General features: G+C 66.7%; 45 protein-coding genes, 1 tRNA gene and 1 riboswitch. Of the genes, 20 read left to right on the top strand and 26 right to left on the bottom strand.

What is annotated here, in order from left to right; translation table 11 throughout:
* From AB6A69_RS12315 to AB6A69_RS12285, 7 genes are all read left to right on the top strand, one after another.
* Positions 1-268 (top strand): thiamine pyrophosphate-dependent enzyme (locus AB6A69_RS12315; protein WP_371060982.1); only part of this gene is annotated, 268 nt, incomplete at its 5' end.
* Positions 269-275: 7 nt separating this feature from the next.
* Positions 276-1307, top strand: a complete 1032-nt coding sequence (locus AB6A69_RS12310) for a YeiH family protein (protein ID WP_371060981.1) — start codon at positions 276-278, stop codon at positions 1305-1307.
* Complete coding sequence (locus AB6A69_RS12305) at positions 1304-1723, top strand: cytochrome c (RefSeq protein WP_371060980.1); 420 nt, start codon at positions 1304-1306, stop codon at positions 1721-1723. Before AB6A69_RS12310 ends, AB6A69_RS12305 begins: the two co-directional genes overlap by 4 nt.
* A 103-nt stretch (positions 1724-1826) precedes the next feature.
* On the top strand, positions 1827-3110 hold the full coding sequence (locus tag AB6A69_RS12300) for a sorbosone dehydrogenase family protein (protein WP_371060979.1): 1284 nt from the start codon (positions 1827-1829) through the stop codon (positions 3108-3110).
* Between the two features lie 326 nt (positions 3111-3436).
* Positions 3437-3545, top strand: a riboswitch (SAM-I-IV-variant riboswitch).
* 125 nt (positions 3546-3670) lie between these two features.
* On the top strand, positions 3671-4096 hold the full coding sequence (locus AB6A69_RS12295; protein ID WP_371060978.1) for a hypothetical protein: 426 nt from the start codon (positions 3671-3673) through the stop codon (positions 4094-4096).
* Positions 4083-4427, top strand: coding sequence for a hypothetical protein (locus AB6A69_RS12290; protein ID WP_371060977.1), 345 nt, complete (start codon positions 4083-4085; stop codon positions 4425-4427). The genes AB6A69_RS12295 and AB6A69_RS12290 overlap by 14 nt, the downstream gene beginning before the upstream one ends.
* The gene (locus AB6A69_RS12285; protein ID WP_371060976.1) at positions 4427-5353 is read left to right on the top strand and encodes a metallophosphoesterase; all 927 of its coding nucleotides are present in this window, start codon (positions 4427-4429) and stop codon (positions 5351-5353) included. Before AB6A69_RS12290 ends, AB6A69_RS12285 begins: the two co-directional genes overlap by 1 nt.
* Positions 5354-5532: 179 nt before the next feature.
* Here the strand turns inward: AB6A69_RS12285 and AB6A69_RS12280 are convergent, their stop codons facing one another.
* From AB6A69_RS12280 to AB6A69_RS12240, 9 genes are all read right to left on the bottom strand, one after another.
* Positions 5533-7035, bottom strand: a complete 1503-nt coding sequence (locus AB6A69_RS12280; protein ID WP_371060975.1) for an aldehyde dehydrogenase (NADP(+)) — start codon at positions 7033-7035, stop codon at positions 5533-5535.
* Between the two features lie 79 nt (positions 7036-7114).
* Positions 7115-8140: a proline racemase family protein gene (locus AB6A69_RS12275; protein WP_371060993.1), complete on the bottom strand. Its 1026-nt coding sequence runs from the start codon at positions 8138-8140 to the stop codon at positions 7115-7117.
* Between the two features lie 159 nt (positions 8141-8299).
* Entirely contained in the window at positions 8300-9553 is a 1254-nt protein-coding gene (locus AB6A69_RS12270) for an NAD(P)/FAD-dependent oxidoreductase (protein ID WP_371060974.1), read from the bottom strand.
* 54 nt (positions 9554-9607) lie between these two features.
* On the bottom strand, positions 9608-10540 hold the full coding sequence (locus AB6A69_RS12265) for a proline racemase family protein (protein ID WP_371060973.1): 933 nt from the start codon (positions 10538-10540) through the stop codon (positions 9608-9610).
* A 5-nt stretch (positions 10541-10545) separates the two neighbouring features.
* Entirely contained in the window at positions 10546-11463 is a 918-nt protein-coding gene (locus tag AB6A69_RS12260) for a dihydrodipicolinate synthase family protein (RefSeq protein WP_371060972.1), read from the bottom strand.
* A 117-nt stretch (positions 11464-11580) separates the two neighbouring features.
* A complete protein-coding gene (locus AB6A69_RS12255) occupies positions 11581-12303 on the bottom strand; it encodes an amino acid ABC transporter ATP-binding protein (RefSeq protein ID WP_371056760.1) in 723 nt (240 codons plus the stop codon).
* Positions 12300-12962, bottom strand: a complete 663-nt coding sequence (locus AB6A69_RS12250; protein ID WP_371060971.1) for an amino acid ABC transporter permease — start codon at positions 12960-12962, stop codon at positions 12300-12302. Before AB6A69_RS12250 ends, AB6A69_RS12255 begins: the two co-directional genes overlap by 4 nt.
* A gap of 10 nt (positions 12963-12972) precedes the next feature.
* Complete coding sequence (locus AB6A69_RS12245) at positions 12973-13635, bottom strand: amino acid ABC transporter permease (protein WP_371060970.1); 663 nt, start codon at positions 13633-13635, stop codon at positions 12973-12975.
* Between the two features lie 63 nt (positions 13636-13698).
* Positions 13699-14499 carry a transporter substrate-binding domain-containing protein gene (locus AB6A69_RS12240; protein ID WP_371039341.1) on the bottom strand — a complete coding sequence of 267 codons (801 nt, stop codon included), beginning with the start codon at positions 14497-14499 and terminating at the stop codon, positions 13699-13701.
* A 146-nt stretch (positions 14500-14645) separates the two neighbouring features.
* Between AB6A69_RS12240 and AB6A69_RS12235 the strand changes: the two genes are divergently transcribed.
* Together AB6A69_RS12235 and AB6A69_RS12230 are read left to right on the top strand one after the other, a co-directional pair.
* The gene (locus tag AB6A69_RS12235; RefSeq protein ID WP_371060969.1) at positions 14646-15323 is read left to right on the top strand and encodes a GntR family transcriptional regulator; all 678 of its coding nucleotides are present in this window, start codon (positions 14646-14648) and stop codon (positions 15321-15323) included.
* Positions 15324-15413: 90 nt separating this feature from the next.
* Positions 15414-17057 (top strand): aconitase X, encoded by a 1644-nt coding sequence (locus tag AB6A69_RS12230; RefSeq protein ID WP_371060992.1) that lies wholly within the window; start codon positions 15414-15416, stop codon positions 17055-17057.
* A 255-nt stretch (positions 17058-17312) separates the two neighbouring features.
* On the opposite strand, the gene AB6A69_RS12225 is transcribed toward AB6A69_RS12230, so the two are convergent.
* The 6 genes from AB6A69_RS12225 to AB6A69_RS12200 form a co-directional block, all read right to left on the bottom strand.
* Positions 17313-18347 (bottom strand): AbrB family transcriptional regulator, encoded by a 1035-nt coding sequence (locus AB6A69_RS12225; RefSeq protein WP_371060968.1) that lies wholly within the window; start codon positions 18345-18347, stop codon positions 17313-17315.
* The gene (locus AB6A69_RS12220) at positions 18334-19113 is read right to left on the bottom strand and encodes a citryl-CoA lyase (protein ID WP_371060967.1); all 780 of its coding nucleotides are present in this window, start codon (positions 19111-19113) and stop codon (positions 18334-18336) included. The genes AB6A69_RS12225 and AB6A69_RS12220 overlap by 14 nt, the downstream gene beginning before the upstream one ends.
* A complete protein-coding gene (locus tag AB6A69_RS12215; RefSeq protein ID WP_371060966.1) occupies positions 19110-20315 on the bottom strand; it encodes a CaiB/BaiF CoA transferase family protein in 1206 nt (401 codons plus the stop codon). The genes AB6A69_RS12220 and AB6A69_RS12215 overlap by 4 nt, the downstream gene beginning before the upstream one ends.
* Entirely contained in the window at positions 20305-21831 is a 1527-nt protein-coding gene (locus tag AB6A69_RS12210; RefSeq protein ID WP_371060965.1) for a tripartite tricarboxylate transporter permease, read from the bottom strand. Before AB6A69_RS12210 ends, AB6A69_RS12215 begins: the two co-directional genes overlap by 11 nt.
* A 3-nt stretch (positions 21832-21834) precedes the next feature.
* Positions 21835-22326, bottom strand: coding sequence for a tripartite tricarboxylate transporter TctB family protein (locus tag AB6A69_RS12205; RefSeq protein ID WP_371039348.1), 492 nt, complete (start codon positions 22324-22326; stop codon positions 21835-21837).
* Positions 22327-22449: 123 nt separating this feature from the next.
* On the bottom strand, positions 22450-23436 hold the full coding sequence (locus AB6A69_RS12200; protein WP_371056755.1) for a tripartite tricarboxylate transporter substrate binding protein: 987 nt from the start codon (positions 23434-23436) through the stop codon (positions 22450-22452).
* 124 nt (positions 23437-23560) lie between these two features.
* Between AB6A69_RS12200 and AB6A69_RS12195 the strand changes: the two genes are divergently transcribed.
* The 4 genes from AB6A69_RS12195 to AB6A69_RS12180 all read left to right on the top strand — a co-directional run bounded on the left by AB6A69_RS12195 (position 23561) and on the right by AB6A69_RS12180 (position 27312).
* Positions 23561-24226 carry a response regulator transcription factor gene (locus AB6A69_RS12195; RefSeq protein ID WP_371060964.1) on the top strand — a complete coding sequence of 222 codons (666 nt, stop codon included), beginning with the start codon at positions 23561-23563 and terminating at the stop codon, positions 24224-24226.
* Positions 24223-25608 (top strand): sensor histidine kinase N-terminal domain-containing protein, encoded by a 1386-nt coding sequence (locus AB6A69_RS12190; protein WP_371039352.1) that lies wholly within the window; start codon positions 24223-24225, stop codon positions 25606-25608. Before AB6A69_RS12195 ends, AB6A69_RS12190 begins: the two co-directional genes overlap by 4 nt.
* Positions 25605-26603 carry an ABC transporter substrate-binding protein gene (locus AB6A69_RS12185; RefSeq protein WP_371060963.1) on the top strand — a complete coding sequence of 333 codons (999 nt, stop codon included), beginning with the start codon at positions 25605-25607 and terminating at the stop codon, positions 26601-26603. The genes AB6A69_RS12190 and AB6A69_RS12185 overlap by 4 nt, the downstream gene beginning before the upstream one ends.
* Positions 26604-26814: 211 nt before the next feature.
* Positions 26815-27312, top strand: coding sequence for a hypothetical protein (locus AB6A69_RS12180; protein WP_371060962.1), 498 nt, complete (start codon positions 26815-26817; stop codon positions 27310-27312).
* Between the two features lie 151 nt (positions 27313-27463).
* On the opposite strand, the gene AB6A69_RS12175 is transcribed toward AB6A69_RS12180, so the two are convergent.
* Positions 27464-27550 (bottom strand) — tRNA-Leu (locus AB6A69_RS12175).
* Between the two features lie 133 nt (positions 27551-27683).
* Between AB6A69_RS12175 and AB6A69_RS12170 the strand changes: the two genes are divergently transcribed.
* Positions 27684-28667, top strand: coding sequence for a complex I NDUFA9 subunit family protein (locus AB6A69_RS12170; RefSeq protein ID WP_371038910.1), 984 nt, complete (start codon positions 27684-27686; stop codon positions 28665-28667).
* Positions 28668-28677: 10 nt separating this feature from the next.
* Here the strand turns inward: AB6A69_RS12170 and AB6A69_RS12165 are convergent, their stop codons facing one another.
* From AB6A69_RS12165 to AB6A69_RS12150, 4 genes are all read right to left on the bottom strand, one after another.
* On the bottom strand, positions 28678-28935 hold the full coding sequence (locus tag AB6A69_RS12165) for a DUF6455 family protein (protein ID WP_371060961.1): 258 nt from the start codon (positions 28933-28935) through the stop codon (positions 28678-28680).
* Positions 28932-29222, bottom strand: coding sequence for a DUF6455 family protein (locus tag AB6A69_RS12160; protein ID WP_371060960.1), 291 nt, complete (start codon positions 29220-29222; stop codon positions 28932-28934). The genes AB6A69_RS12165 and AB6A69_RS12160 overlap by 4 nt, the downstream gene beginning before the upstream one ends.
* A gap of 10 nt (positions 29223-29232) precedes the next feature.
* The gene (locus AB6A69_RS12155; RefSeq protein ID WP_371038907.1) at positions 29233-29490 is read right to left on the bottom strand and encodes a DUF6455 family protein; all 258 of its coding nucleotides are present in this window, start codon (positions 29488-29490) and stop codon (positions 29233-29235) included.
* A 92-nt stretch (positions 29491-29582) separates the two neighbouring features.
* Positions 29583-30308, bottom strand: a complete 726-nt coding sequence (locus tag AB6A69_RS12150) for a M48 family metallopeptidase (protein ID WP_371060959.1) — start codon at positions 30306-30308, stop codon at positions 29583-29585.
* A 128-nt stretch (positions 30309-30436) separates the two neighbouring features.
* Here AB6A69_RS12150 and AB6A69_RS12145 point away from each other — a divergent pair, with 128 nt between their 5' ends.
* Positions 30437-30673, top strand: coding sequence for a hypothetical protein (locus AB6A69_RS12145; RefSeq protein WP_371038905.1), 237 nt, complete (start codon positions 30437-30439; stop codon positions 30671-30673).
* A gap of 15 nt (positions 30674-30688) precedes the next feature.
* Here the strand turns inward: AB6A69_RS12145 and AB6A69_RS12140 are convergent, their stop codons facing one another.
* Positions 30689-30943, bottom strand: a complete 255-nt coding sequence (locus AB6A69_RS12140) for a DUF167 domain-containing protein (protein WP_371038904.1) — start codon at positions 30941-30943, stop codon at positions 30689-30691.
* A 103-nt stretch (positions 30944-31046) separates the two neighbouring features.
* On the opposite strand from AB6A69_RS12140, the gene AB6A69_RS12135 reads away from it, so the two are divergent.
* Positions 31047-31625 (top strand): nitroreductase, encoded by a 579-nt coding sequence (locus AB6A69_RS12135; protein WP_371038903.1) that lies wholly within the window; start codon positions 31047-31049, stop codon positions 31623-31625.
* Complete coding sequence (locus tag AB6A69_RS12130; RefSeq protein WP_371038902.1) at positions 31610-32320, top strand: EI24 domain-containing protein; 711 nt, start codon at positions 31610-31612, stop codon at positions 32318-32320. The genes AB6A69_RS12135 and AB6A69_RS12130 overlap by 16 nt, the downstream gene beginning before the upstream one ends.
* On the opposite strand, the gene AB6A69_RS12125 is transcribed toward AB6A69_RS12130, so the two are convergent.
* Both AB6A69_RS12125 and mce read right to left on the bottom strand, forming a co-directional pair.
* The gene (locus AB6A69_RS12125; RefSeq protein WP_371060958.1) at positions 32277-32570 is read right to left on the bottom strand and encodes a DUF1467 family protein; all 294 of its coding nucleotides are present in this window, start codon (positions 32568-32570) and stop codon (positions 32277-32279) included. The genes AB6A69_RS12130 and AB6A69_RS12125 overlap by 44 nt on opposite strands.
* 47 nt (positions 32571-32617) lie before the next feature.
* Positions 32618-33022 (bottom strand): methylmalonyl-CoA epimerase, encoded by a 405-nt coding sequence (gene mce / locus AB6A69_RS12120; protein WP_371060957.1) that lies wholly within the window; start codon positions 33020-33022, stop codon positions 32618-32620.
* A 150-nt stretch (positions 33023-33172) separates the two neighbouring features.
* On the opposite strand from mce, the gene AB6A69_RS12115 reads away from it, so the two are divergent.
* Entirely contained in the window at positions 33173-33892 is a 720-nt protein-coding gene (locus AB6A69_RS12115; protein WP_371060956.1) for a response regulator, read from the top strand.
* Positions 33893-33911: 19 nt separating this feature from the next.
* Here the strand turns inward: AB6A69_RS12115 and aspS are convergent, their stop codons facing one another.
* Positions 33912-35687, bottom strand: a complete 1776-nt coding sequence (aspS, locus tag AB6A69_RS12110; protein WP_371060955.1) for an aspartate--tRNA ligase — start codon at positions 35685-35687, stop codon at positions 33912-33914.
* A 210-nt stretch (positions 35688-35897) separates the two neighbouring features.
* Between aspS and AB6A69_RS12105 the strand changes: the two genes are divergently transcribed.
* A complete protein-coding gene (locus AB6A69_RS12105) occupies positions 35898-37115 on the top strand; it encodes a class I SAM-dependent methyltransferase (protein WP_371060954.1) in 1218 nt (405 codons plus the stop codon).
* On the opposite strand, the gene bchJ is transcribed toward AB6A69_RS12105, so the two are convergent.
* Positions 37099-37731: a bacteriochlorophyll 4-vinyl reductase gene (gene bchJ / locus AB6A69_RS12100; protein WP_371060953.1), complete on the bottom strand. Its 633-nt coding sequence runs from the start codon at positions 37729-37731 to the stop codon at positions 37099-37101. The genes AB6A69_RS12105 and bchJ overlap by 17 nt on opposite strands.
* A complete protein-coding gene (gene bchE, locus AB6A69_RS12095) occupies positions 37724-39388 on the bottom strand; it encodes a magnesium-protoporphyrin IX monomethyl ester anaerobic oxidative cyclase (RefSeq protein ID WP_371060952.1) in 1665 nt (554 codons plus the stop codon). Before bchE ends, bchJ begins: the two co-directional genes overlap by 8 nt.
* Before the next feature lie 202 nt (positions 39389-39590).
* On the opposite strand from bchE, the gene carB reads away from it, so the two are divergent.
* Positions 39591-42893, top strand: coding sequence for a carbamoyl-phosphate synthase large subunit (gene carB, locus AB6A69_RS12090; protein WP_371060951.1), 3303 nt, complete (start codon positions 39591-39593; stop codon positions 42891-42893).
* The last annotated feature ends 68 nt before the right edge of the window (positions 42894-42961 follow it).

Here is a 42961-nt window from a genome sequence, read left to right as displayed (position 1 = left end):
TTTCGTCGGCACCGAACTCGACGAGGGCGTCAGCTTTGCCGGCATCGCGCAGGCCTGCGGGCTGAAGGGCGTGGTGGTGCGCACCATGGAAGAGCTCACCGCCGCGCTGAACCAGGCGATCAGGGACCAGATGGAGCACGGCAAGACCACGCTCATCGAGGCGATGATCAACCAGGAACTCGGCGAACCGTTCCGCCGCGACGCAATGAAAAAACCCGTCGCCGTCGCAGGAATAAACCCCGCCGACATGGTCAGGCAGACAGCCTGATCCCGGCATGAAGCTGCAAACGGTGTACGGCTTGTCCGGCCAGCGATTGGCCGGGCAGCTCAAGGCGTATCTGCCGGGCGTCATGGTCGCGGTCCTCGTAGCGCTGGCGGCGCAATTCGTGGCCGAGCATCATGGCGCCCCGGCGATGCTCATGGCGCTGCTGTTCGGGATCGCGCTGAATTTCCTCGGCGAACCGGGACCGACCGCGGCGGGCATCGGCTTCACCGCCCGCACCGTCCTGCGGTTCGGCGTTGCGGTCCTGGGCGCGCGCATCAGCGTCGAGATGCTGACGTCGCTGGGCTGGGGCATGATCGGGCTGCTTGTCGGCGGGACGGTCGCCACCATCCTCTTCGGCGTGGCGCTGGCGCGCCTGATCGGACAGGGGCCGCGATTTGCCATTCTCACCGCCGGCGCGGTCGCCATCTGCGGCGCATCGGCCGCCATGGCCATCGCCGCCGTCCTGCCCAAGGACGAACGGTCCGAGCGCAACCTGCTGTTCACGGTCCTGGGCGTCACGGTCCTGTCGACGATCGCGATGATCCTCTACCCGATCCTCACCAATGCGCTCGGCTTCGACGACGTCACGGCGGGGGCCTTCATCGGTGCGACGGTGCACGACGTGGCGCAGGTCGTCGGCGCGGGCTTTTCGATTTCCGACACCGCGGGCGAGACATCGACTCTCGTCAAATTGATCCGGGTCTCGTTCCTCGCACCGGTGGTGATCGTGATCACGCTTGTGTGGCAACGCGAACAGACGCGCGCGGACGGCACGCGGCCGCCGATCGTGCCCGGCTTCGTGGCGGGGTTCCTCTGCCTCGCCACGCTGAATTCGCTTGGCCTGATCCCCGAGACGCTGGGCGCGTTCCTGGCCGGGCTTTCGTCCTGGGCCCTGCTGGCCGCCATCGCCGCGGTCGGGATGAAGACCGACCTGCGCAACATCATCAAGGTGGGTGGCGGTGCGATCGCGCTGATCGTGGCCGAAACCCTGTTTCTCGCGGGGCTCGTCCTGGCCGGGATCAGCTTTCTGGAGTTCGCGTGACGATGGTCGCCCTGCTGGCCCCGAACGCCCGAAGCTCTTCGCTGAATTTCGCCGTGGCCGACTGGCGAACCGAATCGACGCCCACGCTCGGCCATCATCGACAGACGAGCCGCGTCGCGTGTCGCCTGCCACATGCCGCCGTCGGGCTACACCGCACGGATGCCTGCCACGGCAAAGAGGCGCAGGGCGTCGCGAGCTATCCGCAGCTGTCCGACAAGGCGCCGGACTACATCGCGAACCGGCTGAAGACTTACAGAGCCGGCGCGCGCGTCGGTCCGGACTCGGTTCCGATGATCCAGACCGCGAGGAATATTTCGGACACGGAGATCGCCAGCCTTGCGGTCCACGTGACACGCGCCTTCGACCGACGCGCGAAAGGCCCGGGCGGTCGGATGTCGGACATGCGCTTGCCTTGATCGGAAAACGATCGTGCTTACATTTACAGCTTAATCGCCAACGCCTCCCGACGATCAATTCCAGGAGGTCGCATTGGACGGAAGACATTCAAGGGAGGATCACATGGCTTATCAAAGGGCCTTCGTCGCATCGCTGCTGACCGGGACCGCGATCCTTGCATCGCCGGCTTTCGCCCAAGTGGGGATGAACACCACCAGCCTTCAGCACGAAGTCGTGCTCGACGGGCTGGACAGCCCCTGGGACATCGCGTTCCTCGACGATGGAACGATGCTGTTCAGCGAGAAGTGCAACGGCCTTTCGGTGCGGTTGCCCGATGGGACGGTCAACGCGCTCTACGGTATGGGCGACGTCGATGGCTACCCGTCGAACGGGTCGGACCTGTTCTGCGAAGGTCAGGCCGGGATGATGGGCGTCGCCTTCGACCCGGAGTTCGAGACCAACCGGCGCATCTATGTCTATGCCACGTCCGACATGTCCGATCCGCACACCAACCGGCTGATGCGCTTCACCGTGAACGAGGACTTCACCGCCGTTTCGAACCGCGTCGATATCGTGGATGACGTGCCCTACAAGATGGAGGACTCCGATCATCCCTTCGGCGGGCCCGGTGCCCATAACGGCGGGCGCGTTCGCTTCGGTCCCGAGGGGGCGCTGTGGCTCACCACGGGCGACAACCACAACCCCGAGATCCCGCAAAGCCCGACGCTCATGGGCTCCAAGGTGCTGCGCATCCAGACGGACGGAAGTGCGCACCCCGACAACACCCCGCCCGAAGGCTTCGACAAGCGGACCTACACCTACGGGCACCGCAACGTGCAGGGCATCGCCTTTCACCCCGAAACGGGCGACGCCATCATCACGGAGCACGGGCCATGGCACTCCGACGAGATCACTGTGCTGGAAAACGGCGGGAACGGTGGCTGGGACCCGCGTGACAACATGGCGGGCCGGGGCGACTGTCCCGATGGCTATTGCGGGTACATGCCCAACCAGGACGAAGGCATGAACCGCTTCGAACGCGCGTCGTTCATGCCGATGACGGATTTCGAGACCTATCCCGACGCGATGCCGCCGATCTGGGAGAACAACGGCTGGTCGCAGGGCATATCCTCTGCTGCCTTTCTCGAGGGTGAGCAATGGGGCGAATGGGACGGCGCCTTGGCCGTCGGCCTGCTGGGCATCGGCTTTGGCGGAACGCCCATCGGCCAGCGCATCGACGTGATCGAGCTCGAGACCCACGAAGGCGAGATCTCGGTGCGTGACGTGACCGAGATGACGCTGCCGATGCCGCCCGCGCGCTTCCGCTCGCTCGTGCTGGGCCCCGACGGCAGCCTCTACACCGCCGTCGACGGAGGGGCGGTCCACAAGCTGACGCCGGGCGACTGAGCCGGCAAGCGGGCCGTGCCACCTTCGCGGCGCGGCCTGCCACCGCAAATCAGCGTCTCGTCAGATCCGGTATCTTCGGCGATGGCCGGGGCGCCGAAGCCGGGCGGGGCGCGACACGCTCGACCGGAGAGATGCGCGGGAGCGCGCTGGCGTGACGCCCGCGCGTGGCGCTTTGTAGCGTCGACAGGATCCAATCGGTGCGAGACGGTTCCCGGCCGCCTCCGCACGAGATGCACCGCTGCTTTCCGACCGTCCTTGCCAGATCACCCACATATGCGCGCCTGCCCGACCGGGGATTGCACTCCTTCGGCAGAACAACTACTTTTACCATGCATCTTGAGAAGAGCCTCAGCGCTCTCGCCAACCTGCTGACCCAGCAAGGTGGCACCCCAGAGTGGGGGATGCGGCCGAAGACTGGCAACGAAAGGGTGGCCCATGCGGACCTCTCCCAAAACCCGCCTTGTCGTGCGCCACGACGCAGGTGTCGTTCCGGTAAGATACCGGCGTGACGCGGTGCCCGCGCGCCTTCGGCCAATGTCACGTGCCGAAGGAGTTCCCTCATGATCCTCGACCTTCCCGACCAATGCGCCGCGACGGCGCGCACGGCGTTCGTGCGCCGGAGCCTCGCGCGGGCGGTGGTGCCCCGCTGGCAGGAGCGCGCCCGCGCGCTCGTGATGCTCGAGGCGATCCTCGCCCGCCCGAACGGCCCGGAGCGCGGGCGGCGCGACCACCTCGTCGCGGGCCTGCTGATCACGGCCTATCCCATCAGCTACATCGCCATTCGCCTCGAGCTCGAGGGCCACGGGGCACAGGCGCTTGCGCAGATCGCAGAGCAGCTCGAGCTCACGCCGCCCGCCCACGGATGTTTCCTCTACCCGGGATACCGGTGGTTCTGGCCGCATCTGCGCGCCGTGCGGATCCTCAACGGCCATCGCTGGGCGCTCGCCGACCGGCGCGGCGCGGAGCTCTCCGATGTCTGGCGCTGAGCGGCTCTGGGGCCCGTGGCAGCGCCACGACGGGCGCGGCATGCCCGTGCCGGAGGGGACCGTGGTGGAGGCCGAGGCCCTGCCACCGCACGGTCCGCCGAAGCACGGCATCACCCGGCGGGTCGGGATCGCCGGCGTGGACCTCGTGCGCTCCTGGCACTGGACGCCCGAGAACCGGGCCCGCGGCTGCGACTGCGGTAGGGCGCTGCCGATCGATCGCTACCGGATCCGCCGCGCGCCCGGCATGGCGATGCTCGACCGGGTGCTGGCGGACTGCGCGCCGCACGCCCCCGAGATCCCGATGGACATCTTCGATCACGAGGAGGCCTGATGCACGACATCATCCCCGACATTCACGGCCAGGGCGAGAAGCTCCACGAGCTTCTCCCGAAGCTCGGCTGGCGCCAAAGCGCCGCGGGCTGGATCAACGACGCGCCCGATCGCGAGATCATCTTCCTCGGCGATTTCATCGACCTGGGGCCCGACAACGCGGGCGTGATCCGCACGGTCCGGAGCCTCATGGACGCCGGCAAGGCCCGCGCGGTCATGGGCAACCACGAGCTCAACGCGCTCCATTACCACACCCGGCATCCTGGAACCGGGGAACCGCTCCGCGCGCGAAGCGCGAAGAACACCGCGCAGCACCGCAGCTTCCTCGAGGCCTTCCCGCCGGACGCGCCCGCGACGCGGGAGGTGCTCGCCTGGATGCAGAGCCTGCCGCTTTACCTGGAAACGGCGCGTTTCCGGGCGGTGCACGCCTGCTGGGACGAGGCCGTCATCGCGGCGCTCGCGCGGGAGACCCGGGACGGCGTCCTCGACGAGGATCAGCTCGTTGCCGCCGCCGACCAGGAGCACGCGCTCCACGCGCGCGTCGAGACGACCACGAAGGGGCCGGAAGTCCCTCTGCCCGAGGGGCACGTCTTCCACGACAAGGATGGGCGTCGCCGCGCGCATGTCCGCCTCAAGTGGTGGCAAGGCGAAGCGGCGAGCTGGGCGGACATCGCCATATCGGTGCCCGATCCCGCCGAACTGCCGCCCGGGCCCCTGCCGGAGTTCGCGCGCGCCGGCGCCTACCCCGCCGGCGCGAGACCCGTCTTCTTCGGCCACTACTGGCTCGACGGGCGGCCGGCTCTCCAGGCGCTGAACGCCCTCTGCCTCGACTACTCGGCGGGCGGCGACGGGCCGCTGCTGGCCTACCGCGTGCAGGGTGACGCGGCACGGCTCGACGTGGCGCACATCGTCAGCGCAGGTGGGTGAGGCGGCAGAGATCAGCCGCGATCGGCAACTTGACGCCGAGCGCCGGTGCGGCCCGACCGAAACCCGCCCGGAGCTCGCATGACGCCCGGACCGAGGACCCGGCAAGGTCCACCATGAAACCGGCAGCAGGCCAGCCTTGACCGCCCCATGGGGGCGGGCCCAAGGGCGCCCCTCGCTTTCTACCTCAAGTCTTCGGGCAGGAGTTCGCCGGGAATGTTTTGATAGCAGACCGGCCGCAGAAAGCGACGTATGGCCAGCGTGCCGACCGAGGTATGACCGAAATTCGTACTGGCCGGATAGGGGCCACCATGCACCATGCTGTCGCACACTTCGACACCGGTCGGGAAGCCATTGGCCAGCAGGCGCCCCGCCTTCCGCTCGATGATCGGCATCAGGCCGCGCGCAATCTCGGTGTCGGCGTCGTCCATGTGAAGGGTACATGTCAGCTGTCCTTGCAGCGACCGGGCGACATCTTTCATCTCGCCGGAATCCGACACCTTCACGATCAGACCCAGCGGGCCGAACACCTCTTCGCCAAGCACGTCGTTTTCCAACCACTCCTTGCCGGTCGTGGCGAAGAGATAGGGTGTGGCAGTCCGCAGGTCGCACGTCGATGTCAGGATCTCCTGCACTCCCTTGCTGGCGGCCACACGGTCGCGGCCCGCACGATATGCCTGCGCAATACCGTCCGTCAGCATCACCTGCGCCGCCTCGGGGTCCAGTGCCGCGGTGGCTGCCTCCATGAAGGAGTCGGCCTCGGGCCCGTCGATCAAAATGGCGATGCCGGGATTGGTGCAGAATTGTCCCGCCCCCATGGTGAGCGATCCGGCCCACCCTTTCGCGATTTCGTCGCCGCGCGCCTTGACCGCCCCAGGCAACAGAAACATCGGGTTGACCGAACCGAGTTCGCCGAAGAAGGGGATCGGCTCTGGCCGCTTCGCGCAGAGATCATAGAGCGCCCGCCCCCCGGCAAGACTGCCGGTGAACCCCACCGCACGGATCAGCGGGTGCTGAACGAGCGATTGCCCGACCTCCCGGCTGCCGCCCTGGACAAGCGAGAAGACACCTGGATGGACGCCGCAGGCTTCGATGGCTGCCGAAATGGCCTCGGCCACGATCTCGGCGGTGCCGGGATGTGCGCCGTGCCCCTTCACCACCACCGGGCAGCCAGCCGCCAGCGCGCTGGCCGTGTCGCCGCCAGCCGTCGAGAAAGCCAACGGGAAATTGGACGCACCGAACACGGCCACAGGCCCGATCGGCCGCTGCATCATCCGAAGATCCGGGCGCGGAGCGGGCTCCCTGTCCGGCAAGGCGGGATCGTGGCGCCGATCCAGATACTCACCCTGCTCGATATGCTCGGCGAAGAGGCGGAGCTGTCCACATGTGCGGCCCCGCTCTCCCTCGAGCCTCGCCGGGGGCAAGCCGGTTTCTCTCGTGCCGGTTTCAGTGATCCGGGCTCCACGCGCCTCGATCTCATCCGCGATGGTGCGCAGGAAAGTCGCTCGCGCGGCGCGGGACAGTTCGGAATAGGATGTGAAAGCTTCCTCTGCCGCGCGGACCGCCTGGTCGACGTACTCCGGGCTGCCGGCGGCAAAATTGTCAGGATCGCCTTCCACGGGAGCGTTCGCGAACGTCTCGTCGTTTCCAATCCATTCGCCTGCGATAAGATGTTTTCCGATCACGGTACTTTTCCTTTCTCATTGATTTCTGACCAGGCTGAGGGTCTCGGACCGAATGGGGCTCTCGGGAAACGCGCCCAAGCTATACACCCCATGTATCCTTCAGCCTGTAGCCCTCCGGCCAGGGATCATCGGGATCGAGCAAGTGCTGGTGGATGCCGGTTATCCATCCTCGACCGGTGATTTGCGGGACGATTGCAGGCCGGCCGGAAACCTGCGCTTCCCCATGGATCGTGCCGATGAAGGTCGAGCCGATGATCGACACGGCCTCGAAGGTTTGCCCCACTCGCAACTGATTTCTGGCGGCCATCAAGGCCATTCGCGCAGAAACGGCAGTTCCGGTTGGCGAGCGGTCGATTTTCCCCGGTCGGATCGCAACGGCGGACCGTCCCTCGAGGCCTGTCCGCGTCGCCGTTACCGGGCCGCGGAAGGCACAGAACGAAATATGGTCCCAGTCCGGGTTCTCGGGATGGGTGAACCCGAGCTGTTCATTGGCGGCCCGCGTAATCCCGACCCCCAGCCTGGCCAGATCGGCCGCCTCGTCTTCAACCAGGGAAAACCCGAGCGCCGCAGCATCGACGACAACGAAACTGTCTCCGCCATACGCGGTATCCACGGTGAGGGTGCCAAACCCGGCGACCTCGAGCTTCGCGTCCAGCTTGTCAGCAAAACTGGGAACGTTTCGTACGCTGATGCTCTCTGCCTTGCCGTTTCGGCAGGTCGCACAAACATGGACAAGGCCGCCCGGCGCCTCGAGAACCATTTCGGTGACGGGTTCCTTCATCGGGACAATCCCGGAGTCCAGCAGCACCGTCGCGACGCATATGGAGTTGGAGCCCGACATCGGGGGGGTATCTTCCGGCTCCATTATGATGAAGGCCGCATCGGCATCGGGATTTTTCGGCGGGACCAGCAGGTTCACATGGCGAAACACCCCGCCCCTCGGCTCGTTGAGCATGAAATTGCGCAGCGACTCCTGCTGTTCGATGTAGGTTCGCTGCTCCCAGAGCGTCTTTCCGGGGGGCGGCGCCACGCCGCCCACGATCACGTCGCCGACCTCTCCTTCGGCATGACACGAAATTACATGGATCGTCCGAGTGCTTCGCATGTCTGACCTCTGGCTAAGCTCTGTGCCCCGTGTGGCGATGCGCGGCGTCGGGCGCGGCAGAAAACCCTTCAAGACCGATCGCCCGGAACGGTGGCCCGTCATCAAGGGACGCAGGCGCCTGAATGATGTTTTCGGCTGGAACGTTCATTCCGCACCAGGTCATGTGAAACGCCGCGCCGAGAATGGCGCGGCGTCCAGCGGTGGGGTCACCCCACAGATCAAGGCTTGCACCAACTCGGCTGTTCCGGCCGCCTGAGTCAGCCCGAGATGCCCGTGGCCGAACGCGTAAACGACCCGATCCGTGCGCTGCGCATGGCCGATGACCGGCAGGCTGTCGGGCAAGGAAGGGCGGAACCCCATCCACTCCCTTCCCCGACTGGCGTCCAGACCCGGCATGAACGCGCTGGCTTTGTCGCGAAGGATCTTTGCACGCTTGAAGTTCGGCGGACGAACCAGACCGGCCAGCTCGACCGCGCCGCCGACACGAACGCCGTCCTGGATGCGGGAGGCCACGAAGCCGTGGTCCGCAAACGTGATATGGGTCCGGAGGTCGAAGCCTGCTTGGCGAATTGTCGTGTTGTAGCCGCGCTCCGTCTCGAGCGGGATGCGATCGCCAAGAGACATCGCAAGTGTCCGCGACCAGGCACCCGCGGCGACAATGACATGGCCCGCCGAAAGCGTCGCTTCCGCACCGTGTAGCGTGATCCGTTCGTCCCCGGCCTGCAGAGCGCGCGCGTCCAGCCTATCGACCACGCCGCCCCGCGCACGAAACACCGACAGGAGGTGCTCGAGCCAAAGCATGGGATCCCGCGTGTTGATCCAGTCGGGCGTATATCCGGCGTGGGTGAATTCGGAACTGAGGCCCGGCTGGAGTTCCGCGATCTCGGCCGGCGACTCCAGCAGATCAAATCGAATGCCGTACTGCCGGCAGGCGTCCCAATAGGAACGGCTTCGCTCGAACCGTCGGGCGCCCTGGTAAACCCTGAGCTGTCCCTCTCGTTGCAGCAGATGTTCGCCGCTCGTATCCGCCACCTGGCGTTCGAGGGCGGCGCGGGACAACTCCATGAGGGCGGCTTGCGCTTCCATCAGCCTGGGGAAGCGATCCTTCCAGCTTGCCCGCCAGAACCTCAAAAGCCAGGGCGCGATCGCGAAGACGTAGGACGGATCGACGGAGAGCGGACCCAGGGGATCCGCGAGCCACCTGGGCGCGGCGCGAATGATCCCGGGTGTCGCGAGCGGAACGATGTCCGAAAAGGCGAATGCACCTGCGTTCGCGAACGACGCGCCATTTCCGGGGGCGCTTCGATCGACAAGCAGGACATCGCGGCCCGCCGCCTGAAGTGCGAGCGCGATGCTCACGCCGATCACCCCGGCGCCGATGACGATCACATCATGGTCGGATTGATCCGTCATTTCATCCCGATGGGGGCCAGCGGCCGATGCGCCTTTTCTTGGCATGACCGCATTTCAGTAACGGATCCCGCACAGGTAGGGGTCGGCGGGATCGAAGATCAAAGTCGCATCGGATGTGACGAAAGCCTGGCCGGTGATCGTCGGCACGATGCCCCCATCGGCACCTGGCTCGTAGCTTAGGCCGTAGGTGCTTCCGATGATGCTTTCCTGAATCCACTCTTGCCCTGCTTGCCACTCTCCGTCCGATGCGAGGCACGCCAGCTTGGCAGAGGTCCCGGTCCCGCAGGGAGAGCGATCATAGGCGCCGCCGGGACAAAGCACGAAGTTCTTGCTGCGGGCGCGCGGGTCCAGGGGTGGGCCGAACAGCTCCACATGATCGATCCAGGCGCCATTCCTGCCGGTGATCCCGTCGCGTTCCAGCGCGCTTCGAATGTCGAGCGCCAGATCCGTCAAGGGCCGGATATTCCGTGCCGCGATGGCAAGCGGCGAGGTCTTCACAAGGAAGAACCAGTTGCCCCCCCACGCGACGTCGCCCGTGATCTCCCCCACGCCGTCGACGGCGACAGAGACTCCTTTGTGCAGGCGATAGCTTTCAACGTTCACGACCGAAGCGGTATGGGCATCGTGCAAGTCCACGTCCACGGCCCCGACGGGCGTATCGATCCGATGGGCACCTGGCCGGATGGCGCCAAGATGCGCCAGCGTGACCGTCAGACCGATGGTCGCGTGACCGCACATCCCGAGGTTTTGCAGCGTATTGAAAAAGATCACCCCGGCTGCGCAACCGGGATCCGTGGGCGCGACCAGAAGGGCGCCGACCATGGCGTCATGCCCCCGTGGCTCGCACAGAACCGACTTGCAGAAGTCGCGATGCTCCGCTTCGAGACGCGCCGCACGTTTGGCGAGCGGCCCGTCTCCCAGATCGGGACCGCCGTCAACGATGACGCGTGTCGGCTCACCTGCCGTATGGCTGTCGATCACCCGCATGAGCGCTACAGCCCTTCTTTCCTGGCCCAGTCGTCGAACCAGACCCGGAAAAGCTCGTATTGCGCTTCGATATAATGACGTTGGGCATCCGAGAGAGCATCCGTCTCGTTGAAATGCAGACGGTATTCCTCTTCTCCGTTCAGCACCATGAGATGCTTGTAGTAGAGAACGAGGTCCGGTCCCTCGTCGAAGCTCGACAGAACCGCAAGAGCCTCGTCCAGCTCACGTGCCTGGCGCCGCGCGAGCGCGTCGCCCATGGCGGCCTTCTGGCTGAGTTCCGTCAACAGCAGCACCTGCCGCGGCAACGCGTTTCCGATGCCGGTAATCGCGCCGGTCGCGCCACAGTTCACGAAGCCATGATAGACTGCGGTATCGACACCGATCATCAGCGTGACGTCGTCATCCCGCGACGTGATGAACTCGGCCGCGTAGCGCAGATCGGCGGCGCCGCCGAACTCCTTGAAACCGACAAGGTTGGGATGTTCCGCACGCAGCGCGAAGAAAAGATCTGCCCGGGTGGCAAAGCCGTAATAGGGACTGTTGTAAATCACTGCCGGAATGTCGGGCGCTGCCGACAAGATCGCCTTGAAGTGATCGCGCTGCGCCTCTGGAGAAGAGCCCCGCGACAGGACACGCGGGATCACCATCAGCCCGAGCGCCCCGACCCGCGCGGCATGCGCGGCGTGGGCCACGGCCGCGCGGGTGTTCACGGCCCCCGTCCCCACGACGACCGGAACGCCCGCTTCGACAAGGCGCGCCACACCTTCCATCCGCTCTTCGTCCGTCAGCAGCGGCCAGTCGCCCATCGAACCGCAATAGACGACGGCCGACATTCCGGCGTCGATCAGCTCTTTGCCCTTGCGCACAAGTGCTTCGTAATCGGGTTTGCGATCAGCATCACAAGGCGTCATCAGAGCGGGCATGCAGCCCGTGAAAACATGGCGCGACACGGTTGTTCTCCTCTTTGGCTGTCGAGGCGTCTCGACCTCGACTTTTGCAAGGTTGTTCCTGCTTCCGTGGCACGGGGTTCGGGCCCGCGTTCAGCGAACCTTTGCCAGGAATTTTCGGGTCTGTTCGGAATTCGGGTCGCCGAAGATCTGTTCGGGCGGTCCGATCTCTTCCATCGCACCTTCATGGAAGTAGGCGACGCGGTCAGAGACATCTCGTGCGAAGCCCATCTCGTGGGTCACACAGATCATAGTCATGCCCTCCTCGGCCAGAATCCGCATCGTGTCCAGGACTTCGCCGACCAGCTCCGGGTCCAGGGCCGACGTGGCTTCGTCGAAAAGCATGTATTGCGGATCCATGGCGAGCGCTCTCGCTATCGCCAGCCTTTGCTGCTGTCCGCCCGACAAGGCGCTCGGATAGACATCGAGCTTGTCGGCGAGGCCAACATGTTCCAGCTGCTTCACCGCTATCTCTTGCGCCTCCGCCCGCGATTTCTTTTTCACGATGCGCGGGGCCAATGAAACGTTCTCGAGGGCGGTCAAATGGGGGAAGCTGTTCCACTGCTGAAACACCATTCCCATTCTCTGCCGCAGATTGTTCAGGTCAGTCTGCCTGGCGTGAACGTCTATACCATCGACGACGACCCGCCCTTCCTGGATCGGCTCGAGGCCATTTATGCAGTAAAGCAATGTGGATTTCCCGGATCCCGACGCTCCGATCACCGAAAGGACTTCGCCCTTCTGCACTTCCAGGTCGATACCCCGCAACACATGGAGCGAGCCGAAATACTTGTGCAGGCCGGTGATTTCGATCATTGGGACCACCTCTTCTCGATTTTCGCCGAATAGCGCGAGATCGGATAGGACAGCGCAAAATAGAACGCGCCGGCGATTGAGATAATCAGGAGCGGTTCCTGCGTGCGTGTCATCAGGATCTGGCTTGCCCGAAGAAGCTCCACGTAACCAAGCACCGAGACCAGGGCACTATCCTTCAGGACGCCGAGAGCCACGCCCACCCAGGACGGAAAAACGGCACGCGCCCCGATGGGCAAGACCACGTAGCGCAGATCTTGCCAGTAACTCATGCCCAGCGAGCGCGCGGCCCGACGCATGGGTTTCCCGACAGATTCGATACCGCCCCGCGCGACGCTTGCGACAAGCGCAGCCGTATAAGCCGTCAGAACCACGAGCCCCGACTGGAACGCATCGAGGTTAAGACCAATGATCGGCGCGAAATTATAGAAAAGAACCAGCTGGATGATAAGCGGCACCGACCGGAAAGCGTCCAGCACCGGCGCAACGAACAGAGTGGCCCAAATCCGCCCCTCATAGAGCATCCAGCCGAAGATCGCCCCCAGAAGCGTTCCAAGGGAGATCGATATCACCGAGATCAGGAGCGTGCGCCAAGCCGCTTGCGCCATGAAGAGCACGTCCTGAAGCCCGAACCCGCTGAAGAAGCTGATAGGAGTTTCCACTTTGCTCCCCTCAATACCGGAACAGGCGCACGGCGAGAAGCCGGGACGCGAGCAGAATGATCTTGACCATGACGTAATAAATCACCGCCGTGACGGCGAAATATTCGAAGATGCGGTAGGTGCGGCTGGCGAAGAACTGCGTCTCGCCCGACAGCTCGCGGAAGCCGACCAGCATGCCCAGGGACGACATCAGCACCGCCCAGACCAGCTGATTGGTCATCGGGTAGTACACGATCCGCAAGACCTGCGGCACCAGGATCCGCGTGTAGGACTGCCACAAATTCATGCCAAGGCTTTGCGCCGCGCGCATCTGCGTATCAGGGACCGCCTGAAAGCCGCCGCGAAAGTTCTCGGCGAGATAGCCGGCGTTATTGAAGCTGAGACCGGCCAGAACGATCATGTAGGGTGTCAGGTGCCATCCGAAGGCCCCCAGCCCGAACCCGAAGAAGAACAGCTGAAACAGAGCCGGCGTGTTGCGCGCCAATTCCACCCAGGCCGTGGCGAACCAGTAAAGCGGCCCGCGGAGCCTCAGGCGGATGACGGACAACCCGAGACCGATGACGATGCCGATCACCATGGAAAGCGTCGCGACCTGGAGAGTTAAGAGGCTGGCCTCCAGCAGGTCCGGCAGGCTGCGGAATACCGGGCGCCAGTGAAAGTTGTATTCGAACATCGCGGCGATCCAAAGAAACCCCGCCCGGGGATCCCGGGCGGGGACAGGAAAAAGCGGCAGTGATCAGTACATCACGCCCGGGATGCGGAGTTCGGGCGCCTCTCCACCCACATATCTGCCCCACAGCTCTTCGTAACGGCCAGACCGGACCTGGTGCGTGACAAAGAGATTGAGGTAGTTCAGCCAGCTGACGTCCTTGCGCTTGCCGACAACGGAGGTGTAGTCCGTGGTCCAGGGCATGCGCGGGCCAGCCACGATATTGTCGTATTGATCGGTGATCGGCTTCACCGCCGTGTTCGTGGTGATCCCGATGTCTGCCTTGCCTTGTGCGACCGCGAGGAAAACCTCGTTCTCGGACTGGTAACCCTGGTAGAGGTCCTCTTCGCCCCACTCCTCGGCGATTTTCAGCCACTCCTGCTCAGGCACGGTTCCCACGGCCGCAGCAACACGCTTTCCCCGAATGTCCTCGAACGATTCGATGCCACTTTCGGCATTCACAACGCCTTGCGCATAGTAAATCGCGTAGGGAATCGAGAACCCGACGGTCCGCGCGCGGGCCAGGCTGTCCGATGTGGCGCCGAAGACCACGTCTGCCCGACCGGTGACGATGACCGGCAAGCGCTCCGACCACGTCAGAGGCAGCAACTCGACGTCCACCTCGAGGGCGGCCGCCAGATCGTTGCAATATTCCACGTCGAAGCCCGCCGGCTCGTTGTTGTCGTCACGATAGCCGATGGGCGGGAAATCCAGCACGACACCGCAGCGCAAAGTGCCTCTGTCGATGACGTCATCCAGTGTGTCGGCCGCCGCGGGGACAGCCATCAACAGGGTTGCCGTAGCCGCCCCCAAAAGCTTCTTCAGCATCGTCTTCCTCCATGTTGGTCGTTGGATGATCTGTTGAACAATGCCACGCTATGGCATATTGGATCCAATGTCCAAGGCAAACTAAGAGACTTTGCACGGACGCGGCAGTATCGTATGGCGCCGCAACTGCTCGAGGGTGATGGAAGATGAAGTTTCCGGCCGTAGATGTCTCGAAGACCGCGTCCGCGTCGACCATCGTCTTCGACGTTCTTCGCAAGGCGATCATCGAGGGCAAAATCCCCGAAGGAGCACCGCTGCGCCAGGACGAGATCGCCAACATGTTCAATACGAGCCGCATCCCGGTGCGCGAGGCAATCTCGAGGCTTGAAGAGCAGGGGCTTATCAAGACCAAACGATACAAGGGCGCGGTGGTTGCCGGACTGTCGGCGGACGAGGCGGCGGAGGTGTTCGACCTCAGGGCGCTTCTCGAGCCCGAGATTATCCGCGACGCGGTGCCTCGGATGTCCCGAGAGTGTTTGATCGACGCCCGAAAGCACTGCACGGCGTTTTCACAGTCTCCCAATCCCATGGAGTGGGGCGACTTGAACCGCGTGTTTCACAAAACGCTCTACGGACCGAGCACGTTGAACTACTTCAAGGACGTCGCCGATAACGCCATGGATCGCGTCGAGCGCTACATTCGCGCACAGCTCGTCATAAGCGATGGCATGGAAAGGGCGGACAGCGAGCATCTGGCAATCCTTGTCGCCTGCGAAGAAGGTGATGCCGACCGGGCGAGCCTATTGCTGCGCGATCACATCAACGGCGCCAAGCACTCCCTTCTGGAACATTTCCCGACACCTGCGAGACACAAGAAGCGATAAACCCATGACATCGGAGGCAGCTTGACGACTTCAGCGCGCGGGACCGGAACGGCTGGTCGGATTCTGATCGAGGGTGACGCGAATGGCGAGGTGCTGGCCTGTAGCGAAGGCCTGAGTTTCTGGGGAGGTGTCGACCCCGGAACGGGGACGATCATAGACGTACACCACCCCAACCATGGAGCATCGGTATCCGGAAAGATCCTCATGATGCCGACCTCGCGTGGATCCTGCAGCGGAAGCGGGGTTCTGCTTGAACTGTCCTTGAATTCACTTTCGCCAGCGGCGCTTGTTTTCTGCGAGCACGAAGAAGTCCTGACGCTGGGTGCGTTGGTCTCGGGCCGCATATTCGACAGGCCGCTCCCCACCATCTTCCTTCCACGATCGGAATATGATCGCGTCGCGCGCTCGCAGACAGCATCCATTTCAGGCAACCGGCTGAAAGCCGATGGCGTGGACATGGACCTTTCCCCTGCGCAGGCGAGCGATCTGCAGCTCTCCAAGGAAGACCGGCGCTGTCTTGGCGGCGATCACGGGCCGGCAGCGAGGATCGCCATGGAAATCATCTGCCTCATGGCGGCACGGGAAGGCACGGAGAGCCTGACCGATGTCACCAGAGGGCACATCGACGGCTGCATCCTCGCCCATTCCGCCAATCTCATATTTGCGGAGAAGATGGCCGAAATGGGCGCTCGCGTGTCCGTTCCCACGACGATCAATGCGATTTCGGTAGATCGGGAAAACTGGCGGTCCCAGAACGTTCCGACCGATTTCGGAGAACGCGCAAGCCGCCTGGCTGACGCCTATGTGAAGATGGGAGCAAGGCCAGTTTTCACCTGCGCGCCGTATCTTCTTGAGGGTGCCCCGGATAAGGGCGAGGTCATTGGCTGGTCGGAATCGAACGCCGTCATCTACGCCAACACCGTCCTTGGGGCACGCACACCCAAACATCCGGATTATCTCGATCTCTTCATTGCAATGACGGGACGCGCGCCGGCATCCGGTGTGTACACGAAAGAGGGCCGTGTCCCGAGAACGATCCTTGACGTGGAGCCCGCCCTGGATGGCCATGATGACGTGCTCTGGCCATTGATCGGATGGCTGGCGGGCCAGTTTTCTCCTGACCACATCCCACTCTTGACCGGGCTGGAACACCTTCAGCCGTCGCAAGACGACCTCAAGGCCCTTTGTGCCGCTTTCGGCACCACCTCCGGCGCACCCATGCTACATGTCGCGGGGCACACTCCCGAAGCGGATACTGCGCCCACGCCCGACGCTCAGCGGCACCAAATCCGTCTGGCGGACTTTGTCGGCGCTTGGCATGAGCTCAATCGCGGAGACCGGACAATTGACCTGGTCGCCATCGGCAGCCCACATGCGTCGCTGTCCGAGACGCGCCGGATTGCAGAGCTTTTCCAGGATCGAAGCTGCAATAGGTCGACGCAGATGATCATCACGATCGGACGCGATGTCCTGCGCGAGGCAAGCTCCGAAGGGCTTGTCGACCGCTTGCAGAAGGCGGGCGTCCGTCTGATCCCGGACCTGTGCTGGTGCTCGATCGTTGAACCCATATTCCCGCCGCACGCGAAAGGCTTGATGACGAATTCCGGAAAATACGCGCATTATGCGCATGGCCTGTCCGGCCGGCACGCGCGGCTTGGCAGTCTCGAGGATTGCGTCGAGGCAGCCGTTACCGGGTTCGCGGGGGATCGTCTTCCGACATGGCTCCGGAATTAGCGGGCGCCCCAAGAACACGTGATGCTCGGAGGAACTCTATCGAGGAGGCGGCTGCCCAAATCCGGCGGCATCCGTACCGGCAAAAGGCCCGCGCCCCTTGACCCGTCGATAACCATCGACCCCATGTTCGGCATCGCGTTCGAGCCCCCTTTAGGCGCGGCTATCCAGTCCTGAACGCAACTCCCAACGGCTGTGTCCCGTGGCACCGGCCTTTCCGTCGCAAACGCCGCAGCGAAAGCCCTGCGTGGTGGCGACCTAGGATCCTCGCATCCGCGGCATGAGAACCGGAACCAGAAGGCTCAGAAGGATCAGTCGGAACACATGGTGCGCCGCGACGAAGGCCGGTTCGAGCGACGTTTCCACCGCGAGCGCTGCCATGACCTCGACGCCGCCGGGGGCGAAAGCGAGAAGGAGGGCCGCCGGCGGAAGACCGACGATCCCGGCCGCGAGGCCGGCGCCGATTGCCGCGATGGCGCAGGCGACGAGGGTTGCGGCGACACCGGCCCCGAAAGCGCCGACCAGCCCGCGCCGGTCGAGCCCCCGGAAACGCGTTCCGATAAGGCTGCCCATGGTGATGAACGCCAGCGTCGTCGCCCAGGAAGGCAGCGCACCAGGGGTCAGGTTGGAACCGTGTCCGATGGCCGACGCCGCCATGGCGCCAAGAAGGAGCGGCGCCGGCACGCGCAGCCGCTTGAGCACCAGGCCGAGAGGCAGGGCGAAGGCGAAGAGAAGCACGGCTGCGTTCTTCGAGATCACGCCGGGATCCTTCGGCGGGGTCGTGCCCTCGGCGCCCCAGAGCGCGATCAGAACGGGCACCAGCAAAGTCAGCAGGAGAACCCGGACCGACTGGACGAGCGCGACGCGCGGCACGTCCACCTTGAGGTCGGCCGAGAGGCCCAGGACATAGGTCAGGTGCCCCGGCGTCGCGGCCAGAAAGGCGGTGGTCGCATCGTAGTGGAAAACGCGCATCAGCATCGCCCGGATGATGAGCAGGACCAGAACGAGTGTCACGCTCAGCACGAGAAAGGACACGGGCCACGCCATCGCCGTCGCGATCACCTCGGGCGTCACGGTGCTGCCGATCGAGACACCGATCACCAGGAACACCACGTCGCGAAGGCGCGCGGGCACATGGGCGCGCAGGCCCAGAAGCGTGGCGAGGGAGACCGCCGCTGCCGGTCCGGTCAGCACGGCGGCCGGGAAGCCCACGACCCAGAAGATGGCGGCACCGGCGGCACCGATCAGCAGGGTCGGGAAGGCCTCGGACAGAAGCCGCTCACGCTCCGTCATAGGTCCATCGGTACGCGGGTGGGGTTGGCCCCTTGTTGCGCCCGCCCTGTTCGGTCTGCTCCCAGGCATGGGCGAGGATGCCCACCGAGCGCGACAGGCCGAAGAAGCCGCGGGCAAGCGCGGCCGGGCAGCCCAGTTCGGCGTAGATCACCGCGGTCGCGCCGTCGATGTTCATGGGCACGGGCTTGCCCCGCTCGGCCGCGAGATGGGCCTCGATCGCCCGCCCGATCTCCGCGTAGGCGCCGGGGACGGCGCCCGCTTCGGCCGCCTCGTCCACGAGCGACAAAAGGCGCGGCGCGCGGGGATCGACGGGCTTGTGGAAGCGGTGGCCGAAGCCGGGGAGAAAGCGGCCGTGCTCGGTCCGCCACGCGTCGAGCGCGGGTCCGAGACCCTCGGGCCCCTTCGTCTCGACGAAGCGAAACATCTCCACCGCCTGCTCGCCCGCGCCGCCATGCACGTCGCCCAGCATGTTGAGGCCCGTCGCCATCGCCGATTGCAGCCCGATCCCGCAGGTGGCCGCCATCCGGGCGGCGGCGATCGAGGGGGCCTGCGGCCCGTGATCGACCGCAGCGACCAGAGCCGCCTCGAAGAGCCGCGCACGGTGGCCCGCGATGGGCTCGCCCATGACTATGAGCCAGATCATCTCGGCGAAGCCCGTTCGTCCGATCAGCTGCTGCACCGGGTGGCCGCGCAAGGCGATGCGCCCGGGTTCCATGTCGATGATCGCCGTGCGCCACCAGTCCGCGACATCGCTTCCCTCGCTCAAATCACACCTTCCGCGCGCATCGTCTCGATCTCCGTATCGCTGTAGCCCAGTTCGGAAAGGACATCCCGGCTGTCCGCGCCAAGGGAAGGCGGCGCAGTGGTCACCGAAGGGCGCACCCCATCGATCATCGCGCCGATCCGCACGAGCTCGATGGGGCGGTCGAGGCCCGGCGCGTCCGCGAACCGGGCAAGGAAGTCACGTCCGGCGACCTGCGGGTGAGAAAGGATCTCGGGCACGCTCATCACCGCGCCGGCAGGCACCCCGATCGCGTTGAGCTCTCGCGCCCAGTCTTGGGCGGGCCGCGTCGTCAACACGGTCTCGAGTTCCGCCCTGAGCCGGAACCGGTTGCGCTTGCGGTCCTCTCGCGTGGCGTAATCGGGCACGGCGAGAAGGTCCTCTCGCCCGAGATGGCGGACAAGCGCCTCCCATTGCTCATCCTTGTTCGCGGCGATGTTCACCGGTGCATCCGCGCATTGGAATGTGCCCGAAGGGGCGGAGGTGGGGTTCTCGTTGCCTTCGGGACGCGGCGAGACACCGCCGATCAGGTGGTTCGACACGACCCAGCCCATCGTCGCCAGCACCGCCTCGAGCATGGACACATCGATGAAGGCACCGCGCTCGGGCGCGTTCAACGCCGCGCAGACCGCCATCGCGGCGGTCAGTCCGCCCACCGTATCGGCCAGCGGATAGCCCACGCGCAAGGGCGCGCTGTCGGGATCGCCCGTGATCGACATGACGCCGGAGGCGCCCTGAACGATCTGGTCGTAGGCAGGGCGGTCGGCCCAGGGTCCGTCCTGCCCGAAACCCGAGATGGCGCAGTAGATCAGCCGCGGGTTTTCCGCCCGCAACGTGCCGTGGCCGAGACCGAGCCGATCCATCACGCCGGGCCGGAAGTTCTCGACAAGAACGTCGGACGTGGCCACGAGCCGCTTCAGCGCCTCCTTGCCGCCCGGGGCCTTCAAGTTCAGCGTCAAAGACTTCTTGCCGGCGTTCTGGGCGAGAAAGCTGATCCCCATGCCCTTCGCCGAAAGGTCGGCATCCGCGCCCAGGTTCCGCGCGAGATCGCCCCGACCCACCGCCTCCACCTTGATGACCTCGGCTCCCAGATGTGCGAGCTGATGGCAGGCGAAGGGACCGGCGAGGACATTCGTCAGATCCAGCACGCGCACACCGGCGAGCGGTGCGGCGGCCTCAGTCCCCATCGGCCACCCCTTCGGCACGGCGCCGCGCCCGCCGCGCACGGAAGCTCGGCAGAAGCACGAGCAGGAGCGCGAGGACGAGGAGCGCGAGCGTCATCGGGCGCTCCCAGATGAAATCGAGGCCCCGGTAGAGCTGCATGGAGCGGGCGAAATTGTTCTCCAGCATGGTTCCTAGGATGAAGCCGATGAGAAGCGGCGCGAGCGGATAGTCCGCGAAGCGCAGCACCGTCGCCAGCACGCCGAGGCCGACGAGCATCAAGAGCTCGGTGGCGTTGTTCTGCCCGATATAGGCCCCAATCATGGTGAAGAAGAGGATGAACGGGATCAGGTAGTTGCGCGGGATCGACAGGACCTTGGCGATGTAGGGGATGAGCGGCAGGTTCAGGATGATCAGCACGACATTGCCGATGAACATCGACGTGATGACCGCCCAGAAGATTTCGGGCTCGTCGATCATCAGCCGCGGACCCGGTGTCACGTTGAGTGCGATGAGCGCGCCCAGAAGGATCGCGGTCGTCCCCGAGCCCGGGATGCCGAGCGTCAGAAGCGGCACGAAAGATCCCGTGCAGGCCGCGTTGTTGGCCGTCTCCGGCGCCGCGAGGCCCTTGACGGAGCCTTTGCCGAACTGTGCCTGGTCGTCGCCCTTGGCGATGTTGCGCTCGACCGCATAGCCCAGGAACGACGCGATGGTGGCGCCTGCGCCCGGCAGCACACCGATGAAGAACCCCTGGACCGACTGTCGCCCGATGACGGGGAGGATCGCCCGCCCTTCCTCCTTCGAAAACCGCAGGCCGGTGATCCTGGCGGAGCCCCCGGCCTCGCCGCCCCGGCTGGAGCGCGCCGGGTTCAGAACAAGGAACAGCGCCTCGGGCAAAGCGAACATCGCCATGGCGAGGGTGATGAAGTTTATGCCCGATTGCAGGTCCATCAGTCCCATCGTGAAACGCGGCATGTTGAAGAGCGCGCCTTCGCCCACGGTGGCGAGGATCAGCCCGAGAACCGTCATCATCAGTGCCTTCGCGACCTGGCCCGTTCCCGCGAACGCCGCGATCGCCGAAAGCCCCACGACCATGAGTGCGAAGTACTCCGCGGAGTGGAACAGGAGCGCGACCGACGACAGCGCGGGCGCGAAGATGGCAAGAAGGATCGCCCCGATCGTGCCGCCGGCGAAGCTCGAGACGGCCGCAATCGTCAGGGCCTTGCCCGCCATTCCGTTCCGCGCCATCGGATAGCCGTCGAACGAGGTCGCCACCGTACCCGCGACCCCCGGCGCGTTCAGCAGGATCGAGGAGGTCGAGCCCCCGAAGATCGCCCCGTAATAGACACCTGCCAGCAGGATCAGCGCCGCGGTCGGATCACCCATCGAGATCGCGACCGGGATCATGATGGCGATGATGGACATCGGCCCGAGACCCGGAAGCATTCCGATGAAGGTGCCGATCAGGCAGCCCGCAACCACCATCAGGAGGTTCTGGACCGAAAAGGCGGCCGAAAGGCCGATCATGATGCCCTCAAGCATGGCTCACCTCAGGAAAAAGGGAAGCGGACGCAGGAAGATGCCCAGCACCTCCTGCACGAGATACCAGACGGCGCCGCTGGCGATGACGGCGACGAGCATCATGGTGACCCAGCGCCGCTCGCCGAGGATCGCGGCGCCCCCGGCCAGGAAGACGGTGGTCGCGAGCAGGAAACCTGCCGGACGCAGCGCGAGAGCGTAGACCACCATCAGGCCCAAGAGGAGCAGGGCCTGGCCGAGATTGTAGTCGTGCAGCCGGCGGTAGTTGATGTCGACTGCGGAGGGCTCGTCCTCGCTGCCGGGCTTCTCCAGCCCCGACAGCACGACCAGCCCCACGATGATGCCGAGCACCGCCAGCACTTTCGGAAAGGTCGATGGCCAGACCGGGTTGCGCTGCATGAAGGGCGGCAGAAGCTCGTCCATCGTGAAGAAGGCCGCGTAGCCGTAGATGCAGCACAACGTGATGAAGATCAGCGCGATCCATCGATCCAGCGCCATGGCGTCCCCTCCCTTCGAAACCGCAGGTGTCGCGCGGGGCGGCCGGGCGAGCCCGGTCCGTCTGGCGATGCCAGGGCGGGATCCGCCCGCCGCCCCGCGCCTTTTCAGGCGTTTTGGCCCGGCTCAGAGAAAGCCGAGCGTCCGCATCAGGTCACCGATTTCCTTTTCCTGTGCTTCGAGAAAGCTGCGGAAATCCTCGCCCGGGTTCCAGATGTTGACCCATCCGTTGCGCGCGCGGACCTCTTCCCAGGCCTCGGTATCGTACATCGCCGCGAGGGTCTCGATGTATTGCTGGCGCTGTTGCTCTTCCATTCCCGGAGGACCGAAGAAGCCGCGCCAGTTGATGAAGGTCGTGTCGATCCCCTGCTCGGCGAAGGTCGGCGCCTCGTCATAGGCCGGCACGCGGTCGGGCGCGGTCACACCCAGGATGCGGACCTCGTCCTGGTCGGCCAGGGCGATCGCCTCGGAGAAGCCAGTGGACAAGGCATCGATCTCGCCCGAAAGCAGGCCTGCCATCGCCTCGCCGCCCGCATCGTAGGGGATGTAGTTGACCTCGGTCGGGTTCTCGCCCGCGGCCTGCATCACCATGGCCGCCACCAGGTGATCCATTCCGCCCGGGACCGATCCGCCGCCGATGGCGAAGTCCGTACCCTGCGAGGCGTATTCGGCCAGAAGCGCCTCCATGTCCTCGATCGGACTGTCGGCGGGCACGACGATCGCGGCATAGTCGCCGATCGTGCCGGCCACCAGCGTCAGATCGCGGAAGCTCTGCGGGAAAACGCCGGTGAGCGAGCGGATGACGATGGGCGTGGAGTTCACCATCAGCGTGTTGTCGAGGCTATCGGCGTTTTCGATCATGTAGGCGATCGCGACGCCGCCGCCGCCGCCCGACATGTTCTCGTAGGTCGCGCTGCCCACGAGGCCGGATTTCGTCAGCGCCTCGCCCGTGCCGCGCGCCGTGCCGTCCCAGCCGCCGCCGGCGCCCCCGGGAACGATGAAGTGGATCTCGTCCATCATCTGGTGGTTGTCGGCGTGAGCCTGGCCGCCGACGGCCAGGGTCGCCGTCGCCGCGACGAGAAGCGCGCGACGCGTGCACCCAAAGGTGTTCATGAATTTTCCTCCAGTTTGACAGGCGGTCCTCCGCCGCCCATGGTCTTCCTCCACCACATGAACCTGACACCAGCCTGACACGACGGAGAAGACCGGCTGGCCGCGAGGGCAAGGGGGGAAGCGGGTGCGGTATCTTCTGGTCGAGGACAATCTCGAGCTGGCAGAGGCGGTCGTGAGCCGGCTCGCGCTCGACGGGCACGCGGTAGATCACGCGGCCAGCCTCGCGGCCGCGGAGGACTGGCTTGCCACGACCGAGTACGACCTGATCCTTCTCGACGTGATGCTGCCGGACGGCGACGGGCGCGATTTCCTGATACGCAGCCGCGCGCGCCTCGAGGTGCCGGTCATCGTGCTGACGGCGCGCAGCCAGGTGTCCGACCGGGTCGTCGCACTCGATCACGGTGCGGATGACTACCTCACCAAGCCGTTCGACTTCGCGGAACTCGAGGCGCGCTGCAGGGCCGTGTTGCGCCGCCGCCGCGGATCGGCCCGCAACGAGATCGCGCTGGGGAACTGTATTTTCGACCCGGTGGCCGGCACGCTGCACTGCGGCCCCAAGACGCTGGAACTGCGCAGTCGGGAAATCCGCCTGCTGGAAGTCTTCGCCCGGCACCCGGGACAGATCCTTTCGAAGGCGCAGCTCATGGACCGGCTGTTCAGCCACGATGCCGAGGTCACCGAGAACGCGATCGAGGTATATGTCGGCCGGCTGAGACGCCGCATCGGCGACATGGGCGTCCGCATCGACACCGTCCGCGGGCTCGGCTACCGGATGGAGGCCGGCGTTTGATCGCACGGGCCGGGAGAGCATCCGGCTCGATCGGACGCCGGCTGACGCTCCTGCTCGCCGCGGTCGCGGCACTTCTGTCCGTCATGTCCTGGGCGATGGTCACGGGGCTCGCACGTCAGGCGGCCGAACGGACCCAGGACAACGTGCTTGCGGCCTCCGCGACCACGATCGCCGAAACGCTGCGCACCGAACGGGGCGAGGTGCGGCTGGAACTGCCCTATTCGGCCTTCTCGATGCTGGGTGCGATAAGCGAGGACCGCGTGTTCTATCTCGTAACCGCCGGGCGTGAGACGCTGACGGGCTATCCCGACCTTCCGGTGCCGACGCTCGATGTCACGCCGCCGGGACGCGTCGTCTTCTATACCGGTTCCTATCGTGGAGACGAGGTGCGCATGGCCTCGCTCACCCGGGTGGTGCTGCTGGGAAACGAGCCCTTGCGCACGGTCGTCACCGTGGCTCAGACGAGAAACGGCGTACGTGCCCTGACCGGGGAGCTCTCGCAATTCGCGGCCACGTTGTCGGTCGCCTTCTTCATGGTCGCGGTCGGCCTTTCCTTCTTCGCCGCGCGCACGTCCCTGCGTCCGCTCAACGAGATCGCGCAGGCGGTCTCGCGTCGCGGGCCGTCCGACCTGCGCCCTCTCAGGCGCCCCGCTCCGACCGAACTCGCGCCCCTTCTGGACGCCCTCAATCGGCTGATGGACCGGCTTGGCCAGTCGATCCGGCGATCGGAGGACTTCATCGCCGAGGCCGCCCACAGGGTCCGGACGCCACTTGCCACGGTGCGCGCCGAGGCCGAGGTCGCGCTCCGCTCGATCAGGGACGAGAGCGCCCGGGCGCGCCTGCGCCGCATGATCCACGCCGTCGATGAAAGCTCGCGCTCGGCGGGTCAGCTTCTCGATCATGCCACGGTGGCTTTCCGGGCCGATCATCTTGCCGGCGACCGGCTCGACCTGGCCGATCTCGCCCGCCGCGCGGTCGAAGCGCTGGAGCCGACGGCCGCCATGAAGGACATCGAGATCAGGCTTTACGCAGAACCGGCCGAGATGGAGGGCGACGCCGTGCTTCTGGACAACGCCATTCGCAACGTGCTCGACAACGCGGTGAAGTACTCGCACGAGGATACCGCCGTCACGGTCCGTGTCGAACGGATGGAGAAGGCCGCCCGCATCTGCGTGACCGACGAGGGCCCGGGCCTGGGCGAGGGACCGACCGAAAGGCTCACCGAGCGCTTCCGTCGTGGAGGCAACGTGGAAGGTATCGTCGGCTCGGGCCTCGGGCTTACCATCGCCGCCGACGTGCTCCGCGCACATGGAGGACGCCTTGTCCTCCGCAACCGGGAAGGGAGGGGGGCATGCGTCTCGCTTGTATTGCCGTCTTCTTGAGCCTCTGGCCGACGCTGCTCGCCGCGCTGGAGGTGGAGGAGCACCGCCGCTACGAAGGCACAGGCAGCCGGACGTTGCGCATCATCTCGACGGCTGATCTGGAGGTCTTCGCACCGGTCCTCGAGGATTTCCACGCGGACAATCCCGGGCTCACCCTCGACTACGCGGTCGCGTCCTCGGTCGAGCTTCACCGTGCGATACGCGACGGCGCGCGCTTCGACGTCGCCATATCGTCGGCGATGGACCTTCAGTTCCAGCTCGTGAACGACGGCTATGCCCGAAGCCACCGTTCCCCCGTGGTCGACGCTCTGCCCGACTGGGCGCGCTGGCTCGACCGGATCTTCGCCTTCACGACAGAACCCGCGGTGGTGGTCATCTCCACCGAACGGTTCGCCGGCCTGCCGGTCCCGACGACGCGACAGGACCTCATCGACGTTCTTCGCGACAACCCGGAACGCTTCCGCGATGCGATCGGCACCTACGATGTGCGGGAAAGCGGGTTGGGCTATCTGTTCGCGACGCAGGAGGCACGGGCGACCGATGCCTACTGGCGTCTTGCCGAGGTGATGGGGCGCCTCGGTCCCAAGCTCTACTGCTGCTCGGGGCAGATGATCGACGACGTGGCGGAGGGGCGGCTGGCATTGGCCTACAACGTGCTGGGGAGTTATGCGGCCGAAAGGGTCACACGGGACTCCGGAGGCCGTGTGCGCATCCTGCGCATGACCGATTTCTCGAACGTCATCCTGAGGACCGCGATCATCCCGAGTGCCTCGGGCGATCCGCAGAGTGCGGGCAGGTTCGTCGACCGGTTGCTCGCCATCGGCCTTCGTGACGCTCCCGGCGATTGGGCGCTGCCACCTCTGGGAGAGACGCGTGAAATCGCCAGAGCCGGTTTCGGGCCGATCCGCCTGGGGCCCGGATTGATGGTGTATCTGGACCCGCTGAACCGCCAGGCGTTTCTTCGGGAATGGGTCAACGCGATCGAGCAACAGTGAACCGTGGTCGCACCGGAAAAGAGCGTTCGGTCGTGCCGGGACCTGCGTCTGGCCAGTGCCGGGCGACGCGCCTCTATGCGGGGCATGGCGCCGGCCGGCGCCGGCTTGCGACCCGATCCGGTCTCTGGTGGCTTGGAAGACGGCCCGGGATGATCCGCCTGACCCGGGAGGTCCCATGACGCGGCAGGCGAAACACGAGAGGCAAAGCACCATGTTCGAACCGTCCGCGAATGTCAGCGAAGCGTTCTTTCGGCATCTGGTGCAGACCCATGCCTTGGGACATCGCGGGTTCCACGGCGAGGATCATTGGCGCCGCGTTCTCTTCAACGGCCGCATGCTGGCCGCGGCGACCGGCGCCAACCTCAAGGTCGTCGAACTCTTCGCGCTGGTCCACGACAGCCGGCGCGAGAACGAGGATCACGATCCCGAACACGGGCTGCGTGCCGCACATCATGCCCGGACCCTGCGGGAAACCTGGTTCGACGCCAGCGATGACGAGATGGAGCTTCTGACCGAGGCTTGCCGGCTACACTCCGACGGCTTGACGGCGGGCGATCTGACGGTCCGGGTCTGCTGGGATGCCGACCGCCTCGATCTCGGGCGGGTCGGCCTGCGCCCGAGCGCAAGATATCTCTGCACCGACCATGCAAGGCGTCCGGAGGTGATCGCGGCCGCTTATCGCAGGTCGCTACTGGGCGCAGACGCCTGATACATTGGCTCCCACGTCGCTGTCGCAGCGCCGAGAGTCCGACAATGCGGCTTGCATCCTTTGCACCATGCAGCGTCCGGGACGGTCTGCGATACGGGGGACAAGCATCCGGGGAATTTCAGGACGACCATGCCAATTATCCGGCCGATAATGGTGCCCAGGAGAGGACTCGAACCTCCACGCCCATACGGGCACTAGCACCTGAAGCTAGCGCGTCTACCAGTTCCGCCACCTGGGCAGGTGTCGTGAGCGGCGGTGTAGCCCCGGCCCAGGGACCTGTCAACGGCGATTCGACGAGGTGCCGGGCCGCCTTGTTTCACCCCCGGCCGGGCGGTAAGGAAGGCGCGTCACACGCGTAGCGGAGGCCCATGATGGCGCAGCTCGTCACGATCTACGGCGGCTCGGGATTCCTCGGGCGCTACATCGCGCGGCGAATGGCCCAGGAAGGCTGGCGCGTGCGCGTCGCGGTGCGGAATCCGAACGACGCGCATTTCGTGCGCCCCTATGGTGTCGTCGGACAGGTCGAGCCGCTTTTCTGCAACATCCGTGACGATGCCAGCGTCGCCGCCGTCGCGCAGGGCGCGGACGCGGTCGTCAACTGCGTGGGCACCTTCGATTCGTTCGGCAAGAACAACTTCGACGCGGTACAGGCCGAGGGCGCGGGCCGAATCGCCCGGATCGCGGCGGAGGCCGGCGCGGCGCGCATGGTCCAGATCTCGGCGATCGGCGCCGATCCCGAGGGTCCCAGTCTCTACGCGCGCAGCAAGGCCGAAGGAGAGCGCCGGGTGCTCGAGGCGATGCCGCAGGCGGTGATCCTGCGGCCCTCGGTCCTGTTCGGCCCGGAGGACGACTTCTTCAACCGGTTCGCGGGCATGGCGCGGTTCAGCCCGGCGATCCCGGTCGTCGGCGCGAATGTCCGATTCCAGCCGGCCTATGTCGACGATGTCGCGGCCGCGGCGGTGGAGGGCGTCACCGGCCGTGCCGAGCCCGGCATCTACGAGCTGGGCGGCCCGGACGTCGACACGTTCCGCGAACTCATGCAGCTCATGCTGGGCGTGATCCGGCGGCGCCGCCTGGTGATCAGCGTGCCATTCTGGGTGGCGCGGATCATGGCGGCTGGCCTCGACGGGCTGGAGCGCGCCACTCTTCGGCTTTACCGCAACGGCACACTGACCCGCGACCAGGTGCGTCAGCTCGGCCGCGACAACGTCGTCGCGGACGGGGCGCGCGGCTTTGCCGAGCTCGGCATCGCGCCTGTGTCGATGGAGGCGGTGCTGCCCGAGTACCTTTGGCGCTTCCGGCCCTCGGGCCAGTATACCGCGATCAAGGACTCGGCCCGCAACCTGCGGGACTGACCGCCCCCGGTCACGCCTTCAGCGCGATCATCGCCCCGTAGTTCCGGCACCCCGTCAGCGGGGTCGGCGCATGACCGATGCTTTGCCTGCCCAGCCATTCCTGGCAGGCCCGCGCCTGAGGACAGGCGGCACAGTTCTCGACCATCCGGGCATAGACCTGCGGCGTGAGCCGTTCGGCGGCGAGCGCGTCGGACAGGCTGATGCCCATCGCCCGCGCCACGCTGCGCGTGATCCAGAAATGGCGCTCCGGGGTTCCGATCGCGTTCATGGCTGAGTGGCCTCCTTTTCCGGTTGCGAGAGCCTCGAAAGGCGCTCGCTGTTGCGGCATCCCCGCGGCGGCGCGACCGCGGGGCAATTCTCGCGCTCGTGCAGATCGAGCCAGCGCCCGCACCGCTCCAGCCTGTCGCAGGCGCGGCACCGGTCCACCATGTCGCGCCAGTCGGGCGCGGAAAGCCACCCCCTGGCCCACGCTCCGGCGGTATCCGCGCCGGTGACGCGCGCCATGCGCTGCAAAAGCCAGTAGTGCCGTCCGGGCGGGCCGAGAGGGCGCGGCACGACCCGCGCCTCAGCGTCCGCCGAGGCGGGCGAAAAGATCGGCGTTGCGGCAATATTCCGGCGCCGCGTCGCTGCCCGCGGCGTGCTCGTCGAGCCAGGCCTCGCACCGGCCGGGACTCGTGCACCCGCTGCAGGCAAGCACCGAGTCGGCGATCTCGTTGAAGGCGAGCTCGCCGCGAAGCGCCTTCTCCTCGAGGTCGATGCCCAGCGTCGTGGCCATCCGGTCCACGAGGTTGGCGTGGCGCTTGAGCGTCTTCTGACCCTGCATGGCGGCCTCCTTCCATGACGTTACGGGAAGAGGGTGCCTGCCCGTCGCCGGGGGCGCTTTGATGCAGGTCAAGCCCGCCGGCCCGCCCCGGCTCAGAGCCCTGACGCGACCCGGCGCACGAGGTCGCTCCGCGCGGCGTTGGGCGGATGCGTGCCCAGGAAGCGGTTGCCGGGATCGGGAAGGCGCGTGAAGAAGGCCGCGCCGCGCACCGGGTCATAGCCCGCCCGCGCGGCGATCACCGTCCCGAGCGCGTCGGCCTCCAGCTCGAAATCCTTGGAGTAGCTCCGCGCCCCGAGGATCGCGCCGACTTCCTGGGCCGACCGCACCGCCTCGAGCCCGGCGCCACCGCGGGCCGCGATCTCTCCGAAAACCAGCGCGCCGGCACGCGCGTTCTCGCGCTGGCGGTCGATATGCCCCAGAACATGGTGCGCCGCCTCGTGGCCGATCACGAAGGCCAATTCGTCGGCGTTGCGCACCGTGGCGATCAGCGGAATGTTGAGCGCCACGACCGGCCGCCCGGCCGGGTCGCGCGTCTGGAACGCGTTCGGCGGAAGCCCGGGGCGGTCGTCCACCACGATCCGGAAGTCGCAGTCGAGGGCCGGCGAGATCTCCCGGCACTCCGCTTCCGCGACAGGCTCCACCCTGTCCACCACCTCCACGAAACGGCGCACGGCGGCGTCGGCGCGGACGCGCGCCTCCTCGGACGGTGACGCGGCCGGGGCATCCGGGGTTTGCGGGACGGGAACCGGCGCGCAGCCGCCCAGCGTGATGGCGAGGGCGAGAAGGGCAAGCGCGGAGCGGATGGCGGAGCCGAGCATCGTTTTCCCGTGACCTCGCGTTTCGACACCGGTCCCAGTATCGGCACGCCGCGGCCCGGTTCCAGACATTTCGGCGTGATCCGCCGATGAACTTGCACATCCGCCTCGCGCGCCGCTAGGCTTCGGTCATGTTCAGCATCGAGCACGAATTCGACGCCACCGTGGTCACCCTGGTCGACGAGGGCGAGGTGCCGCTTCAGGAAGATGTCATCGTGCACGGCTTCGAGGAATGCGTCACGGTCGAGCAGTACGACCCGCGGACCGACCGGGTGAACCGCATCACGCTCTCCATGTCGCAGATGCGCGACCTCGCCGCGGCGATCGAGCTTCCCGAGGGCGTCTACAAGCGCCGCAACGGCGGCTGAGCGGCGCCTTGGCCGTCAGTCCAGACGGAACACCTTCTCGCGCGAGCGCGCGCCACGCACGAGGGTCAGCCGCGTCTTCGCGACACCCATGGCCCGGGCCAGAAGCGCCTGCGCCGCGGTCGTCGCGCGGCCGCCTTCGGGCGGCGCGGTGACGTAGGCGCGCAGGCGCCCCGCCTCTTCGACGAGCCGCTCCCGCCCCGCGCGCGGCGTCACGCGCAGCGCGATCTGCGCGCCCGGCCGGGCGAGATGCGTAAGGTCCGGCAATGCCATGACATGTCCCTTCCACGGGACGCGACCACCCGTCCAGAGCGCGACGCCGCTTGAAACCCGCCCCGCCGTGGCCGAGATAGTCGGTATCACCGAAGGAGAGACCATGCCCGCGCCCAATCCCGCCGCTCTCGAATTCATGCTGAGCCGCCGCTCGCGCCCGGCCAAGACGCTGGGCGCCCCCGCCCCCGACCGCGCGGCGCTGGCGCCGATCCTGAAGGCGGCGGCACGGGTGCCCGATCATGGCAAGCTGGAGCCGTGGCGCTTCGTCGTGCTGGAACGCGGCGCGCTCGACCGGCTGGCCGCCGCGGCCCGGGCACGGGCCGCCGAGCTCGGTCGGCCCGACCCCGACACCGACAAGGATGCCCGGCAATTCGCCGACAGCCCGCTCGCGGTGGCGGTGATCGAGGTGCAGAAGCCCTCCGAGAAGATCCCGCCGCTCGAACAGACCTATTCGGCCGGCGCGGCCTGCCTGTCGCTGCTCAATGCCGCGCTGGCCTCCGGCTGGGGCGCCAACTGGCTGTCCGGCTGGCCCGCCCACGACCCGACCTTCGGCCGCGCGGCGCTGGGCCTTGCGGACGGCGAACGGGTGGCCGGTTTCATCCATATCGGCACCGAAAGCGCCGCGCCGCCGGAACGCCCGCGGCCCGACCTCGACGCGATCGTCACATGGGTGACGGAGTGATCCTGGGCGATTTCCTCAAGGCGCTGGGCCAGATCGGCGACCGCCGCTTCCGCGCGGTGTTCTGGCGCGGGCTGGGGCTGACGGCGCTGCTGTTGGCGGCGGTTACCGCGGTGCTCGTCTGGGGGGTGGGCTGGCTCGTGGGCGATACCGTCACCCTCCCGCTTCTGGGCGAGGTCGGCTGGGTGGACAACGTGCTGAGCTGGGCGTTCCTGCTGCTCATGCTCGTGCTGTCGGTGTTCCTGATGGTGCCCGTCGCGTCGGCCTTCGTGTCCATGTTCCTCGAAGAGGTGGCCGAGGCCGTGGAGGATCGTCATTTCCCCGGCCTGCCGCCCGCGCCCGCCGTGCCCGTGTCCGATGCCGTGCGGGACGGTCTTGCCGCAATGGGCGTCCTGATCGCCGCGAACGCCGCGGCGCTTCTCTTGATCCTCGTGCTGCCGGTCGCGGGTGCGCCCGTCTTCATCGCCGTGAACGGCTACCTGCTCGGGCGGGAATACTTCACCGTGGCGGCGATGCGGCGCGAAGGGCGCGCGGGCGCGTTGCGGCTACGCCGGCGTCACGCGGCGACGATCTGGGCGGCCGGCGTGCTGATGGCGCTGCCGCTCGTCGTGCCGGTGCTGAACCTCTTCGTGCCGATCCTCGGCGCAGCCACCTTCACGCACCTGTACCACCGGCTGAAGGGGGACGCATCCGGTTGAAGAAGTCGATGTCCTGCACCGTGATCCATCCCGACAGGATGATGCCCGCGATCACCGCCCAGAGAAGCAGGGAGACCACCGTGACGATCCGGATCTTCCGGCCCAGGTGATGATGTTCGGGCGCGCTCGCATGCGTGCCGTCGGTCACCTTGCCGAGATCGCCCTGGGTCTGGATCCGGATGGGCAGCGCGACCAGCAACGTCATGAACCAGATGACGGCGTAGAGCACGAGCGCCGAGGCGATGGACATGCGGGGATCCTTTCAGGCTTGCGCCGGCGGCGGCGCGGCTGCCGGGCTCAGACTTCCTCGAGTTCGATCAGGCAGCCGTTGAAATCCTTGGGGTGCAGGAAGAGCACGGGCCTGCCATGCGCGCCGATCTTCGGCTCGCCCGAGCCGAGAACGCGCGCGCCGCTCTCGCGCAGCTTGTCGCGGGCGGCGAGGATATCGTCCACCTCGTAGCAGACGTGGTGGATGCCGCCGGCAGGGTTCTTTTCGAGAAAGCCCTTGATCGGGCTCTCCTCGCCCAGCGGGTACAGGAGTTCGATCTTGGTGTTGGGAAGCTCGATGAAGACGACCGTGACGCCGTGGTCCGGCTCGTCCTGCGGGGCACCCACCCGGGCGCCCAGCGCGCCGCGATACTGCGCGGCGGCCGCCTCGAGGTCGGGCACGGCGATGGCGACGTGGTTCAGACGTCCGATCATGGGACGGGGCCTTCCTGTTTCGCGCGTTGCCATCATATGGGACAGGAAGCACCGCGGCCGCAAGGGGAAGCCGCGGCGCTTAACCCCTCCTTCACCACGCGGGGCCAATGCTCCGACTCGGCCAGCACACCGCGTGAGAGGAGACCGCCAATGGACGAACACGACCGCATCATCCCGCTTCGCCGCCCCGCCGGCGCGGGCCCGCTTGCCGGGCTGACCGTCCTCGCCGTGGAGGACAGCCGCTTCGCGAGCGAGGCGTTGCGCCTTCTGTGCCTGCGGTCCGGCGCGCGCATTCGCCGCGCCGACAGTCTTGCCGCCGCGCGGCGCCATCTTGCCGTCTACCGGCCCAGCGTGCTGCTGGTGGACATGGGGCTGCCCGACGGGTCGGGCGCCCAGCTCCTGGCCGAGGCCGCGCGCGCCACGGCGGCGGCCCAGGTCATCCTGGGGATGAGCGGCGATCCCTGCGCCGAAGGCGCGGCGCTCGCCGCCGGTGCCCACGGGTTCCTGCCGAAGCCCTTGCCGGGGCTCGCCGCCTTCCAGCGCGCGGTGCTCAGCCACCTGCCGGACAGCGTCGAGGTATCGGCGCCCGGGCGCGCCGCGATCGGGGCCATGCCCCGGCCCGACCCGATCGCCTACCACGACGACCTCGCGCATGCCGCCAGGGTCCTGTCCGGCAAGACGGGGCCGGCCGGGCTCGACTACGTCGCGCAGTTCCTGGGCGGGGTGGCCCGGATCGCGGAGGATGCGCCTCTGGCCGAGGCCGCAAGGGCCCTCGCGGCCGCCCGCGCCGAGGGGCGCGCCGGGCGCGGCGCGCTCGCGCATGTCACGGGGCTTTTGCAGGAGCGGCTATCGGAACGGGCGGCGATGTGATCGCCGCCCGCGGGGCGCGTCAGTCCCGCTCCACCACGCGCAGGGAGAGTTCCATCATCTGTTCCGGCGACGGCTGGGACGGCGCGCCCATCATCAGGTCCTCGGCCCGCTGGTTCATCGGGAAGGGGATCACCTCGCGGATGTTGAGCTCGTCGGCGAGCAGCATCACGATCCGGTCGATCCCGGCAGCACAGCCCCCATGCGGCGGGGCGCCGTACTGGAAGGCGGTCGCAAGCCCGCCGAAGCGGCGGCGCACCTCCGCCTCGCTGTAGCCCGCGATGGCGAAGGTCTTCAGCATCACGTCCAGCCGGTGGTTCCGGATCGCCCCCGAGACCAGCTCGTAGCCGTTGCAGGCGAGATCGTACTGGAACCCCTTCACCGCGAGCGGGTCGCCCTCCAGCGCGTCGATCCCGCCCTGCGGCATCGAGAAGGGGTTGTGCTCGAAGTCGATCTCGCCCGTCTCCGCGTCCTTCTCGAAGATCGGGAAATCCACGATCCAGGCGAAGGCGAAGCGGTTCTCGTCGAGGTGGTTCAACTCGCGGCCGATCACGTCGCGCGCCCGCGCGGCGACGGTCTGGAACTCCTTCGGCCGGCCGCCGAGGAAGAAGGCGGCGTCGCCCTTGCCGAGGCCGAGCTGCCGGCGGATCGCCTCGGTCCGCTCCGGGCCGATGTTCTTGGCCAGCGGCCCGGCGGCTTCCACCCCGTCCTCGCCGTCGCGCCAGAAGATGTAGCCCATCCCCGGCAGCCCCTGCTCCTGCGCGAACTTGTTCATCCGGTCGCAGAACTTGCGCGAGCCGCCGCCCGGTGCGGGGATGGCGCGGATCTCGGTGCCCTCCTGCTCCAGCAGCGAGGCGAAGATCGCGAAGCCCGAGCCGCGGAAATGCTCCGACACGGTCTGCATCTTGATCGGGTTGCGCAGATCGGGCTTGTCGGTTCCGTAATGCAGCATCGCGTCGGCGAAGCTGATCTGCGGCCAGACCTTGTCGACCTTGCGGCCGCCGCCGAACTCCTCGAACACGCCCTCGATCACTGGCTGGATCGTGTCGAAGACGTCCTGCTGGGTGACGAAGCTCATTTCCATGTCGAGCTGGTAGAAATCGGTGGGCGAGCGGTCGGCGCGGGGATCCTCGTCGCGGAAGCAGGGCGCGATCTGGAAGTACTTGTCGAAGCCCGAGACCATCAGCAGCTGCTTGAACTGCTGAGGCGCCTGCGGCAGCGCGTAGAACCGCCCCGGATGCAGGCGCGACGGCACGAGGAAGTCGCGCGCGCCCTCGGGCGAGGAGGCGGTGATGATCGGCGTCTGGTACTCCCGAAAGCCGATGTCCCACATCCGGCGGCGAATCGAGGCGACCACGTCCGACCGAAGCGTCATGTTGCGCTGCATCTCCTCGCGCCGCAGATCGAGGTAGCGATACCGAAGGCGCGTCTCCTCGGGGTATTCCTGGTCTCCGAACACCATCAGCGGCAATTCCGCGGCGGCGCCCAGCACCTCGATGTCGCGGATGTAGACCTCGATCTCGCCGGTGGGGATCTTGGGATTGATGAGCGAGGGATCGCGCGCCTTCACCTCGCCGTCGATGCGGACGCACCATTCCGAGCGCACCTTCTCCACCTCGGCGAAGACCGCGCTGTCGGGATCGCACAGCACCTGCGTGATGCCGTAGTGGTCGCGTAGATCGATGAAAAGCACGCCGCCGTGGTCGCGCACGCGGTGCACCCATCCCGAAAGGCGCACGGTCTGGCCCACGTCGCTGGTGCTGAGCTCGGCGCAGGTGTGGCTGCGATAAGGGTGCATGTCGGCCTCCGGTCCGCGGTTCCGCGCCGAGAAACAGGGCTTGGCGGGCGAAGTCAAGGTGCGGGCGCGCGGGCGGATTTTGCGATTCCCGTACTCGGTGGCATACTGCGCGACCGGGAGTGCAGGAAAGTCTTTGGCGGCGGCGCCCGCGGCGCCTCCGGGAAGTGGGGGACGATGTGGAGAAGCAGCTTTGAAGGAATGTTGCGGCGCATGATCCGGAAGGGCCGGCTGAAGGTGATCGGCCCGGACGGCAAGGCCGCGGAGTTCGGTCCCGGCGGAGAAGGATACGCGGCAGAGGTTCGCATCGCCGAAGAGGCGGTCTATCGCCGGATCTGCCTAGCCCCGGAACTGGCGCTGGGCGAGGGCTACATGAACGGCACGATCGAGATCGCGACCGACCAGCTCGAGCCTCTGCTGCGGCTTCTCGTCTCCAACCGCGGCAATGCCGACAACAGCCAGAGCTACACGCCCGTCGCGCGGGCGCTCGGGGGCCTGCGTTTCGCGCTGCGCCGCTGGGCCATGCGCAACACGCCGCTTTCGGCGCGGCGCAACGTGGCGCATCACTACGATCTTTCCGACGATCTTTACGGTCTCTTCCTCGACGAGGACTGGCAGTACAGCTGCGCCTATTTCGCCCGGCCGGACATGACGCTGGAAGAGGCGCAGGCTGCCAAGAAAGCGCATATCGCGGAAAAGCTGATGATCCGACCCGACGACCGGGTGCTCGACATCGGCTGCGGCTGGGGCGGCATGGCGCTCACGCTCGCGAGGGATTACGGCGCGCGCGTCCTGGGCGTGACGCTGTCGGAAAACCAGCTCGGGCGCGCCCGGGCGCGGGCCGAGGCCGAGGGGCTTTCGCACCGCGTCGAGTTCCGGCTGCTCGATTACCGCAAGCTCGACGAGCGCTTCGACCGCATCGTCAGCGTCGGGATGCTGGAGCATGTCGGCCTGCCGCAGCTGCCCGTCTATTTCGACAAGGTGCGCGACCTGCTCGCCCCGGACGGCGTGGCGCTCATCCACACGATCGGCCGGGTGTCGCCGCCGACCACGCAATCCGCCTGGCTCAGCAAGTACATCTTTCCCGGCGGCTACGTGCCATCGCTCTCCGAGCTCGCGGTTCCGGTCGAGGCGTCGGAGCTCTGGATCACCGATCTGGAAGTCCTTGCCGGCCATTACCATTACGCCCGGACGCTGCGCGAATGGCGGCACCGGTTCGAGGCCAATCTCGACGCGGTGCGCACGCTCAACGACGAGCGTTTCGTGCGCATGTGGCGCTACTACCTCACGGCATGCGAGGTGACATTCGACGAGACGCGGCAGGGCGTGTTCCAGCTTCAACTCGCCCATGACCAGACCATGGTTCCCGCCTCGCGCGCCTATCTCTACACGCCGCACCCCGCAGTGAGGCAGCTCAAGGCCGGCGAGTGACCGCGCGCGACGGGCGGGCGATCTCGAACCGGCAGGCGGGCGCGCCCGCGGCGCAGCACGCCGTCTCCGTGCAGCGCATGTCGGGATGCGCGAGCGCGGCGTAAAGCGTGGTGAAGACGCCCGAGTGCCAGTCGCAGACGGGGCGCGGCGCCGTTTCACCGCGGACGACCGGATTGTCGGCGATTTCGAAACAGAAAGGCGTTTTCACCGAGAACCGACCCGAGCCGGCGAAGGTCCAGGCATTCGCGGCGATCGCGCGGGCGAGTAGGCGGGCGGCGAGTGGCGCGGGCAGCATCCTCAGAAGACGTTGTGCCGGGCGGGGGATGCGATGCGCGAGGATGTAGCGCCCGGTGCCCACGCCCGCCGCATGGGCGAGGTCGGGCGCGCGGCCGGGTGCGATCCGCCGCAGCTCCTGGTGCACGCGTGCCACGGGCCGCTCGTCGATCATCCCGGTGCCGTCGGGCATCGCCTCGATCCCCGCCGCGGCGTAGACGGACCGGTCGAGCCCCGCCTCGCGCAGCAGCGGATCGAGCTGCAGCAGCGCGTTCGGGCCGATGCGGGCGGCCGTGCCGCCCGCGGCGGAGGTGCCATCGAAAGGCACCATGGCCTCAGACATTCTCCATCTGCTGATCAGAGCCGCCGCAGGCGCGCACCTCGGCGCCGTTCGGCATCTTGAAGCCTTCCCGGCGTTCCGCGCCGCGCTCCTTCATCTGGGCGCGCACCGCCTCTCGCCGCTCGCGTGCACGCGCGGCGCGGTCGGCGGCCGCTTCCCAGTCGTCCATCTGCGCCTCGGCGATCTGGCGGGTTTCGTCGAAGTTGAAATCCACCTTGTCCTTCGATTGCGGGCCCCAGTAGCCGGCCTTGCCCAGGTCGTAGAAGGTCCGGTTGAAACCCGCCTTCAGGAAGGCCTTGAGGCACCCCAGGAGGTAGCGCCGCCGGTAGCCCGTGCCCCGCCAGGGGTAATGGAAGAGCGCCTTCTTCATGTAGAAGCGGCGATAGTTGTTCATCACGCCGTCCAGCAGCTCGCCCCGCTCCATCGCGGCGGGCTTCATGATCGGGGTGACGAAGTTGTATTTCGAGAAATCGAAGATCTCGACCTGATCCTTTAGTTCCTGGAAGAGCGGCGTGAACGGCCATGGCGTGTACATCGCCCAGTTCGCCAGGTCCGGCTGCCAGTCCCACGCCATCTGGTAGGTCTCTTCCAGCGTCTCCCGGGTCTCGTTGTCGAGGCCGACGATGAACTGCGCCTCGACGAGGATGTCGGCCTCGCGAAGCAGGCGGATGGCGGTCTTGTTCTCGTCGACCTTGGTTTCCTTGTTGAACTGGTCGAGTTTCATCTGCGCGGCGGCCTCCGTGCCGAGGCTGACATGCACCAGCCCCGCCTTGCGGTAGAATTTCAGCAGCTCCCGGTCGCGGTAGATGTCGGTGACGCGCGTGTTGATGCCCCACTGCACGCGGCGCGGCAGGTCGCGGTCGATCAGTTCCTGGCAGAACTCGATGAACTTCTTGCGGTTTATGGTGGGCTCCTCGTCCGCGAGGATGAAGAAACCGACGCCGTGGTTTTCCACCAGATCCTCGATCTCGTCCACCACCGCCTTGGGCTCGCGCACGCGGTAGTCGCGCCAGAACTTCCACTGCGAGCAGAAGGAGCAGGTGAACGGGCAGCCGCGCGCCATGTTGGGAATCGCCACGCGGGTGTTCAGCGGGATGTAGATATATTTCTCCCACTCCAGAACGGTCCAGTCGGGCTTGATCGCCTCCAGGTCCTTCACGGTGCTCGCGGCCTCGTTCGCCACGATCTGCTCGCCGTCACGGAACGCCAGGCCCTTGATGCGGTAGCGGTCGGCGGGCCAGCGCCCGTCCTGCACCGCGAGCATCAGCTCGGTCAGGATCTCCTCGCCCTCGCCGCGCACGATCACGTCGACCCAGGGCGCTTCCGACAGGACCTGCTTGTACATGAACGTGGCGTGGACCCCGCCGAGGACGCGCACCGCGCCGGGCACACGCTCCTGTGCGATGCGCAGCACTTCCTCGGCGCGGTAGATCGACGGGGTGATCGCCGTCACCCCCACCACGTCGGGCTGCAGCGCCTCGATGCGGCCGGCCAGATCCTCGTCGGCGATGTTGTCGGTCATCGCGTCGATGAAATGGATATCGTCGAAACCGGCCTGCCGCAGATGCCCGGTCAGGTAGGCGACCCAGGCAGGGGGCCAGGTTCCGGCGATCTCGGCCCCGCCGGAGCGGTAGTTGGGGTGGACGAACAGAATGCGCATGGCGAGTCTCCCTTTTGGGAAAATCTGACAGATCTAATGTCAAGTTTGATTGACACAGATCAAGCCCGCAGCCACGGCGCCGCGCCGACGCGGAGGGCCGTTCCGAGGTGTTCGGAAACGCCCGGCCGCCCCCCCCTTGCACCGCAGCCGCGCTTCTCTATAACCCGTGCGGATTTGCGCGCCGCAGCCCCTGAGGATTGACATGCCCAGACGCACCGACATCCAGTCGATCATGATCATCGGGGCGGGGCCGATCATCATCGGTCAGGCCTGCGAGTTCGACTACTCCGGCGCGCAGGCCTGCAAGGCGCTCCGGGAAGAAGGCTACCGGGTCGTCCTGGTCAACTCCAACCCGGCGACGATCATGACGGACCCCGGCCTCGCCGACGCCACCTATATCGAGCCGATAACCCCCGAGATCGTGGCCCGGATCATCGAGAAGGAGCGGCCCGACGCGCTCCTGCCCACGATGGGCGGGCAGACCGGCCTCAACACGGCGCTCAAGCTCGAGGAGATGGGCGTTCTGGACCGCTTCGGCGTGGAGATGATCGGCGCGCGGCGCGCGGCCATCGAGATGGCGGAGGACCGCAAGCTCTTCCGCGAGGCGATGGAGCGGATCGGCCTCGAGAACCCGAAGGCCACCATCGCGAACTCCATGGAAGAGGCCATGGCCGCGCTCGAGCATGTGGGCCTGCCGGCCATCATCCGCCCGGCCTACACGCTGGGCGGCACCGGCGGCGGCATCGCCTACAACCGCGACGATTTCGAGCATTACTGCCGCTCGGGCCTCGACGCCTCGCCCGTCAGCCAGATCCTGATCGACGAGAGCCTGCTTGGCTGGAAGGAGTTCGAGATGGAGGTGGTCCGCGACCGCGCGGACAACGCCATCATCGTCTGCTCCATCGAGAACGTGGATCCGATGGGCGTGCACACGGGCGATTCGATCACCGTCGCGCCGGCGCTCACGCTGACCGACAAGGAATACCAGATCATGCGCAACGGCTCGATCGCCGTCCTGCGCGAGATCGGCGTGGAGACCGGCGGCTCCAACGTGCAATGGGCGGTGAACCCCGAAGACGGGCGCATGGTGGTGATCGAGATGAACCCCCGCGTCTCGCGCTCCTCCGCGCTGGCCTCGAAGGCCACGGGCTTTCCCATCGCCAAGATCGCGGCGAAGCTCGCCGTGGGCTACACCCTCGACGAGCTCGACAACGACATCACCAAGGTCACGCCCGCCAGTTTCGAGCCGACCATCGACTATGTCGTGACCAAGATCCCGCGCTTCGCCTTCGAGAAATTCCCGGGCGCCGAGCCCGACCTCACCACCTCGATGAAGTCGGTGGGCGAGGCGATGGCCATTGGCCGCACGGTCCACGAATCGATGCAGAAGGCGCTGTCGAGCCTCGAGACCGGGCTTTCCGGCTTCGACGAGATCGCGATCGACGGCGCCGACGATCCCGACCAGGCCCACGCCGCGATCGTCCGCGCGCTCTCGCGCAAGACGCCCGACCGGATTCGCGTGATCGCGCAGGCCATGCGCCATGGCCTCGACGACGAGGAGATCGGGGCCATCACCAGTTTCGATCCGTGGTTCCTCGCGCGGATCCGCGAGATCGTCGAGGCCGAGAACAGGCTGCGCCGGGACGGGTTGCCGGTCACGGAAGAGGGGCTGCGCGCGGCGAAGATGATGGGCTTCACCGATGCCCGCCTCGCGGAGCTGACGGGCCGGGAGGAGGCACAGGTCCGGCGCGCGCGCCTCAATCTCGGCGTCACCGCGGTCTTCAAGCGCATCGACACCTGCGCCGCCGAATTCGAGGCGCAGACGCCCTACATGTATTCCACCTACGAGGCGCCGATGATGGGCGAGGTGGAGTGCGAGGCGCGCCCCAGCGACCGGAAGAAGGTGGTGATCCTCGGCGGCGGTCCGAACCGGATCGGGCAGGGCATCGAGTTCGACTACTGCTGCTGCCACGCCTGCTTCGCGCTGAGCGACGCGGGCTACGAGACCATCATGGTCAACTGCAACCCGGAGACGGTGTCCACCGACTACGACACCTCCGACCGCCTCTACTTCGAGCCGCTGACCTTCGAGCACGTGATGGAAATCCTCCGGGTGGAGCAGGAGGCCGGCACGCTGCACGGGGTCATCGTGCAGTTCGGCGGGCAGACGCCCCTGAAACTGGCCCGGGCGCTCGAGGCCGAGGGCATCCCGATCCTCGGCACCACGCCCGACGCGATCGACCTCGCCGAGGACCGGGAACGCTTCCAGGCGCTGGTGAACAAGCTCGATCTGAAACAGCCCCAGAACGGGATCGCGTCTTCCAAGGCGCAGGCCCGCGCCATCGCCGAGGAGATCGGCTTTCCGCTGGTGATCCGCCCGTCCTACGTTCTGGGCGGCCGCGCCATGGAGATCGTGCGCGACCAGGCCCACCTGGAACGCTACATCGACGAGGCCGTGGTGGTCTCGGGCAAGAGCCCCGTGCTCCTCGACGGCTACCTCTCCGGCGCGACGGAGGTGGACGTGGACGCCATCTCCGACGGGCGCGACGTGCACGTGGCCGGCATCATGCAGCACATCGAGGAGGCGGGCGTGCATTCGGGCGACTCCGCCTGCTGCCTGCCGCCGCACTCGCTCTCCGCGCCCATCATCGAGGAGATCGAGCGCCAGACCCGCGCGCTGGCGCTGGAACTCGGCGTGGTGGGCCTGATGAACGTGCAGTTCGCGGTGAAGGACGGCGAGGTCTACCTGATCGAGGTGAACCCGCGCGCCTCGCGCACCGTGCCCTTCGTGGCCAAGGCCACCGACTCGGCCATCGCCTCCATCGCCGCGCGCGTCATGGCGGGCGAACCGCTCTCGGCCTTCTCCGGCCGGCCGCCCTACAAGGACGTGAGCTACGACCAGCCCCTGCCCCTCGCCGACCCGATGACGCTCGCGGACCCGGCGATGCCCTGGTTCTCGGTGAAGGAGGCGGTGATGCCCTTCGCCCGCTTTCCCGGCGTCGACACGATCCTGGGCCCCGAGATGCGCTCCACCGGCGAGGTGATGGGCTGGGACCGCTCCTTCGCGCGCGCGTTCCTCAAGGCGCAGCTCGGCGCCGGGATGGAGCTGCCCCAGTCGGGACGGGCCTTCGTGTCGATCCGGGACACCGACAAGGGCCCCCAGATGCTCGAGGCCGCCCGGCTTCTCACCGCGATGGGGCTGGAGATCGTCGCCACCCGCGGCACCGCCGCCTGGCTGACGGACAACGGTGTCGCGTGCGAGGTCGTGAACAAGGTCTACGAGGGCCGTCCCAACATCGTGGACCGGCTGAAGAACGCCGAGGTCGCGCTGGTGATGAACACCACCGAAGGCGCGCAGGCGGTCGAGGACAGCCGCGAGATCCGCTCGGTCGCCCTTTACGCCAAGATCCCCTACTTCACCACCGCCGCCGCGAGCCACGCCGCGACGCTCGCCATGAAGGCGCGGGAAGAGGGCGAGCTGTCGGTGAAACCGCTTCAGGGCTGACGCCGCCAGCGCCTTCTTCTTGGCGCAAATACTCCGGGGGAGTCGCGGCGGAGGGGGGGGGGGGGGGG

Source organism: Rhodosalinus sp. 5P4, assembly GCF_041365695.1.
In the GTDB taxonomy this organism is placed as follows: Bacteria; Pseudomonadota; Alphaproteobacteria; order Rhodobacterales; family Rhodobacteraceae; genus Rhodosalinus.
Note: the sequence above shows the minus strand (reverse complement) of the source record. Positions and strands in the feature narration are given on the sequence as shown.

Excerpts from the sequence above, each read along its gene's own strand:
- carB (WP_371060951.1), top strand. The coding sequence starts at position 39,591 with ATGCCCAGACGCACCGACATCCAGTCGATCATGATCATCGGGGCGGGG.
- AB6A69_RS12155 (WP_371038907.1), bottom strand. The coding sequence starts at position 29,490 with ATGCAGGGTCAGAAGACGCTCAAGCGCCACGCCAACCTCGTGGACCGG.
- bchJ (WP_371060953.1), bottom strand. The coding sequence starts at position 37,731 with ATGTCTGAGGCCATGGTGCCTTTCGATGGCACCTCCGCCGCGGGCGGC.
- AB6A69_RS12225 (WP_371060968.1), bottom strand. The coding sequence starts at position 18,347 with ATGACGGAGCGTGAGCGGCTTCTGTCCGAGGCCTTCCCGACCCTGCTG.
- AB6A69_RS12200 (WP_371056755.1), bottom strand. The coding sequence starts at position 23,436 with ATGAACACCTTTGGGTGCACGCGTCGCGCGCTTCTCGTCGCGGCGACG.
- AB6A69_RS12115 (WP_371060956.1), top strand. The coding sequence starts at position 33,173 with ATGGACGAACACGACCGCATCATCCCGCTTCGCCGCCCCGCCGGCGCG.
- AB6A69_RS12295 (WP_371060978.1), top strand. The coding sequence starts at position 3,671 with ATGATCCTCGACCTTCCCGACCAATGCGCCGCGACGGCGCGCACGGCG.
- AB6A69_RS12215 (WP_371060966.1), bottom strand. The coding sequence starts at position 20,315 with ATGGGGACTGAGGCCGCCGCACCGCTCGCCGGTGTGCGCGTGCTGGAT.
- mce (WP_371060957.1), bottom strand. The coding sequence starts at position 33,022 with ATGATCGGACGTCTGAACCACGTCGCCATCGCCGTGCCCGACCTCGAG.
- AB6A69_RS12260 (WP_371060972.1), bottom strand. The coding sequence starts at position 11,463 with ATGCCCGCTCTGATGACGCCTTGTGATGCTGATCGCAAACCCGATTAC.
- AB6A69_RS12255 (WP_371056760.1), bottom strand. The coding sequence starts at position 12,303 with ATGATCGAAATCACCGGCCTGCACAAGTATTTCGGCTCGCTCCATGTG.
- AB6A69_RS12240 (WP_371039341.1), bottom strand. The coding sequence starts at position 14,499 with ATGCTGAAGAAGCTTTTGGGGGCGGCTACGGCAACCCTGTTGATGGCT.
- AB6A69_RS12210 (WP_371060965.1), bottom strand. The coding sequence starts at position 21,831 with ATGCTTGAGGGCATCATGATCGGCCTTTCGGCCGCCTTTTCGGTCCAG.
- AB6A69_RS12140 (WP_371038904.1), bottom strand. The coding sequence starts at position 30,943 with ATGGCATTGCCGGACCTTACGCATCTCGCCCGGCCGGGCGCGCAGATC.
- AB6A69_RS12290 (WP_371060977.1), top strand. The coding sequence starts at position 4,083 with ATGTCTGGCGCTGAGCGGCTCTGGGGCCCGTGGCAGCGCCACGACGGG.
- AB6A69_RS12205 (WP_371039348.1), bottom strand. The coding sequence starts at position 22,326 with ATGGCGCTGGATCGATGGATCGCGCTGATCTTCATCACGTTGTGCTGC.
- AB6A69_RS12125 (WP_371060958.1), bottom strand. The coding sequence starts at position 32,570 with ATGTCCATCGCCTCGGCGCTCGTGCTCTACGCCGTCATCTGGTTCATG.
- AB6A69_RS12145 (WP_371038905.1), top strand. The coding sequence starts at position 30,437 with ATGTTCAGCATCGAGCACGAATTCGACGCCACCGTGGTCACCCTGGTC.
- AB6A69_RS12285 (WP_371060976.1), top strand. The coding sequence starts at position 4,427 with ATGCACGACATCATCCCCGACATTCACGGCCAGGGCGAGAAGCTCCAC.
- AB6A69_RS12300 (WP_371060979.1), top strand. The coding sequence starts at position 1,827 with ATGGCTTATCAAAGGGCCTTCGTCGCATCGCTGCTGACCGGGACCGCG.
- AB6A69_RS12310 (WP_371060981.1), top strand. The coding sequence starts at position 276 with ATGAAGCTGCAAACGGTGTACGGCTTGTCCGGCCAGCGATTGGCCGGG.
- aspS (WP_371060955.1), bottom strand. The coding sequence starts at position 35,687 with ATGCACCCTTATCGCAGCCACACCTGCGCCGAGCTCAGCACCAGCGAC.
- AB6A69_RS12170 (WP_371038910.1), top strand. The coding sequence starts at position 27,684 with ATGGCGCAGCTCGTCACGATCTACGGCGGCTCGGGATTCCTCGGGCGC.
- AB6A69_RS12165 (WP_371060961.1), bottom strand. The coding sequence starts at position 28,935 with ATGAACGCGATCGGAACCCCGGAGCGCCATTTCTGGATCACGCGCAGC.
- AB6A69_RS12235 (WP_371060969.1), top strand. The coding sequence starts at position 14,646 with ATGAAGTTTCCGGCCGTAGATGTCTCGAAGACCGCGTCCGCGTCGACC.
- bchE (WP_371060952.1), bottom strand. The coding sequence starts at position 39,388 with ATGCGCATTCTGTTCGTCCACCCCAACTACCGCTCCGGCGGGGCCGAG.
- AB6A69_RS12275 (WP_371060993.1), bottom strand. The coding sequence starts at position 8,140 with ATGCGAAGCACTCGGACGATCCATGTAATTTCGTGTCATGCCGAAGGA.
- AB6A69_RS12270 (WP_371060974.1), bottom strand. The coding sequence starts at position 9,553 with ATGACGGATCAATCCGACCATGATGTGATCGTCATCGGCGCCGGGGTG.
- AB6A69_RS12245 (WP_371060970.1), bottom strand. The coding sequence starts at position 13,635 with ATGTTCGAATACAACTTTCACTGGCGCCCGGTATTCCGCAGCCTGCCG.
- AB6A69_RS12130 (WP_371038902.1), top strand. The coding sequence starts at position 31,610 with ATGGGTGACGGAGTGATCCTGGGCGATTTCCTCAAGGCGCTGGGCCAG.
- AB6A69_RS12135 (WP_371038903.1), top strand. The coding sequence starts at position 31,047 with ATGCCCGCGCCCAATCCCGCCGCTCTCGAATTCATGCTGAGCCGCCGC.
- AB6A69_RS12105 (WP_371060954.1), top strand. The coding sequence starts at position 35,898 with ATGATCCGGAAGGGCCGGCTGAAGGTGATCGGCCCGGACGGCAAGGCC.
- AB6A69_RS12265 (WP_371060973.1), bottom strand. The coding sequence starts at position 10,540 with ATGCGGGTGATCGACAGCCATACGGCAGGTGAGCCGACACGCGTCATC.
- AB6A69_RS12180 (WP_371060962.1), top strand. The coding sequence starts at position 26,815 with ATGTTCGAACCGTCCGCGAATGTCAGCGAAGCGTTCTTTCGGCATCTG.
- AB6A69_RS12150 (WP_371060959.1), bottom strand. The coding sequence starts at position 30,308 with ATGCTCGGCTCCGCCATCCGCTCCGCGCTTGCCCTTCTCGCCCTCGCC.